Raw genomic sequence first — 41,639 nt, 5'->3', positions numbered from 1 at the left:
CCCGGCGAACGACAGCCACGGCGGGCGATCTGATGAAGTGACCCTCCCCTTCTCTGTTGTCTGTCCTGTTCGATCCGTACAGCCGTGGCGATCACCGTCTGGAACCCCTTGCCTAGATCGGCCCCAGCACGCATGACGCGCCACTGGCCAGTGGCCGGAACCCCTTCAACCGATCGGCTCCGGCCACCTGACCGTCTTTACTGCTGTCCTCGTACTACTGCTACTTCACCAGCTTCGCGGGCGCACCAGCTCCACCCGCGTCTTGCACTTCCTCATCGGGACCCGCACTGCCTGAACTTCTGGTCCCGGTCCTACTCGGCCGCGAAGACGTTGTCGAAACCGTCACCACACGCGACCGTTGTGTCTCACCTCGCGGGTAGTTACATCCTCTCCCGCGCCTGCTAGACATTCTCTCTCGCTATAAGGAGAAGACTACACACACCCATCGACGAATGTCTACCCCAGCCACCACAGATTTTCTGTCGCCATGGTGCGCCCGAACGGAGCAGGTACACATCTCCGCATAACATCGCCCCCGGACGAAGGGCGGGCAGCCAGCCGGGCAGATCGAACATCGTCGGCTCCCAGCCACTGCCTGCCCTTGCGAAACGGAAGGCAGGCACACGACATCTCACTCGTCCTGTGTAGACGGATTTGCGTAAGTGCTGCCGTATCAGCGGACCCGACGCCCCAACGTACAAGCGATAGCGCCTAGCACGGCGAGCGTCTCCAACGACGCCTAATGGTTTCGTGTCACTCCTAAGGGCTTGTCGTCCTGGCAGCGGTATGCGACATGCCGACATGTTTACCCCGGAGGGCGTCTTCACCCTGCAGCGCTCTCGGGAGGACAACGATGTCGCGCCACAACGACCATCAGACGAGCTTGAGCAGGCGAGGTTTTCTTGGCGGAGTCACTGCCGGAGCGGCTACCGCGGTCGCCATGGGGCCACATGCGGCACTCGCCCAGGACGTCGCGCCCGCAGCAACCTCGCCACGATTCTTCGGCCGCATGTTCAATTTGCCGCCGTTCGCGCCGGCCAACGATCAAGTCAGGGCCGCGCTGCGGGAGCTCGGCAGACCCGGCGGATTGATGGATGCCCGAGATCCCTTGCGAGAAGGGCCGGTCCGGCTCATCACCAACCCAGAGTTGAGTCCCAACAACGTCGACAATCCCTTCCATACGGCCGGCACGACGTTCTTCGGCCAGTTCATCGACCACGACTTCACCTTCGACAACAACTCACCCCTCGGGATACCGACGAACCCGGAAACGTCACCGAACACCCGCAACCCCACGCTGTCACTCGACTCGGTGTACGGCGGCGGACCCAACGTCAACCCCGAGTTCTACGACCCGGCCGACCGGGCGAAGTTCCGAGTGGAAAGCGGAGGACTCTTCGAGGACGTGCCCCGCCGAGCGGACAACGTGGCGATCATCGCCGATCCGCGCAACGACGAGAACCTGATGATCTCCGGCATGCAGGCGGCCTTCTTGCTGTTCCACAATCGGGTTGTGGACCAGTTGCGGTCCCAGGGTGTGCCGGCCAACCAGGTCTTCGCCGAGGCACGACGCCTGGTCACCTGGCACTACCAGTGGATCATCGTGCACGAGTTCCTGCCACAGATCATCGGTTTCGGCATCACCCAGGACATTCTGCGCAACGGTCGCCGGTTCTACCGGCCCATCCCCGGCCAGCACTTCATGCCAGTGGAATTCCAGGGCGCCACCTACCGGTTCGGGCACAGCATGATCCGGCCGTCCTACCGGGCGAACCTGCGCGGCGACCCCGGCGGGAATCCCGCCACCGGCGCGCCCGCCTTCTTCGGCTTCATCTTCGACCCCGCCGGGGAAGGCCAGCGGGATCCCGTCGACCTGCGCGGCGGCGCCCGCGCGCCACGCAGATTCATCGGCTGGCAAACGTTCTTCAACTTCGGCGACGGCCAAGTGCGGGCCAACAAGCGCATCGACACCAGGATCTCCACGCCACTGTTCAACTTGCCACTGGCCACGATCCCGTCCGGCGACCCACCGACGTCACTACCGCAACGCAACCTGCTGCGGCACCTGACCTGGTCGCTTCCGTCAGGTCAGCGGATCGCCACCGCGATGGGCATCCCGGTACTCGGCCCGGACAGCTTCCCCGAACTGCGACCGCTGGGCGCCGGACTGGATGCCAGTACCCCGCTCTGGTACTACATCTTGAAAGAAGGCCAGGTACTCGGGGACGGCATCACACTGGCCGGGGTAGGCGCGCGACTGACCGGCGAAGTGTTCATCGGACTGCTGGAACTGGACCCCGCCTCCTACCTGGCAACCGACCGCAACTGGCGGCCGACCTTGCCGAGGCGCACCGGGTCGACCGGCGACTTCACCATGGTCGGCCTGCTCACCTTCGCCAGGGTCGACCCGGCCAGCCGAGGACAGTGACGGCAGCCGACATCTGGTGAACAGGGAAGGTTGACCGGCCTCACGACCCACTCACGTCGGGTGGACCAGCAATGCAGGGGAGGTTTACGCGACACCGTGAGGCCGGCAACCGCAGCACAGCAAACCGAGCCAGGCCACACCGCTCGCTGTGGGACATCGGTAGGTCCACTACTGGGACAACTGGAGCGATGGTGTTCGGTCGTTACCTTGCCCTAACTGGCATGTTCGCGCCGGTCGAGTACCCGCCTCGCGGCACGGTTGTCGAACTTCTGCAGCTCCACCGGCTGTCCCACACAAGCGAGAACAGCAGCTGAACCACGCCCAAGTGGGGCCAAGGATTGCAGAACAAGTTCGGTGGCCGAGCAACGCGTCATACACCCTGCTGACACTCGGGCGGGAAGTACCGATCCGGCGAGCCCTGTCCTCACCATCCGGTGCGCCCACAGCATCCTGACGCGCAGGTCACAGCCACAAGGCCCGCGGCACGAGTCTCTGCCACATCCAGCGCGAGCGTCTCTACAGCTCCGTCGTCCACTAAGGACAGACATATCACACCTATGTCGAGCACAACAAGAGAACAACCGCGCTATCGTTCGTCCGTGGGACGGAGCCCGGCGTTCCTCGACCTAACAGTGAAGTCCTATGTAGACGAAACAGGATGGCAGCTACTTTACCCTGTTACACAGAACGCCCGCCCCAATGGCGGTGGGCCCATCGCGCGACGAGCATGCTTCTACGATTCACTGATCGAACCAGGAAGCCGGAACAACCCGGTTTCCGGCCTGCGTCGAGACACACGAGCGGGCCACCTGCCCGTGACCAGTTCGTTTGACAGACCCACGTCAGTGGTTACCCTTCACCTACGGAGTGCTTTTCCTACGCGTGGATCTGATGTGGTCCCAAACGCTAGTTTCCCTAGATCACAACGCCATTTGCGGTCAGCTCACGTTGCCATGGCCGAAGGCGCATGTCGTGCGCGGCTGGCAACAGTTCCCGCTGCGATCGCACTGAGCTACGCGCCGTGGTGGTGGTCGAGCCTGGACGTTTGGCCGCCGGCGGGACCCTTCGGGGCTTTGGCGCTTGTGCCAGTACTCGCTGCCCTGGTGGGTTGGCATGGCCTTCGGTCTGCCCCGCGGGGACCGCAGATCCACGACCGGCAACTCGATCTCATCATTTGCTTCTTGGCAACGGTGTCAGCGGTAGTGCTACTCGTGCTCGCTCCGCAGCACACTGCCAGTGGCGCGTACGCATTGGTGCCGTGCCTGATGGCTGTGGCCATCATCGCGGCCGGTTATGGATCGCGAGCGTTGTGGCAGGTGCGGTGGGCTGTTGTGCTGCTGGTTCTGGCCTGGCGTGCCCCTTGGGCCGTTCTGGCGGATCAGGTGTCACCGCAGGCGACAGCAGCCGGGCTCCACCTCAGTGTCCTGCTGATGCCGAGCGCGTCGTTGGGCGTCAGTGATCGTATGACTTCTGTCCTGCGGGTGCCGCACTCCGGCGATTTCGTGACGCTGGATCCAGCAGCGGGTGCAGGAATGCTTTTACTGCTGTATGTCGGCATGTTGTGTGGTGTTGGATGGTCTTTCTGTGTTGTCGGCGCTATGCGACGGATAGGCGCCGTTGTGAGCGGTACGGCGATAGGGACTGTGCTCGCCGCCGTGGAGTGGACGTGCACGATGTGGCGTGCTCGATCCGTCGGGCCCATTGCAACTGTTGAATGGGCATCGGGTGGGATTCATCGTTTCACTGCGGTGACCATAGCCGTCGTCGCGCTCGTTGCCTTCGGCGTCCGTTTGCTGCGTAAGGGCCACCCTCGGCGACAAGTGGACAGAAACGGTGGAACTGAGGCGGGAGTGGCCCGCCGCCTGGCAGAGGCTGTGCCCCATGCATGTGTGGGCACGGTAGTAGTCGCCGTCCTTGCGGTCGCCTTTCTTGTGCTCGGTGTGGTGAAGTGATGACCTTTGTCACCGAGTTCTCGACATCTGTGACATCTGTGTGGCTCAGGACGGCGTGGATGGTCGCTCGGCCATAGCCGCACCGCCACCGGGCGGGATCGACGACGTAGCTGAGCCCATCGACCGGCGAAAGTCCTCATTGGACAGCACGGCTCCGTGCGGGCCTTCACCGTGGTAGCGCGATCTTGACCACCCTTCGTGCGTCTCCAGAAACAGCTCAGCCTTAGGACTTAGTCGTCTAGTGCTATGCGTGTGCAGATCGCTACTGTCGGGCACGGCCATGTGCATATGTACTTCCGCAAGTTGCCTCGTGGAGGGGTGAACATATGGCAGGGATCCGCAACGGCACGTCGGCCCGGCTCTACCCGCGTACCGTTCTTCGAGACCCTCGTGTCCAAGGTCAAGAAGTGCGGGCTACACCCGCAGCTACCATGCCGTTCCTTGTGCGGTTGTCCCGCATCGGTTGATCGCGTGGTCACTCGATGAAAGGCGTTCCGGCCAGGTGCGGCCGAGCCAGTGGCCTCAACGTGCTGTCTCGGCACCCTAGGGCAGTACTGGCTGACTCCGGTGACGAAGCGGCACGACGGCTGCGCGTAGAACTTGCCGCCGACGCCTTGGCAGAGGCAGCACCCGAACTGTCGGCGCGTCGGGGTCGGCGAAGCCGTTACCACCTCGTCGTGGCCGGGTCTCTACTGGTTGTCGGGGCATTGGCCGTCTTACTGCAGCCCAGGGCAGTAGCTCTGGTTGTCGTTGCCGTCGTTATCGCGTTATATGCCGCGACTCTGTTGCACCGAGTAGAGCTGATGCGTCGTGCCTTGGCGAACGACGGGACGATAAACGTCTCGGACCAAGAGGCTCGCGCGGTGCCCGACGAGGAGTTACCGGTCTACACCGTCCTGGTGCCCGCTTATCGCGAGCCGGAGGTGATCGCGGCTGTCGTTGCTAGCGTGGCGTCGCTGGACTATCCGGCCGACCGCCTCGAAGTGCTGTTGCTCCTGGAAGAAGACGATGCGACGACCATCGCGGCAGCGCGGACGGCGTGTGCCGGAACGCCAGTCGAGATTGTCCTAGTGCCGGCCGGGGAGCCGCGTACGAAGCCGAGAGCGTGCAACTACGGCCTCATGCTCTCGTCGGGTGAATTCATCACCATATTTGACGTTGAGGACCGTCCCGAGGTCCTGCAACTGCGCAGGGCAGTCGTGGCATTCCGTCGCAGCAGGGCGGACATCGCCTGCTTGCAGGCCCGCCTGTCCTACCACAATGCTGAACAAAATCTCATTACCCGATGGTTCACGACTGAGTACGACACCTGGTTCCAATGGTTGCTGCCGGGGCTGGTAGCCACCGGAGCGCCGATTCCGTTGGGCGGCACCTCGAACCACATCCGGCGGGAAGTGCTATGGGACGTCGGCGGTTGGGATCCCTACAACGTCACCGAGGACGCCGACCTCGGCGTGCGCCTCGCGCGTTACGGCTGGAGTGTGGCCATACTCGACTCCACGACCCACGAGGAAGCCAACAGCGACTTTGTCAACTGGATAAAGCAAAGGTCCCGTTGGTACAAAGGCTACCTGCAGACGGTCCTGGTACACATACGGTCACCGCGCCGATTGATCAACGATCTTGGCGCCAAGGGCGCTGCGGGATTTCTCCTCTTTGTCGGCGGCACTCCGTTGCTGGCCATGTTGAATCCAGTCTTCTGGGGTTTGACAGCCTTGTGGTGGCTGAACAGGCCTTCGTTCATGGCGGAGCTGTTCCCGGCGCCTGTGTACTACATCGGCATGGCGTGCTGGGTACTGGGTGGCTTTAGTCTGGTCTATTTCGGCGTGGCGAACGCCCGTTCCAGCGGCAAGCCACAGCTCGCGTTCAGCGGCCTGATGGTGCCGCTGTACTGGCCAATGATGTCGTTGGCCGCTATCAAGGCGTTCGTGCAACTCGTATTCCAGCCCTCCTACTGGGAGAAAACCACACACGGCCTTTTTCAAGCTGGTTCCGTCCGCAGTGACCAGCCACCACCAAAGCAGAACACTCAGCCACTTATCGCGCCGGAGAGCTCACTCGCTCGCGGCCAAGAAGCTGAGCAAGCCGTGACCGCCGTCGAAACCGCGTCCCCTCCGACCGGGCGGCACCAATCACGGCGGCGGCGGATTACTGCGGCGCGGCTGCCGGGTTCAGGTGGGTCGCGCGCCGAACACTGCGTCTTCTTCGGGTTCCTTACCTTGTACATCGTCGTTGGTTGCTGGCTGATCTTCGGACAGCACAGCGTCATGGGAGACGCGCTCTCTCGGGTGGCCAATGCCAACTACGTACTTTACAGCCGTGAACCAAAGCTAGCCAACATAGGATTTGTGTGGACACCTCTGCCGTCGCTGCTGTTTCTGCCGTTCCTGCCGCTCAAGCATTTGTGGCCACCGCTCGTTGAACAGGGCCTGCTGGCCAACATCGTCTCCGCCATCGCCATGGCGAGCTCGACGAGGGTTCTCTGTGGACTGCTCAGTGAGCTGCACGTATCTCGACGGGTTCGGATTTGGCTGACGGTGGCCTTCGGGCTACAACCGATGATCATTTGGTTCGGAGCCAACGGGATGACCGAAGCGCTCCTTATCGTCTTCCTACTGCTCGCAATTCGTCGTCTTGTCCGATGGACCGCCAATATGAATCCGCGACACCTGATGGCGGCGGGCGGGTTCCTCGCGCTGGGTTACCTGGCACGATATGAAGTCCTGGCAGCGGGTTGTGCGGCAATGGCCCTGGTGTTCGCACTATCGTGGTGCCGTTCGCCCGGAGGGCGTGCCCAGCGAAGACGCGCGGCTATGGTGGACGCCCTCCTTGTTGGAGGGCCACTAATGGCAGCCTTCGCGCTGTGGGCAATCGCCAGCTGGGTAATCGTTAGTCATCCGTTCGAACAGTTCAGTTCCGTCTACGGAAACTCCGCGCTCGTTCAAAAGGGTGGAGGGAACGCGTCCACTGACCCGTCATTACTGGCAATGCAGTGGCTGATCCTGACACCACTACTCGTTCCCGTTCTTGTCGCGGCGATATTTCTTGCTGTGCGCCGACACGACGTCTCTCTAGTCGCGCCGGTCGGCCTGCTTTCTGCCGTTCTCGCATTTCAAGTTGCCGCATACTTTTCCGGTTCACTCTTCGGATTCTTGCGTTACCAAATCGTCGTCGTCCCCATGTTGGCCGTGCTGGTCGGTTACTTGTACCGCCAGAACCAGCCGATCGCCGTTATCCTCGAGGGGCGTCGCAGAGAATGGCTCGCAGGGCTGACGGCCGCGGCTTTGATGATCCCGGGTATTCTCACCTCAGGGTATGCCGCCATGATGAAACCCGAGTTCGCTACGGAGGAATGGAACCACGTGCGCCCGGCGGTGCTGGCCTCGCTGGGCCACCCACAACCTGTGACGGGTAGTTATAACGGAGCATTCGAGATCGATCGAGAGGTTGCGGCGCACCTGGACGCGCGTCGGCTGCCACCCGGCAGCGTGGTGGTCGACTCCGGCCCTGGCTTCGCCGTCCTCGTCGCCAGCGCCAACCCACGCCAGTTCGTCATCACCTCTGACCGCGACTTTGAAGGCGCCGTTACCGATCCAGTCGGGCACAATATCCAGTACCTTCTCGTGAGCAGCGACCACTCACAACATGACGAAGTCGCGGCCACGTGGCCCGATCTCGCGCGAAGTTCGGCGAGTCCGTTTTGGGCCGAGGTCGATGTTGTCTTCGCGTCTCACAACCACCCGAAGACTCATGGATGGACGCTTTGGCGTGTTCGATCCATGCCTTGATGGCGATGGCCAGGGGTGTTACCTGGTCCCGCCAGCCCGCCGTATACAACATGCTCCTGAATCAGCGGCTTCAGAAACTCGAAGCCACCTATCCAACATATAGCCCAGCTAAGATGTCGCACTTAGGACGCAGCCGTCAAAGTTATCGCGACAGGGTGCTTGGCTGCTTCGGGCAAATGCAGCCAGGCTTGCGTGCTGACTTCTTTGTTGTCCACCTGGATGGGGATGTATCTGGCCGGGTCGATGCCGTCGTAGCCGTGACGGACGATGCCGTGATGGATCAACTCGGAGACAACGACGACTACGCCCGCGTGTGGCGACTGTTGGTACGCCGCTGTGCAGTTGACCAGGCGGCAGGCCAGGTTGAGGTCAACGCCTGCCCAGCCGTAGGCGTCGCGGTGGATCTCGCCCGCGTGGACGGACACGCGAAGATGGATCCGCGAATCCTGTGGTGTGGCCGCGTTGTGCTTGCCGACAGCGGCAGCCAACGCGGGAATCATCGGAGAGAGCAGATCTGCCTTGGAGACGGTGGCCGGGACGAGGGCGATCATTCCGTCGCCGCGATCCTCGATGACAAGCTGCGCCTTGGGTACACGCGCAGCGCGGAATGCGGTACGGACCATCGCATTCAGTGCGGCTCGGGTGTTGAGTTGAGTTCGGTTGTCCCACCGACCGGATCCGGTGATGTCCAGCACCACGATCGACCGGTGTTCGGGTCGCTGCTTGCCAGATGCCATGCCGCCACCATCGCCCGGCCGCGCCGTGTGCACATGAGTACCCTGCCACTCAACACCAAACGCGCACACACTCAGTCCGGCAAGATGTCCTTCAACTGGGCTCGGCTCGTGATGTGGAGTTTGGCGAAAACGCGGTGCAGGTGGTTTTCCACTGTCCTGGGCGACAACACAAGCCGGTCCGCGATGGCGGTGGTGGTGAAGCCGGTCGCCGCCAACTGGGCAACCTCGCGCTCGCGCTTGGTCAGATTCGGCGGGTGCAGCGCTCGCAGCGCTGGGGTCCGGGCCCCGTCACAGCGTCCGGCGAGAGCCAACGCGCGCATGGTGGCTCGCTGTTGATCACGGGTGTACCGGTGCGCGGTCGCGGCCTGCGCACTCGCCTCGGCCGCGTGCAAGATCATTCCCAGTTCCTCGAACCTCTTCGACACCCGGTCCAAAGCCGGTCCTTCTCCCGCGCGGGCGTGCTCAGCGCAGATCCGCACAAGTTGGCCGTGAGCCTCCAGTGTGGACAACCGACGTGTGACTAGATCGGCTTCGCCCAACCGGACCACGTCGTGCAAGGCCAGTACCTCGATTCCGACAAAACCCCGGCGGCGTGCCGATGCGGCGATACGCAACGCGAGACTGATCGCCTCGTCGATTCGCCCGGCGGCCGCACTCACCCATGGCCTGGCGAGGTCGACCCAATACTGGAACGGACGCAGCGCCGGAGACCACAGCTCGTCAGCCTGCGCCAGGAACTTGCTGGCGTCAGCGGCGTTTCCGCCCAAGGCTGTGGCGTGGGCGAGTTCGCCAAGGCATGCCGAACGAAGCAAGAACGAGGGCCAGGCACCCAGTGCCGCGCCGGCCCGACTTCGGTGTGCGGCCTGGTGGATCTGGCCGCGGAAACGCGCGACGTGCGCGTACTGCAACTCGCTGGCCGCCACGGCCATGTCCCAGGTTCCCTGATAAACGTCCGACGCAGCCCGCTCGGCCTCAGCCAGCCGCCCGGCAAACAGGTTGGCGTAGTGCCGAGCCGTGTCGAGAATCAGCCGGACCAACGGAAGATCGTGGATCCATGCCTCGCTGGTCTCATCGGCACGGCGAATGGCGGCGATCGCATCGTCGCTCCTACCGCTGTGCGACAAGGACAGCGCCGCGTCCGCCCACACCGTGGCCTCGGCGGCCGGGGTGACCGCGGGTTGCTTGATCAGCTCCTGCGACCGGCAGAGTGCCTCCGCGCAATCACCAGCCCAGAACCGGTGGTTGGCAACGTATGAAGACATCTGGCGACGGATCGCCGGATCCGAGATCTTGGTTTGTTCGACGGCCAGCAGGGCATCCGCTTCGGCCAGCCGTTGCAGGCCGAACGAAAGATTCTGCACCCGGCCAGTCACGTAGTCCATCCGCTGCTGGTCGGTCATTGGCTGCGTGGCCACCGAACTGAGCACGCTTTCGGCTTCCTCGTACTGTTCTGCCCAGTTGAGCACCTCGCTGAGCAACAGCGCGGCGGAAACGCCGCCACCAGCGTCGAGCGCGGCCCGCCCGATCCGGCACGCCAAGCCGATATCGTGTGCCGCCCACGCTTGACGGCCCGCGGCCAGCAGCCGATCCGGATCCGATGCTGTCCGGCTTTCCAGGCGCCACACGCAAACACGCAGCACATCGCCACGACGACGAGCACCGGTGGACTCCACCGCCTCCGCCAGTTGCTGCTGGATCCGGCGAGCGCGCAGCACCGGGCAGCCGGCCCGGACCACTTCGCCGTAGAGCGGATGGGCGAGCCGGACGTTGGTACGACGACGATCGGGGCCGACCACGATGAGTCCCTTGTCCTCAAGACGCTCCGCCAACTCCAGCCCAGCGAGCTTGGCCGCGATGTCCACACCGAGCGGCTCACCGAAGGCGGCCACCTCCAGCGCATGCCGTTCCTCGTCGTCGAGGCTGCCGATCCGGTTGGTCACGAGCTCCACCAGCCGCGGCGTCACGGCCACCGTGCCGGACCATCGCCAGATGCCGTGTTCATCAGTCAGGGCACCACTTTCCTCGGCCGCGATGACCACTTCGCGCAGGAGCAACACGTTTCCCTGACACAGCGCGGCAAGTCGTTCCCGGGTGCCCTTCTCAACCGGACCGCGCAGTGCCGCCTCGAGGACTCGCCCGATCTCGTCCCGATTCAACGCGTCGATGTCAGCGCGCTCGACAACCTCGTCTTTCCACAGCGCGGTAACGGGTTCTGGTGCGGGCTCACTATTGCGAACGGTTGCCAGCACGAAAGCCGCGGAGGACCGCGCCAGCTGTGCGACCACTGCCGCCGTGGCCAGATCGAGGTGATGCGCGTCGTCAACGGCAAGCACCAGCCGTCGTTCGCCCGCAGTCGCGACCAACTGGTCGGCAACCCACCTGTGCACATTCAGCCGCGGATCGACATCGGCCAGCTGAGCCGGCAACAAATAGGCGACAGCGCCAAACGGGACGTCTGCCACCGCTCGGCCAGCCAGCAACACCTGCGCCGCGTACCGTCGTTCGTCAAGCTCCTGTACCGCTTCCCGTACCAATCGGCTCTTGCCCACCCCGGCCTCACCGGCCAGTACCAGGCCGGACACCCGAGGGTCACGCAACGTGGCCCGGACCAGGGCAAGTTCCTCCCGCCGGCCGACAAACGGCCACGACCGATGCACAGACACAGGCTAGGCAGCCAAAGAGAGCACCACGATCCGACAGACGGGTGCTTCGGAGTGACTCGTACGCTCGCCGACCCACCGCCCGACTTCTGCACGGAAGAGCTGTGCCCACCGGTCATCGGCAACGTCCTGGTCTACATGGACGACAACCACATCACCGCCACATTCATGACCACCATGGCCCCGATCGTCGAGCAGGCTGTGCATGCCGCACTCGGCTGGCAGTTCGAGGAACAGAACTGCCCGGACACGAAATCGCGCGCGTGGCCTCCCTACGGCTCGTCGCCACCGACCCTGCACGCGCGCGGTTGATGGTGCAGGTCGTCCGATCTCAGCAAGCGGCTCGTGGTGACATGTGAACCACCTGCTGAACGCACCGGTTCTCGGTCTCGCGATACTGGTGATGGTCTGTTTGGTTCTCATTCCCCGGCGTGTTCCGCGCGTGGTGGCTGTGCTCGGCTGGGTCCCGTTATGGCTGGACAACGAGATCTCCGGGCCGACTGGTTTGGTGCGATCGCGGTCGCCGCGAGCCTCGGCGTACTGCTGTCTGTCCGTCGGCGGGACTACGTGGAATGACACGTGATGACGATGCTGCGCTGCACGAGAGCAGGTCCTTTTCGCCGCGCACGATGCTCATGAGTCGTTTCCCACTATCCAACGGCCCTTCTCTTCGATATCCAGAACACCGCCCGCCTGTCACCCTGTGAAGGACGCCGGGGCCGAGGCGTCCCCACGCCACGAAGCCGGCGAGGGCGAGATAGCCCACACCGACGGGCAACTGACCGCTGACCTCGTGGTGGCGGCCGACGGCATCCACAGCACGATCCGCCAACAACTGTTTCCCGGCACGTCACCACGGTTTCTGCACTACACCGGATGGCTCGGCCTGGCAGAGACCGAATCCGACATGGCCGGCAGTATGACAACCGGACGCGGCCGGTACTTCTCATCCACCCGGTCGGACCACACCTGGTCTACTGGGCACTGGGTGCCGCGGCTGATGCACCAGGCATCCGCCATGACGATGAACGCGACCAGGTACGTCGCCACGTCGGCGACTGGCACCAGCCCATCCCCCAGTTGGTCGAGGCCACCTTGGAAACGGAGATCCGACGGGTGGACATCCGCGAAGTCCCACCATTCCGTCCTTTGTAGAGGAACGGGAGCCTGGCACCGCATACTCCCCCGCGCGATGGCGCCTCTCTGGGCATGGCAACCCCCACAACTCGATAGGACACCGCGCAACGGCTGAGCCCAAACACCCGGATGTGGTTCCAGCTCGGCCATCGACATGCGCGCCACTCCCAGTTCCCGCTGCCGGACTGCCCCCGGGCACTTGCGTTCGTCGCGGCGGGCGAGTCATCGCCACAGCCCGTCGGAACTAGGGTTCCACTGCTCTACGGCGACCCCGTCCCCGGGTACCGGTCACCCATGCGTACACAGCGTGTGCCGCCCGACGGCGGCCCGGTCGAGCAGGCCTCGCGCCGGATCTGCTTCGGCCACAACAACCTGGTCGCTATCGCATACCCGCACGCCGAGTCGACCGGAACCGTTGGCTGGCAGGACTTCCCGCCCGATTTCCCGGCCGACGCGACGGGCCTGTCGCCCGCGGTCGCCGCGCTGGCACTGCGGGTGTGGGGCCGCCTGCACGGCTTGGTGGCCCTGGAGAGCCACGGCCACCTACGATCGGTCTTCAACGACCCGGCCACGCTCTTCGAGGCCGAGTTGCTGGACGTGGTCGGTTAGACAGGCACCGCCTCGATCAGCGACAGCCTGCCGGGCGTGGGGATCACCTCGGTGATCCGGAACCCCGCCCGCTCGAAGAGGCGATCGAACTCGGCGCGGGTGCGTTCCTGCCCGGTGAGGAGCAGCAGCATGAGGATGTCGAGCGCCTTGCCGATGTGCGGGTCGTTGCCGGGCGGGATGACCGCGTCCACGGCGAGCAGCTTCGCGCCGGGGTTCATCGCATAGCGGCAGTTCTCCAGGATCCGCACGCACTGGTCGTCGTTCCAGTCGTGGAGGACGTTCTTGACGGTGTAGAGGTCGCCCGCCGGCACCGATTCGAAGAAGTCACCCGGGTGCAGCGTCCACCGATCGTCCGCGCCGAGGTCGGCAAGTACGTTGCCCGCCAACACGTTTTCCTGGTCGAGGAGGATGCCTCGCAGGCCTGGACGCGCCCGCAGCGCCGCGAGCAGCAGCCCGCCCCGCCCACCGCCGACATCCACCATGACCCCGTCGTTCGGAAAGTCGTAGCCGTCGATGATGTAGCCGATATCGCCAGCCGAGTAGGCCGCCATGCCCGCGTCGAACAGCAGGCCGTCCTCCGGATGCTCGGCCAGGTAGTCGAAGACGGGTTGCCCAAAGCGGTTGTCGAACGCGGGTTCGCCGCGCCGGACCGCCTCGGCAAGGTCGGACGCGGACAGCCACCAGGCGTCCTGGGTCACCAGGAGCACCCCTGCCCGCATGGACCGGGAAGCGTCGGCCCGCAGCAGATCCGCTTGGGGCGTCAGGTGGAACCGGCCGTCCTCGTCCTCCCGGAAGGTCCCGTAGGAGGCCAGAAAACGCAGCAGGCGCCGCAGGTACGCGCCGTTCGCCCCGGTCAGCCCAGCCAGTTCGGCCACGTCTCGCGGCCCGCCAGCCAGATGATCGGCCACCTCCAACAGCGCCGCCGCCCGCAGCGCCGCGGGGTACAGGAACCCGACGGACTCGGTGACGATGTGGCGGTACGCATCCTCTGATGTGTTCGTCATCTCCCTTTCATGGCACAGATTCCGCCGCATGCAAAGGGAAGGCGAGCAGCCCTCTGAGTGCCGGAACTGCATCCACCGGCACTGACCTGCGAATTCCGGACCTTGAGGATCACCAGCAGCCGAGCACGCCAGGACGCTCCATCGTGCTCCGACGCCCTTACCTCGCCCTCACCGGCACGGTCGCATTCCTCCGGCTGCTACCGAAAAGCAGCACCGACAAGGACATCGACATCTTCGAGCGGACAGGACAGCGGTCCGCAAACTAGATCCGGAGGGCGGCGGGTTGCGGTGTCGGGACCTAGTGGCGGATTCGGTGGGTTTGGGCCGGCTCTGGCTCCTCCAGCGTTGTCGCGGTGGTGTTACGTTGCGGCTCCGTGGTTGCTCGTGTGGCAGGGACGGTCGTCCGCCGTCACGGTGCCGCCCGCCGATAGAGGGCGACGAGGACCCCGTGGACGGCCTCGCCCTCACCGGCGTCCTCGGCCTCGTCCACGATCTTCTGCAGGGCCTGGGCCATCCGGGCGGCCACTTCCGGGGTGAGCCGGAGGTGGCGCAGCACCACGAGCGGTTCTTCGGCGGCGTGGCCGATCTCCTCGGCCACGCCGCCGAACATCGCCTGGGTGTGTTCGGGCGGCGAGCTGGTGTAGGACATGCGGCGGGCGGTGCGCTGGTAGTACTGCTCCGTCCCGCCGCGGACCTGCCGGGTCTCGACGACGCGGACGAGCCCAGCCTCGTGCAGCACCTTCAGGTGATGCCCGATGTTGCCTTTCCGCTCGCCAAGGGACACGGCCAACTGGCTGGTTGTCGCGGGTTCGCGGCCCAGCGCGAACAGTATCCGCTGGCGCAGCGGGTGCGAGAGCGCCTTGAACTGCTCGGGGCTGCCGATCTCCAGCCAGTCGTCCACACCGGAAAGTGTCTAATTCTCTTGACGCTTTCGCAAGGCCGTTGCTCTACTTCCCGGCATGGACATCCCGTCGATCATCACCAGGACCCGCGCGCTGCTGGTCGAGCACTACGTCTTTCCCGACGTCGCCGCCAAGCTCGATGCCCACCTCGCTGCACGCGCCGACCACTACGCCACGGCTACGATGCCAGAGGAGTTGGCTGGGCTCGTCACCGCGGATCTCCAGTCCGTCAACGGCGACCGGCACCTGCGGCTTAAGCACCACGTCAACGAGGTGCCCGAGGGCGACGACGCGGCGTCCCGTCAGCATTACGCCACGGAGTTCGACGAGAGCATGGGCGGCGTACCGCTGCTGCGCCGGCTCGACGGCGGCGTCGCGCACCTGGAACTGGCGCCGCTGCTGTTTCCGGTCGAGATGATCGCGGAGTCGATCGCGGCGGCTTTCACGCTCGTCTCCCACGCACGGGCGCTGATCATCGATCTGCGGCGCAGCCGCGGCGGCGACCCGCACACCGTTGCGCTGGTTTGCAGCTATCTGCTGGACGAGCCGACGCACCTCAACACGCTCTACACCCGCGCGGACGAGTCGTACCACCAGTTCTGGAGCCTGCCGCACGTGCCGGGGACGCGGTTCGGCGGCGCCAAGCCGGTGTACGTGCTCACCAGCGGCACGACGTTCTCCGGCGCCGAGGAGCTGAGCTACGACCTCCAGCAGTTGGGTCGCGCCACGATCATCGGTGAGACGACCGGCGGCGGCGCCCACCCGCGCCATGGCTTCACCGTCCACCCGCACCTGGAGGCGACCATCCCGACCGCCCGCGCGATCAACCCCGTGTCCGGCACCAACTGGGAACTCGTCGGCGTCGTCCCCGACATCGACATCCCGGCCGACGAGGCGCTCGACCGCGCACACCGTGAGGCGCTGGTCAAACTGGGACGGGGCTAGCATCCGGACGTGAACCGGAGGTCCGGCTTCAGCAAGGACACCGGCGGGACTCCCGCGATCTCGTAGCGACAGCCCAGCGTCTCGCAAGCTTCAGCGCGGGCGTCGAACGCGACCTGATCACGCGGTTTGATCCGGTCAACGGCACGGACGTCGAGCACCTGCGCGGACCCGTCCGCGGGCGAGGGCCACCGTGCTGTCAGTCGAAGAACTACTGACTTGGGGCTCGATCGAGAACGCGTTCTGGCCCCCAGGGTTCTGCCGGGTAACAGGACACGGGGCATGGTGAAGCGCGCTGTCAGCGCCATGAGAGGGCGTTGGCGGTAACCGCATGGGGTAGCGGGCACCGATTCTGGAGGGTCAGCTGAGTGCGCTGGCCGCAGGCGACAGCGTGCAGTCCTCTCCGTGGACCTGCGGCACATTGCCTATTCCGGTGTGGACGCGTCGTACGCGGGTGAACGGTCGCGCAGTGTAGGGACCCCGTCCCCGTGGAGTTCGTCGCAGAACCTGGTGCGGCCGGTCATGGCCATGATCAGTGCGAGGGTGCGGCCGGACACCAGAGGGCCTTCTCCTGAGGTGAACGGGCCGTCGGTGGCGACGAGGCGGAGGCCCTTGACCCGTTTCTTGGCGACGACCACCTGGTCTGTGCTCCGATAGTATTCGGCGATCCGGGTGAGTGTCGCGATCGGTGAGTCGTGGCGGACAGCAAGCGGTTGACGGATGTCCTCCCCGTGGACGATCGTTTCGCCGAGCATCGCGATGACAGGCAGAGGCGGCTTGGTCTTGTTGGTGACGGCGTGGCGGAACCGGTCGAGTGTCCAGGTGATGCCGTTCCAAGATCGAGCGGTCAACGTTCTGGCGGAGTTACGCAAGCTGCCGCTCGGAGCGTTTCCGGTTCAACGCGAGGTAGTGGAACACAATTGGCGTTGGTGCCAAACAAAGTTGATGAGCCGTGTTCGATCGGTAGTTCAACGACCGACGAGTGTGGCGTTTGGAGCCACCCTCGATGCCTATGACCTGCAACGCGAACACTGACCGTGGCGATGTAGGCGTTTTGTCGATGTTTGTGTATCCATGCCGGATAATCGACTGATAGATCTGGTCCGTGACAACGAGCACCAGAGAAACGGCAGCGGCCTGCGCCTTGGGACTTGCCCGCTCCCCCGTGCCGAGTAGCGTGCCCCGCACTGCGCCAGTGGCGCCGGTGCCGGTTTCGCCAGGAGCGTCGGCGAGGATGCGGTTGTAGTGACCACCAGCTGGCTGAGTCGGCCAACTTTCGCAAGGACCCGCTCAGTCGGCCGTGCTCGGCCAGCCGGTGGTGCGTTGTCCAATCCCCGCGGCTACAGGTACTTGGCTAGTGAGGCTGTCCACTACCTTGATAGCTGCGGCAGCTACAGCGGCAACAGCAGCAGCACAACGAGACAAGCATCCCGCCGGTGGTCAGGACCGACACGCCAGTCGCATCGACACTGGTCCTAGTGCAGTTCGCCCAGCGGACACCGAGCAGGCGCTAAAACCGGTCAGCACCTGCAGTGAAATTGAAGACCCTCAGCCTCGTTAAACGCCCTGGCAAGCCGGGGGTCCGGACCACGGAACTCGTCCCAACGCTTCACGACGTCCTCTTCAGCAATGTTAAAGTTGTATCCGCCCTGATCGAATAAAACAGTCCCCAGGGCGTTAAAACATCTGAAGAAACCAATCCACGCATCATCATCACTCGAACTGCTGATGTCGCATACCCAATGAGTAGAACCATCCGAGAAGAGAGTATAGCGCGCTCCGGATCTAATGTGGCAGTCGCCACGAAATATATCGCCGAAAACCCAACTCTTAAAGGCCAAGATAGTAGCCGACAACACCGGAAAGGATTCGACTCGCTCTGCTTTGGCTCCGGAATTTTCCGGATACTCTTTTACGGATTCGAAGTAATGCCCTGGACTCCCAGAGTCTTCCGTTGTCATAGAATTTCATCTTTTCCATTGGTTGTCGCCGTCGATGACGGCACGGATTACGTCCTCGAAATCGTCGTCGATGCAAGTGTCACGGACGCGCAGCGCATGTCGGTTGTGATCGCCACATCGGACCTTTTCCATATGCTCCTAAGACATCACTCGCTGAGGTCGCAGCGCATCCGTGTAAGCACGAGTTTGTTGGGTTGGTTTGAAGGATCCGTGCTAGCACGGATCCTTCAAACCAACCGAACCGAGGAAGGTGAGCACAGCCCGTACACGTCGGTTGTCCCGCTCTGTAACTGGCAGCTCAAGCTTGCGGAAAATGTTCTTCACATGCGCTTCTACGGTCCGCTCGCTCACTGACAGCCGCTGAGCGATGGCTCGGTTTCCCAGGCCGCTTGCCATCAACGAGAGGACCTCGCGTTCGCGGTTCGTGATCCCGGTCAACGTTCGCCGCCTTGTCATGTCGTCCGCGGCGGTGTCCGAAAGGGCGATTCGCACCGCCGACGCGATAGCCTCGACGACTTCCGGGGCTGCGGACAGCGACGAGTCATGCACGAACGCCGCCACCCGGCGGTCGCCACAGCGCACCTGCGTCGCAGTGCGGGGGCCACCGTGCGGCGGTAACACCAGCCTCCGCCCCTTGTGGTCGACATAGCACTGGGTGGGGGCATCCCACCGGCCAAGCTGCAAGCGCCTGTCACCCAACGCGTGTGCCAGCGCATCACGTAAGTCAGTCATGGATGGTCGCCGTTCGAGCAGGGGAAACAGCTTGATGGCGGCGGCACCCGCAGCGTCCTCCCGCAGCCGACCGATCAGGAATGCCACAGGCAGCGCCAGCAACGCCACACGGTCGATCTCGTTGAGGCTGCCCAGCAGCCAGTGCGGGTGGACTGAAAGGATCCAACGCACGATCCCGTACAGCATGTTGACCACACCAAGGAGCAAAGCAGTCCCAACGAAGGGAGCCATCTCACGGCGACGCATAGGCGTGGTGGTCCGCCATCGACCGAACAGAATGAAACCAGCCAAGATCGTCAAGATCACCAAGACGGCTCCGCGAACATGCGTGAGCGTTGCCGCCACTTCGGGATCGTGCCCCACAGCGAACAGATTCACCGGGCACCGACAAATCAGCGGATCGGTGCGGGAAAACAGCGCGCCCACAGCCGTCAGGCCGAACCCCGCGACGTATCCTGAGACAGCAACCACGCGTGCGGCATGGCTCTCCAACCGCCCGCTGGGATAAGCCAAGATCAGATGCAGTAGCAATGGCGACGAGGCCGTCATCAGCAAGACACCCAGGGTGAAGATCACTGCGATGTCCGACGTGATGAGATCTTCGGCAAGCCAGCCATAGCCCGTAAATACAAGTAACAGCCCAATCGGGTGGCCGGGCCATCGGACACGTGACCAACAGCCCACAGCCACAAACAGGACACCTGTCACGATCCCCACGACGACCTCGAGCAGTGGATGACCTCCACCGAGCGTTTTTCCCACTGCGCCAAAGGCCCCTACCAACAGCGCCCCGAGAACGACCAAAAATAGCCTGCCCGAACCCCACACCGCCGCCAACGGAGGAGGCAGCTTGGTTGTTGAGACTCGACTGCTCATCAGCGCAATCTTATTCGCCGGATGCCCAGTACTCCAGCAGCGCTCAAGTCACGATGGACTTGACGGTCCACGGCTAGCCCCAATGCCGGTCGGTTAGTTCACGGTACGCCGGTAGCCTGCGGTTGTGAATCTTGAGGCAGGTGTGGGCGCGAGCGGTGGTCTGACCGACCGGGCTGCGGTTGGTGCGCTGAGTCGGACGTTTCCAGTGGAGCTGGTTGATCGGGTCATTGATCGGTATTGGCGTCGGGATCAGCGGGTTCGTGCGTTGCCTGCTCGATTGGTTTTCTATTTCACGCTTGCCTTGTGTCTGTTTCCGCAGTCGCGGATCGATCAGAAGGGGACCGGGGGCGGGCAATCCTTGAATGGCCGCCTGGTGACATTGAAAATTAGACCGAAGTAGACAGAACGTGGCCGAGCGCAGTTGATGTTGGGTCAAGTGCGTTCGTCACTCCAGTTTCGCTCCTGCTCCAGCTTTGCCCCAAGCCTCACACTTGACGTTCTTACCCCCACACCGCCAGTCCGGATTACCGGCGGAGTGTTTTACGTCGAACCGCTCCTATCGCGGCGGTTCCCACGAACAGGACGACTCCGACGATCCCGAGCCACATCAGCCCTTCCATGGCGAATCCGACGATGGAGAGGATGAGCCATGCCACTAGTAGAACGATGACGAGCACGAGCATTTCGACCTACCTCCACAGTTGCGAGAATTCAAGGTAGTCGCCCCCGTTGATACGGTGCTTGCGGCGCAGTCTTTGTTGTTACTACTCCCGCTGATCCTGGTAGCCCCGCCACGGACTGGAGACATGTCAATGGGGTGCCCTCCACTCCTCAACCTGAAACCGACGATGGATCATTGAGCGGAGCCATCACGAACACCGCAGCCGCGGTGAGTCCGTTGAGGACGAGGCACCTGGCCGGTTCGAGGATGAGCCGCCACACCGGGCCCGGGAATGTCCGGATCGGCAGATCTCAGATCGACCACCGATAGGCCGTCCGCGGCTGTGCAGATGCTCGGAGTGTCCGGAGTGGACGATTATCTGGGCGTGTGCCGATCCGCCGGGACCGCCGGCCCGGGAGGGGGTTCTTCAGCCCTTCTGTTCAGAGCGCGTTGCGCTGGGCCAGGATGCGGTCCCTTTCGGCCTCCCAGCGTTCTTCCGGCGTCTGGTCAGCGGTTCGTGGTTGAGGGGCTGTGGCGGTGTCAGCCTGATGCTGACCGAGGGATATGCCGTTGCTGGTGAGGATGTCCTCGACAGTGGCCGGGGCGGCCACTGACCGGAGACCGCGCGTGCCACGCCACCGGGAGCCAGGGTGTCCGTGGTCATGAGGCGCTCCCGGTGGTGTTGAGTTTGCGGGCCAGTCGTTCTGGTCTCGGCCAGCGGACTTTGGTGGCCCAGCCGAGTTTTTCGAAGATCCGGATCAGCCGGGCGGAGATGTCGATCTGTCCACGTTGGACGCCGTGGCGTGCGCAGGTGGGGTCGGCGTGGTGGGAGTTGTGCCAGGACTCGCCCATCGACAGCAGTGCCAGTGGCCAGAAGTTCGCTGATTTGTCCCGGGCGGTGAAGGGCCGGTCGCCGATCATGTGGCAGATGGAGTTCACCGACCAGGTGACGTGGTGCAGCACTGCGACCCGCACCAGGCCGGCCCAGAAGAACGCGGTCAGCGCACCCCACCAGCTCCACGTGATCAACCCACCGGCCACGGCAGGCGCGAGCAACGACACGACTGTCAGCGCCGGGAACCAGCGGTTCACCCGTTGGATATCCGGGTCGGCGAGCAGGTCAGGGGCAAACCGGACGGCGTTGGTCTGCTCCCGCTGGAACATCCAGCCCATGTGCGCGTGCCAGAACCCCTTGGCCAGCGCGCCCGCTGAGGTGCCGAACAGCCACGGGGAATGCGGATCACCCTCACGATCAGCGTAAGCGTGGTGCCGGCGGTGGTCAGCCACCCAGCCGATAATCGGTCCCTGCAATGCCATGCTGCCGGTGACCGCGAGCGCGATCCTCAAGCCACGGGTAGCGGTGAACGCGCCGTGAGTGAAGTATCGGTGGAATCCGATGGTCACACCAAGACAAGTCAGGGTGTAAAAGAACACCGCGAGCCCGACGTCCGTCCAGCCAAGGCCCCAGCCCCACGCGAGCGGGACCGCCGCGGCCAGGGCCAGTGCCGGAACGATGGCGAACAGCTTGACCAGGAACAGCTCAGCCGGGGATTTCTCACCCGCTAGCATCGGCTGTGGAGCTGCCTCCGTGCGAGTGTGATCGCGGGATTGACGGTCGTGGACTGTGGTACTCACGGATTCGGCCTCCGGGAAACGGCAACTCGGTCTGCGCCGCCGGGGTCCAGGGCGATCGATGTGGGATCCGGCTACAAGGGCAGCCAAGGCACAGCATCAGCACCAGATCGTGCGGAGTCCACTCAGGAGCCGCTGATCCTCACACTGATTGTGTACCCGATAGCGCGGGGGATAAAACTCTGTGTCAACTGTCCACCGCTGCCGGACGGTTGCAGCGGCGCAGCGGCGCGCCGACGTCGTGCAGATGTCGCAGGACTTGGGCGTAGGAGGCGAACAAGCCGCATTCGCTGTACGGAACGCCGCGTCGCGTACAGAACTCCCGCACGAGCGATTGAGCGCGGCGCAGGTTGGGGCGCGGCATGCTGGGGAACAGGTGGTGTTCGATCTGGTAGTTCAAGCCGCCCAGCAGGCCGTCCACCCATCGGCTGCCGGAGATGTTGCGGGAGGTGAGTACCTGCTTGCGCAGATAGTCCAGGTGTTCGTCCTTGCCCAGGATGGGCATGCCCTTGTGGTTGGGGGCAAACGAACACCCCAGGTACACGCCCATCAATCCTTGGTGCACCACGATGAACAGCACGGCCTTGAGCGGGGACAGCATGAGGAACACCGCACCGAGATAGCCCACGACATGGGCGGCCAGCAGCGCTGCTTCCAGCCACGTGGTCCTGACTTCCCGGCGCAGGACGGCGCGGACACTGGCGATGCGTAGCATCACCGCCTCGGCCAGCAGCAGCGGGAAGAACAGCAACGCCTGGTACTTGGCGACCCACCGCAGCAGGCCGCGTTTGGTTCGGGCTTGCTCGGTGCTGAACGCGAGGGCGGGGATCTCGATGTCGGGGTCTTCGTCTTCGTGGTTCGGGTTGGCGTGGTGCCGGTTGTGTTTGCCGACCCACCACTCGTAGCTGATCCCGGTGATCACACCGTGCAGGTACCCGACAAGATCGTTGCCGCGCCGGGAACCGAAGATCTGCCGATGCCCGGCGTCGTGGCCGATGAACGCGAACTGGGTGAACACGACCGCGAACAGCACCGCGGTGAGCAACTGCCACCACGAGTCACCCAGCAACACGAACAGGACCGCTCCACCAGCGAACACCAGGATGTTGATCGCGATCCTCGCCGCGTAGTAACCGTATCGCCGACGCAGCAACCCTGCTCGCCTGACCCATCGGGACAGCTCCGTGAAGTCGTTGCCACGGCGTGGTTTCGAGGACTGTATTGCAGGAATGTTCGATGCAGTCATGATGAGGTTGTTCTCCCAGTACGCACCTTCCGCCGCACCACACGGGCACAGTGACCTTCTTTTGTCGGTTTTCCGTCGTGGGAAGGGCTAAACCTCCTACCGGTGTATGTCCTGTCAGGACAGGCCGGTTTCTTGGTGTGTACGTCGTTCCACAGGTCAGAGCCAGCCTCGGCGTTTGAAGATCAGGTATAGGCCAACACATACCAGTGCCACGAGCAGCAGCGCGAACGGATAGCCCGCCCAGTCCAGTTCGGACACGTGGCGGAAAGCTCATCCCGTAGATGATGCTGATCAGGGTGAGGCGAACAGGGTAGCCGCCCGTGAGGAGATTCTCTTGATCTGCTCGTTCTGTGCGTTGCTGGTGTCCGCATGCAGGTCCGGGTATTCCTCGGGGAAGCCGGTCGGGCCGATCGAGGTGCCGCCATGCCGGTCATGCCTGCGGTGGCACGCTGGGCTTCGGGCGCGGACTCTTCCGGACCTGGTTGTCGTCGAGCGCCTGACCCGCCTCGTCGTGATGTAGCTCGACCCGACCCATCCGGTAGTAGATATTGGCGATCAGATCGGCCCGACCGGCCAGCCGCGCCAACCCGAGCGCGTGTCCGAAGTGGACACGAGCGAGCTCGGGCAGGCCCGTGTCGAAGGCGATCCAGCCAGCGAGGTTGCACAGATCAGCCTGCGCCACCATCATCCGGGCCCGCACCCGGTCAGTCCGCACGGCGGCCAGCGTCTCCTCGCCCCATGCACGCAGATGATCTACCGCCGACCGGCACGAACCACCGCCATCGCGATAGTCAAGACCGCGAAAGACAGCCGTCGCCGCCTCGAACCGCGACACATCGGCCAGCCCCACACCCAGCGAGCGAGAAAACGATGAACTGCTCATGCCGGCGACTCCTTGCCCCGAGAACAGGACAGCATGCCGCCAGGGTCTGGAGCGGATTTCACATGAATGGTAACAGCCTGGCAGACCAGGAGGAACTCCACACCGTCGACGTCTGTCCTTAGAGGAACACGAAGAGGTTATCGACCGACAGCGCCTTCTCCGTCACGTAGCCGGCGAAGTACTCCGTTCCCGTCGTTGCGCCGGCGAACATCCACACACCGACACCGAACACAGAAGCAGGCCAACGATCCCGGCAACCGTCAGCATCCAGACGACAGGTACATCCACTCACACGCTCCTGATCCCGCATCGAGCTACCATGCCCCACCGCACTCAGCTCAGTCTCCCAACATCACCGGCTCAAACTCAGGGCGTTGTAGACCCCACCACCGTCGGTGGCACCCGAAGAGCACACGCAGGCGCGGTGGTGTCCTGCAGCAGCCGTCGCGGTGCAGAATCGGATCGCGATCGGATCATGCGCATCCCACGGATGTGGACATACGAAGCAGACGACGTTGGCATCTGGCTCGGTGGCAATCGGTTTCACGTCGGTTGCGTTAGGCATGGGCCCGTCCACTCAGTTGCTTTCGCGGCGCCGGGGTCTCGGGCGATTCTCCGAGTCTACTCCACCGTCCCTTGATCAGGCCGACCACAGGAGTCCGTACGGTGTCTGATCCGGGAATATTTCGCACAAACTCGATCGCAGAACAGTCAATTCTGGAATTCGCCCGCCAGACCATCTTCGCTCGGCGACCGGCCATCCGCCGGATCGAGACCGAGAGCGGCAAGTAATTGCAGGCAGTCAGCAGAGTCATCGGCCGCCGATGCCACCACACGAACGCCACGATAACGCTGTTCGCGGTTCAACGTGTAAAGGTCGTGCACCGCTGCTGTCCGTAGATTGTCAGCACGGTCCATTGACTTGACTCCAATTCTGCCGCTGCGCGAGAGAGCGACGATTCAGGGTTGGCAGCGTTGACGGCTCGGCAATTCCTCGGCAGCATCGGTACCGCCGTGTGCCACGGGCAGATGGCCGACGCCATTCCGGCGGACTTGCCGGCCAGTGCCGCGAACGCGGCCCGCGACACGCTTGGTGGCGCGACCGGAGCGACCTGCCATAGCTGTCGAACAGTTCGTCGGGACGGTAGGACCGCAGCCAGCTCTCCAGCTGGGCGAGCCGCTCCGGGTCGGAACGCACATCGGTCAGTGGCACCGTGGCGGGAACGCCAGGCCCTTCGACCCGACGTCCGTCCACTTCGGCCGGTCCAGCCCTTCGGTGTGCGCAGCACCACCATCGGCCAATCGGCGGCCGGGCCGCGAACACCACGCCGTGCGTCGGTTTGAATCTGCCGAATGTCGGCCACGGAACTCGCCAACGCCTCGGCGTACGCCTCATGCACCTCTGCCGGATCAAACCCGCTCACCTCAATGGGGCGCCAACCACGGCTGCGCAGCATCGACACCAGGTCCTCACGACGCCACCGGGACAGCACGGTCGGGTTGGCGATCTTTTAACCGTTCAGGTGGAGGTCGGCAGCGCAGCCCATCTGTCGCCGGGTCGAGGAAGGCAGGCGCCTGCCAGCTCAGAGGTCAGCATGGCCGTCTCGAGTACCTCCTGGTGGTGCTGGCAGACCACCGGAACTGCGCCGATCTCTTTGTCCGACAACAGCGTGCACGGATTCCTCGTCATCACCGAGGCGACAGTCGGGTTTCGCATGTCTCTCCTCAAGGTTGGCTCGCCGTGCCGCTGGACATCACGGCAGCACGGCAGATCGGGCACCAGCCACTGCGACCTCGGCCTGAGCGGCCAGTTCGAGGTCTTCCCGGGCCGTGATCACCAGCACGCGCGGCAGCACACCCAGCGGGCTCACCACCCGGTCACCCGCGGCCGCGAGCAGCTCATGAACCGCACTCATACCGAACAGGCCCAGGCCGTCGACGATCTCGCCGAGCAGCTGCGGGTTGTGCGTCGCCACACCACCGGTGAACACCACAGCGTCCAAACGGTCGAGCGATGCGGCGACCGCCGCGATCTCCCTGCGGAGCCGGTGCATGTACACATCGACGGCGAGCTCGGCGTCGCGATCACCCCGGGTCCTGGCGGGAAGGACAGTGCGCATGTCGCCATCGGTCCCGGTCATCCCGGCCAACCCGGATCCGTGGTTCAGCAGATCGCTCAACTCGCGCGGTTCGACGATCCCGGCATTGAGCAAATGCAGCAGCAGACCCGGGTCGACCGAACCGGACCGGGTGGCCATCATCGCGCCCTCCAACGATGTGAATCCCATACTGGTGTCCACACTCGCCCCGGCACGGACCGCCGTGACCGACACACTGGCTCCCATGTGCACGCACACGACTCGCAGCACGGCTGGATCAAGCCCGACCATGTCCGCGACCCGTCGCAACGCGTACTGGCAAGACAGGCCATGAAAGCCGTACCTGCGCAGCCCGTGGCGACGCGTCAAGTCCGTCGGCAGCCCGTAAACCCTTGCTGCCTCGGGCATCGAGGCGTGAAATGAGGTGTCGAAGCACGCGACCACTGGAACCGAGGGCAGCTGCGCCATCACCTTACTGGCCACAAACACCGATGCCTGCTGGTGCAGCGGTGCGAGCCGGGTCAACCCGTCCAGCTCATCCAGCGTGTCGCTGTCCAGTACCACCGCGGCGGGGCGATCGCCGCCATGCACGAACCGGACCGCCACCGCTCCGATGTCCGGCCACTGCCGCAGCACATGCCGGACCAGATCGGTCACCTTGCCGTCCCACCTGTCGAACCCGGTCTGTCCTACTTGGACACCGTGCTCGATCACGGCGAGCTTGAGGCTCGACGAACCTGGATTGACGGTCAGCACACGCACGTTCTCCTCCAATGGTCAGTCGTACCCAGTGGCTAGCCTTGCGCGCCGGGCGGACGACCGGCAGTGCCCGGGGACCCTCGCGAGCAGGGACCTTGGGCCCTGCGGGCGTAGGCTCGACGGCAGGAGGTGATTCGCGTGGTCACCCGTGTCTTCCTGGTCGACGACCACCAGATCGTCCGGGTCGGGATCGCGGAACTGCTCGGCGCAGCCGACGATCTCGAAGTCGTCGGCGAGGCGGCCTCCGTCGCCGAGGCCCTGACCAGGGTTCCCTCCACCGGCGCGGACGTGGCAGTGCTGGACATCCGGCTGCCCGACGGCAACGGCATCGAACTGTGCCGGGAACTGCGTTCCCGGATGCCTGATCTGCGCTGTCTCATGCTCACGTCGTTCACCGACGACGAAGCCCTGTTCGACGCGATCATGGCAGGCGCGTCCGGGTTCGTGCTCAAACGAATCCTCGGCATGGACCTGATAACCGCGGTTCGCACCGTCGCCAGCGGAGAGTCACTACTGGACGCCCGAACAACCTCAGCCCTGCTCAACCGCATCCGCCGGGAACACGAACAAGGCGACCCGGTACGGATGCTGACCGATCAGGAGCGCACGGTGCTCGACCTGATCGGCAACGGCCTGACCAACAAGCAGATCGGTGAACGGATGGTGCTGGCGGAGAAGACGGTCAAGAACTATGTCTCGCACCTGATGGCCAAGCTCGGTCTGGTTCGCCGGACACAGGTCGCCGTGCTGGCATCCCAGTTGCGCAAGCCGGGGCCGTCGAACACGGACGGCTAGCTCACATCAGGGACACCCGCCAGGTGAGTCTGGTTCCGCCTGCCGGCTCGTTGCTGACGTGCAGCGAACCACCGAGTTGGATGGCGCGTTGTTCCAGATTGCGCAAGCCGCTGCGGGCGACGTCGGCGGGCATCCCGACGCCGTTGTCCACTACCGAGATGGTCAGGACGTCGGTGGCTTCGACCATGAGGGTCAGCTCGGTGGCGTGGGCATGCCGGATCGCATTGGTGAGGGCTTCGCTCACCACGGCCTCGGCGTGTTCGGTGATCTCGTCGGGTACCGAGTTGTCGACGGTGCCGGTCATCCGTACCTGGGGCGAGAGGTCGGTGTCCTCCGTCAACCGCGCGACCAGGTCCAGCAGTCGCCTGCGCAGGCCGGTCGCGTCGTCGGTCGACTGCAGGTCGAAGATGGCGGTTCTGATCTCCAGCACGGTCTCGTCCAGTTGACCGATCGACTTCTCCACCCGCCGGTGCGCCTCGGGATGCGTGATCCAGTTCAACGTCCTCTGCAGGCTCATGCCCGTGGCGAACAACCGTTGGATCACATGGTCGTGCAGATCCCGGGCGATGCGGTCGCGGTCGGCGAGGATGTCCACGAGCCGGGTCGCCCGTTGTTTCTCGGCGAACTCGAGCGCCACGGCCGCCTGGTCGGCGAACGAGGCCAGCAGCGGAACCTGGTCCGGCCCGAACTGGGCGCTGCCGCTGTCCCGTGCGGCGAGCAGCACACCAGTGACGGCCGACCCGGCTTGCAACGGCACCACCAGTCCCGGCCCGAACTCGATCGGGGTCTTCCCCAGGTGGCCGGCCAGGTCGTCGATCAGCATCGGCGCACCGGAGGTCAATACCTGCACGACGAACGAATCGGCAGCGGTGAGCTGCCTGCCGACGAACTCCTCGACACGGGAGCCCGCTCCGGCGGCCATCCGCAGTCTTTTCTGATTCCCGTCGGCCACGAGCACGATGAGCGAGTACGACGCGGACGAGAGTTCCATCGCCCGCTGTGCGATCAGCCGCAGGGCGTCGTCCGCCGACGCGCCGCCCAAGAGCTCCGAGTTGATCTCCGCGATCGCTTCCAGCCATCGCTCCCGCATCCGGGACCGCTCGAACAACCGGGCGTTCTCGATGGCCACACCCGCCGCGGCTGCCAGCGCCCCGAGCACCACCTCGTCGTCCGCGGTGAACTCGGCCGCGTCCCGCTTCTCAGTCATGTAGAGATTGCCGAACACCACATCACCCACCCGCACCGGCACACCCAGGAAACTCCGCATCGGTGGGTGACCCGGCGGAAAGCCCACTGACGCCTGATGCCTGCCGAGGTCAGGCAGCCGGATCGCGCGCGGTTCCCTGATCAGCAGGCCGAGCAGGCCCTTGCCGGCCGGCAGCCGTCCGATGTGCTCGCGGGTCCCGGCGTCGACGCCGGCGTAGACGAACTCCGACAGGTCGTCCCTGGTCCCCACTACGCCCAGCGCTCCATAACACGCGCCCACCAGGCTCACTGCCGCCTGCACGATGCGCTGCAACGTCGATTCCAACTCAAGCCCCGCACCGACGGCCTGTACCGCGTCGAGCAACTCCAGATGCAGCCCACCGAGCACGCGAGGTTCGGGGTCACCAGCCGACGTGGACATGTGAGCCAGCCTCGCACGGTGCTGCCCGGCCGCCAAGCATTGGGCCCTGCCAGGTAGGGACCTTCGACTGTGTGCCCGGCGCGATCCAAGCCGGACAGTGGGACAGGTGAGCCGAACGGGCTCAAAGCGGCTCAGACGCAGTGGCGAGGTGACGGACGATGACCGCAAAGGCAGCAGCGCTCTCGCTATCAGTAGAGGACACGCGTGCGGTGCTCACAACGGCGTCGCTGGCTCCGTCAGTGCACAACACCCAGCCATGGCGATTCCGCCTGCTGCCAGACCGGATCGAGCTGCACGCCGATCTCAGCCGCGCGTTGCCCGCTACCGACCCGTCAGCGCGGGAACTTCGACTGTCCTGCGGCGCGGCGCTGTTCAACCTAAGGCTCGCGTTGCAGGCTCTGGGAGTTCGGCCACTCGTCACCCTGCTGCCAGGCACCGAAGCGCCCGGCGCACTCGCGACAATCCGACGAGGTGGCCAAACCGCACTGACCGACGAGTCCCGCGCGCTGCTCGAAGCGGTGCCGGTCCGCCGCACGAACCGACAGCCGTTTATCGACTCTCCGATATCCACAGCAGATCAGCAATCCATGGTGCGCGCGGCAGGACTGGAGCGAGCGTGGCTCCACGTCGTGTCAGACCGCTCCGATGTCGCACGACTTCAGGAGCTGATGCTGCGAGCGCATCGCACGCAACTGGCCGACACCGAAGTGCAGGCCGAACTGGCGGGGTGGGCAGGCGCGCCGGCCACCGCCGGCTTGGGGGAATCCGATCACCTTCTCGGCGTGCTGTGTTCGTACTACGACGGACGGCTGGCCGAACTCCAAGCAGGACAAGCGATGCAGCGAGTACTCCTCACAGCGACCAGCCTCGGACTGTCCACATTGTTGCTGTCCCAGCCCAGCGAGGTGCCCGGCACCCGAGCGGAACTCCGCCGCGCGATGGGCGGATCACTGGTACCGCAGACGATAGTGCGCATCGGGTTCGGATCCCCCGTCCCGGCCACACCACGGCGTCCGGTCGACGACCTGCTCATGGAACCGACCGGCGCCAAGTACTGAAGAACCAGGCCGACAGAGAAGAACCCCGCCACCACCGCAGATGGGAGGATCATGGATCTCAAACTCGCCGGCCACGTGGCCGTCGTCACTGGGGCTTCGAAGGATGTCGGCCTTGCCGTGAATGCTCCAGCGAGGCGCTGGTTCGATCATCAATGTCTGGACCGGGCTGGCTCGCCAGCCTGCGCCGATGAACGTCGACTACGGTCGACGGCGGCTTCCTCAAGTCGCTCTGAGACCAAGGAGACTGCGCGAGCCGTTGTCATCCACATTGGACCAGAATGTCGATGACGGACGGTCGTTTCAGGACGATCACAGTGGTGCGTTCCCCGGCGAAATTCGCGGAAACGAACATTCCACCCACAATCGGGGTAGTGTGACAAGCAAGCCCCTCATTCAGGGAGGAGGCGACCATGACCGATACGTCTGCCACCAGGCGCGTACCTTCAAATCTGGCAACTACTCCGGTATCCACGTCACACGCTTCGACAGTGAGACCACCGGCGCCTGACTGTCCCGTGTGGATCGATCAGCGACGGTAGCCCTGTCTTCTCCCTCGGCCCAAGATCGTGCTCCTCACCGGTGAACAAACCCGACGAGGAGACACGGACACGGTGCCCCCGCACTCGCCCCCGATGCAGCCGGGGGCACCGGCCCACCGGTCCGATCAATCGCATACTCGGAGAGGCACACATGAGATGGCAGTGGCACGTCGACGGCGCCTCGTAGCCGCAATCACGAGATCTGTCCAGCACCTCGTTTCCCGCACCCCGCGAAGCCACCAAGGACGCCAATGATCGCTGGGTAGGCGAGTGAGGGCACATCAGCGACCGGCACGACGCGAGCGGAATTCGTCGCGAGCGCTACACCCAGGCTGAAGTCCGCTTATCGAATCGATGCAGCCGGGTGAACAGCGGTATCGCCCCACGCTGAGCCGCAGTACTCTTACAACGACATTCACTTGCGCCTGGACCCCGCGCGGTCACCGAGCGTCTCCCCACTGTCCATCGACTGGGTATACGTCCGTGATGGCCTGACGGCGGCAATCGCCGACGCCAACCGCAGCGGAAGGCCAGGTCATGATCACGGTCCAGAACTTGCACATCACACAGGTCGCACTCCGCGACACAGTCGTCGTGACTGTGGCAGGAGAGGTCGACCTCAGCACGGCCGGCCTGTTGACACAAGGATTGACCGCAGCCGGCCTGATCAGCCAGCCGCCCCGGACATTGGTGGTCGACCTCAGCGCAGTGACGTTCTTCGGCGCCGCCGGGCTGACGTCGCTCGTCAGGGCCGTCCACCGCTGCCAGGGCCAAGGCATCGCCTTACAGATCGTGGCAAACCACCCCGTGGTACTCCGGCCGTTAGAAATCACTGGTCTGATCGAGACCCTGCCGGTCGTACCGGTCCTTCAGCCAGACTGGGTCAGACGGACACGCACGGTACGGACCACCCACGCCATCCTCGACGCCGCCAGACGAATCCTCATGGCCGACCGCCGCAGCACCGCCAAGAAACCGGCCGCGGGAGCCGACTGACCTATTCGGACCGCGTTGGCAGACCCGGCCCGCAGACCAACTATCCCATCAGGACTATTCTTAGATGAGCGGCAGGATCTTGCCACGACAGGATTTGAACCTGCGCCCTTGACCGAGTCTATAAAGGACTCCGACCGAATGGGCCCCTTTACAACGCGGCAAGATGCAGACTTCTCACCCAGCATGGTCCACAAAGGACTCACACCTGCAAGAACAGGGAACTCGACGTTAAACCGGTTCCGTTCCACGCACTTCAGCGCAGTTCAGGCCACTTGCGACACATTCAATCCTCCCATTTGACTCCCGCTACCGCAACCACGACGGCCACTTGATGACCGAACAAGTGCGGTCACTGCTCCAGATTCGCTCCCACTCCGCCACTCAACAGATGCCCGTTGCGACCACCGTCTCATACCAACAAGTTCTGTTTGGACACCCACGACAGCACGAGCGCCCTATGGAGGCACCCTCTGCTGCGACATACGCGACCGCGCCAGGTCCGGCGCATCGTCACAACGAAGGTCATCACGTCCACATGCGCCTTGGGCGAACAGCGCGAGCGAGCAACTGCTCGCCGATCGAGGAATCGGGCGGACATGAATTTGGTTGAGACTTCACTCACCTTACATGAGGTTGGTAAGGCTAGCCTTATAGGCTGGTCCGGCCCCGCATCCAGTGAGCGGGGGTTCAGCCGACCTACGCAGGACAGGACCGATCGTGCGCTCCACCTCCCACGGCCTCTTCGCCGCGCTTGCTCTCATCCCCTTGCTGGCGGGCTGTTTCGCGTCAGGCAGCGCATCTGACACGAACGCGACGACCGGTCGTTTGAGAGTCGCGCTCGCGGTGCCGCCGGTGCAGGCACTGTCCCCATACAGCAACGACGCCACCGCGCTGGGCAAGCTTTCCGTGGCCGAGGGACTGACAGCGCTGGGCCAGGACGGAGCCGCCGCGCCCGCGCTGGCGGCGTCCTGGACCCGCAAGGACATCACCACCTGGGTCTTCGAGTTGCGCAAGGCGAGGTTCCACGACGGCACCGAGGTCACCGCCGAGTCCGTCGTCAACGCGCTCGACCACGCGAACGCCGCCAAAACAAAGCCCCGCGTGCTCAGCGACGTGACGCTGACCGCGAAGGCCGAAGACGCCGACACTGTCACGATCAGCACGAAGACCGCCGACCCGGTGCTCCCGCTGAGGCTCGCCAGCCCCGCGCTGGGCATCTTCTCCGCGAAGGCGTACGCGACCAACGGCTCCGTCAGCCCGGTCGGCACCGCAACCGGCCCATACAAGATCACCAAGGTCACCGGCAAAACCCAGGCGACGCTGGACCGGTTCGACGACTACTGGGGCGGCAAGGCCAAGGCATCCGGTATCGACGTGACTTGGATCGCCGACGGCGCCGCCCGCACCAACGCCCTGCGTGCCCACGAGGTCGACATCGCCGAGTGGATTCCCACGGCCCAGGCGCGTCTGCTGGACAAGGACACCCGGCATGACGTGCCCTCCGTGCGGGCCGACAGCCTGATCCTCAACACCGCCACCGGGATCTTCGCCGACGAGTCGCTGCGGGCCGCTGCCCGCCAGGCCGTGGACGGCTCCGCCCTCGTCGCCTCGGTCTTCGGTGGATACGCCGATTCGGCACAGGGCCTCTTCGGACCGGCGATCCCCTGGGCAGCCGACCTGCGTATCAAGGTGAGCGGCCAGGCGACCACCGCAGAGGTCCAGTCGAAGACACAGGGCAAAACACTGCGCCTGGCCGCCTACACCAACCGCGCCGAACTGCCCGAGGCCGCGACCGTCCTGCAGCAACAGCTGGAGAAGGCCGGGTTCACCGTGCAGCAGGACGTACGCGAGTACACGCAGATGGAAGCCGACATCCTCGCGGGCAAGTACGACGCGCTTATCTTGTCCCGAGTGACGCTCCTCGACACCGGCGACGCCGTCGCGTATCTCGCGAGCGACTACATGAGCAACGGCGTGTACAACATCGCTCGTCTGAAGGATCCCAAGGTCGATCAGGCCATCACGGCCGCCGCCGAGGAAGGCGACACCGCGCAGCGGCGGCAGAAGATCATGCTGGCGGAGGCGGAGATCCTGCGCACCAACGCCGTCATTCCGCTGGTCCACGAGAAAGTCGTGCAGGGCATCAGCACCAACGTGGAAGGGGTGCTCCTCGACCCCCGCGAGCGCTCCCTGATCAACCTCGACACCCGCCTGAAGTAGTGGCGTACGCACAAAAGGCACGGTGGCGCACGAGCGCAGGCCGTGTCGTCGCCGGAAGCACCCTGCTGGCAGCCGTCGCCCTGCTGCCCTGGCTGTCCGGTACCGACCCCGCGCTGACGGTCCTGCGGGCCCGTTCCGCCGACCAGGACCCCACCCCCGAACAACTGGCCGCAGTGCGAGAGCAACTAGGCCTGAACGAAGGGCCACTTACCCATCTCGCGCACTGGCTGGGCGGATTGCCGCGCGGCGACGCGGGCACCTCCTGGGTATCGGGCGAGCCGGTCTTTCCCGAGCTGATGAATGCCTTGGCGGTCTCCGTCACGCTCGTGCTCGGCGCGCTCGTGGTCACGCTCGCGGTCGCCGTACTGGTCAGCGCACGCACCTTGTACCTCGGATCTCGGCAACTGTTGTGGAAGGGCCGAGCGGGCACCGGGGCGGCCTTGCTCGCCGCGCTGCCCAAATTCCTGCTCGCTTCGCTGCTCGCCACCGTGTTCGGGGTGTGGCTGGGCTGGTTTCCGTCCAGCGGCTGGGAAGGGCCAGCCTCGATGGTGCTGCCCGCGCTTGCCCTCGGCGTGCCGTCGGGCGCGGTGATCGGCGGCCTGTTGGACCAGTCGCTGCCCGCCACCTTCGGCGAGCCGTGGGTCCGGACCTGGCACGCCTGCGGGTTCTCGCCCGGCCGCATCGCCCGGCATGCGCTGCGTGGCGCGCTGGCCGGGGTGCTCCCGCAGTTCCTGCCCAGCGTCGTCGGTCTGGTCGGTGGCGCGGTCGCGGTGGAGAAGATCTTCAACATTCCGGGGCTTGGCCGGCTCGCCCTGGACGCCGCCCTGGCCCAGGATCTGCCGCCGCTGCAAACCGCGACACTCACGCTCGCCCTGCTCGGTGTTGCCGTCGGCCTGCTCGTCCAGGCTCTGCGCCGCGCTCTGCTCGGGCCGGCCCTGCGGGACGGCGGACTGGCCGCCGCACACCCGGCGACCCTCCGGCGCGGGCGCTCCACCACCTGGGTCGCCGGATTCTGTGCAGTCGCTCTGCTCACACTGGTCGTAGCGGGCCTGCTGCGCGATCCCCTGTACGTGGACCCTGCGGCGCGCCTGCTGCCTCCCTCGGTCGCACACCCTTTGGGCACGGACGCGCTCGGCCGCGACATGCTGGCCCGCTTGGGCCACGGAGCACTGCGCACGGCAGGCGTGGCACTCGCCGTGACAGCTGTCAGCACACTCATTGGACTGCTGCTCGGCATGGCGGGACAGGTCAGCGCAGGTCTGACAGAAGTGATGTCAACCCTGCCTGCCGTCCTGGCCGGACTGCTGACGACCGCCGTGACCGGGCCGTCGGTGTGGGGCGCCGCGTGCGCGGTGTGCCTGGTCGGCTGGACCCCCTACGCCGCCCAGACCGCGGCAATCCTCGAACAGGAACGGGCAACTGGTCACATACTCGCGTCGATCTCGTTCGGCGCCCGCCCGACACACCTGCTGCGCCACCACCTGTTGCCCGCTGCACTGCCCGCCGTCCTGCGCAACGCCTTGCTACGCCTGCCCACCACGGTCCTGGTGCTGGCCTCACTCGGCTTCCTCGGCCTGGGCGAGCAACCACCCACGCCGGAATGGGGCCGCCTGCTGTCGGAAAACCAGCCATACCTGGAACTGGCACCATGGACCACACTCGGACCGGCCTGCGCACTCGTCCTGCTCTCCGTGCTCGCGGTGTCCGGTACGGCGTCGAGACGGAGCAGTACTGAACGGCATCTGTGCACCGGGCGCTGATCGGCGAGCTCAAGAGCATCGGCAAAGAAGACCAAAGCGATCACAGGGGACGCCGGTAGGTGACCATCGTTGAAGCCGTCACCGTGAGGAAATTCAGAAGACGGTGTATCCGCCGTCGACAGAGCCTGCGACCCCTTGACCCCAGCGTCCACAAAGGACCGTCACCTGCAGAAAAGGAACCCGCCTACCGAAGCCAGAATCCCGACGACAGCCAGCAGCCCAAGACAAAGTAGACAGTCCTCTTGAGACTACCCGCACGAGAAATTGACAGACCCACACCGCGAGTACCTCGCGGTGCAGCGCGTCGGCATCGGCGTGCAGTCGCTCGGTCTGTTCTCGAGTGAGGTTGAGTGGTTCGCCGAGCTGGTGCCAGGTGGCACTATCCCGCGTCAGGACCCCGGGTGGGGTGGCGGAGGAGCCGGTCCGATCCCCGCGCCGCCCTCCTCGAACACATCGGTGAACGTCCAACAGGAGATCGAGTCAGCCAGCCCGGCACACCGCAGATAGGACCTGGCGATGTAGGTCGCCGCATACACCGTGTCGTGGATGGCGTCGCGGCGTCGAAGGCGTAGTCGGTCGGGTACAGATGCGTCGTCACGAAGTCCACCGGGACGTCGCGCTCAGCGCACCACTCGAGGAACTCCGCTATCCATACTGGGCGCCAGTCGAGCGTGTCGACGTCGTCGGCCACCGCCGTGGTGTGCTCGGCGCGCTCACCCCTTTACTGCCCCGGTCAGACCACTGACGATTCGGCGTTCGAAGATGGAGAAGAAGATGAGTGCGGGGATCATCGACAACGAGACGAACGCCAGCACGCGCGCGGTGTCCACCGAGTACTGCGATGCGAACGCCTGCACTCCCAGTGGCAGGGTGTACAAGTCGTTGTCGCTGAGCAGGAACAGTGGCAGCAGATAGCTGTTCCAGCTCGCTACAAAGGCCAAGATCCCTACGGTTATTACGCCGGGCAGGGACAGCGGAACCACCATCCGGACGAAGAAGCCAAGCCGGCTCGCGCCGTCGATGAGCGCGGCCTCCTCCAACTCCTTCGGGATGGCTCGCAGAAACGGCACGAGGATGATCACGGTGGTCGGCATGGCGAACGCGATCTGCGGCAGGATGATCCCGGCCAAGGTGTTGGTCAGTCCGAGGTCGCGCACCATGATGTAGAGCGGGGTGATCGCCACCGTGACGGGGAACATGAGTCCCGCGGTGAAAAGCGAGTACATCAGGTGCTTGGCCTTGAACGGATAGCGGGCGATCACGAAGCTGGCCATGAGACCGAGCACGACGGCGCCAACCGTGGTGCCCACCGCGGCGATCACGGAGTTGATGAGCTGCTGCCAGAAAACCTCGCCGGTTAGTAGCCCAGTGTAGTTGCCGACCTCCCAGGGCTCTGGCAAACCGGCCGGCGACCGGATGATCTGGGAGTTCGTCCGGAACCCACCCAGAATGATGTAGACGGCGGGCGCCAGACACAGTCCGACCAGGGCGAACGCGACCAGGTAGGCGGCCAGGCTCCCTCGTCCGGTCACAACCCAGCGGCCATCCCCGCGAGCGGTCGTGCCGGATGCAACAGCTGTGGACATCAGGCCACACCTTCAGGCAGCGCGCCCTCGGTGTCGCGGCGCAGCACATACCGCTGATAGATGAGCGCGATCACGAGCGAGATCAGGAAGATCACCACGGCGACGGCGCTGCCGTAGCCGTATTCGCCGGAAGTTCGGCCGTTGGCCACCATGTAGGTCGCCATCGTTGATGTCCCGGCGGTGTCGGCCACGTACTGGCCCCAGATCACATACACCAGGTCGAACACCTGCAGCGAGCCAATGATGGACAGGAATGCCCAGATCCTGATGGTCGGACCGAGCAGCGGCAGTGCGATGTGCCACTGCGTCTGCCAGTACGACGCGCCGTCGATCGCGGCCGCTTCGCGCAGCTCGTCGGGGATCCCTTGTAGACCGGCGAGCATGAGGATGACCGCGAACCCGATGTACTTCCACACCAGGATCAGCATCAGCGACCAGATCGCGACGTCCGAGTCGGCGAGCCAATCCACCGCCAGACCACCGAGCCCGATCCGGTCCAGCACGTCATTGACCGCACCGGTGGGGTGCAGCATGAGGCTGAAACCGATCGCGACGATGACCTCTGAGATCACATACGGAACGAAGATCAACACGCGGATGAGAGAACGCCCGCGCATCTTCCGGTTCAGCAGCAGGGCGATCCCGATAGCCACCGGCCCCTGCAGGATCAGCGACATGACCAGGATGAACCCGTTGTGCCACATCGCCTCGAGGAACGCGCCGTCGGTGAAGATCAGCTCGTAGTTACGCAGGCCAACGAACTCGGTCGGGACCCCGTAACCGCTCCATTTGAAGAAGCCGTAGTACCCGGCCATGAGGACAGGCACGATCACAAACGTGACAAAGACGACGACCCCCGGGCCGGCGAGCAGCGCAATCTCCGCCCACCGCCGCCAGGGCACTCGACGACCCTGAGCCGACCCACCGGCCGGGGCCAGCGCCTCGGCGGCGCTGGCCCCGGTCCGCGCACTGTCCGGCACGTCGCGGTTTACGTGCGCGGCTGCCTCCATGTGGTCGACTCCCTAGTTCCGGTCGGCCGCTTCGGTGATCGCCTTGACCAACCCCGCAGGAGTCGTCTTCCCCGTCAGCAGCTCGATGACCGCCTGGTTCAGCACAGTGCCGACCTTCTGGCCATAGTTGGTATCCAGGAAGTTCGACACGTAGGTCGCCTCGTTGAGGGCGCCGATCATCTGCTTGTCGTAGTCGTTTTTCACCACGTCCTGGGCGTCGGCGTGCAGCGGTATGGAACCAAACGCGGTGTAGAAGCTCTCCTGGTTCTTCTCCGAGTTCATCAGCGCGAGGAACTCCCCGCACAGCTTCTTCGGCGTACCGGCCGAGCAGGAGAATCCGCCCTTGCCGCCCATGAGCGCTTTCGCGTCACCTTGGCCGGACGCCACCTGCGGGAACGGGAACCAACCCAGGTCGGGAAGCGGTTCCTTGTTCGGAGTGAGGTCCTTGACCACGCCCGGCTCCCAGTTTCCCATGAGCTCCATGGCCGCCTTGTGGTTGGCGAGCAGGCCGGCCGAACTGCTGGCGCCCTGCTGCGCGGACGTGTTCAGGAAGCCTTCGTTGAACGGCTTGAGGGCCGCTAGGTCGACGACGTCCTTGGCCGCCTTCTCGTAGCACGGGTTGGAGAAGTCCAGCGAGTTGTTCGTCGCCTCAAGGGTGTCTGTCGAGCACTCGCGTAGCGCGAAGAAGTAGTACCAGTGGGCGGCGGGCCAGGCGTCCTTGCCACCGAGCGCGATCGGGGTGATGCCGGCGCCCTTGAGCTTGTCGATCGCGCCGGCCAGCTCGTCGACCGTCTTCGGGATCTCGGTGATGCCTGCCGTCTTGAACAGATCCTTGCTGTACCAGATGCCACCGGGCTGCACCAGCTGCGGCGCGGCCAGCAGCTTGCCGTCGATGGTGAGCGCTTGGTACGACACGTCGCCAAGCTTCTCGCGTAACTCAGGGGAATCGACCGCGCTGCCAGTGAGATCGAGGAGCTGGTTCGCCTTGGCCATGTCCCGCATCTTGCCGCCGCCGCGCTGCATGAAGATGCTCGGTGCGTCGCCGGAGTTCAGTGCCGTCTGGAGCTTTCCGTCCAGCTCCTCGTTCTGGATGTGCTGGGCCTTGACAGTGACGTTCTCATGCGAGGCCTCGAACTCCTTGGCCACGCTGTCGAACCAGGCCAGGCCGGCCTCGCCGGTGAAGTTGGTCCAGACGGTGAGGGTGTACGGATCGCCTTCCTTGTAATCGCTGGCTTCCGGACCTGTCGAACAGGCCGACAGTGCGAGGGCTGCCGCCATCGTGCCTGCCAGAACGCCAAGCGTCCTGGAGCGGTACCTGCGTGTCATCATTGACGACTCCTTTGGTTGGCCGACGTTCGGCATTGGCCCGCATCGCGGCGGGTCAGGTGAGCTGGAGCTCGGCTGTGAGGTAGGAGTGCGGCGGCAACTCGACGAGCAGGCCGCGCGGATGTTCGCGCACACCGTCGAACCCAGCGGGTGCCACGGCGGACGGACTGTGCGGGGTGTTGTGCGACGCGGGCGTCGGTGCGGTGAGGATCCGCGCGCCGCGGCATTGTGCGGTGCGCCCGCGCAGGTCGAGCACGACCTCGGCCGGGGAGCCGATGTCCAGATTGGCCAGTGAGACGAGTGCGCCGTCGTCTTTGGTCGACGCCGTGACCGAGACGAGGCCGAGTTCTCGCCCGTCCGACTCGACGGTCGGAACATCGCGCAGGTGGACGTCCAACGACGCCGCGTCATGGTGGCCCGTGCTCATCTCGAACACGTGGTAGGTGGGCGTGCGCACGAGCGCGCCGGAATCCGGGTCAGTGAGCAGCACGGCCTGGAGCACGTTGATCGTCTGGGCGATGTTGGCCATGACCACCCGGTCGGCGTGCCGGTGAAAAGCGTCGAAATGCACCGCGGCCACCAGGGCATCGCGCAACGTGTTCTGCTGGTAAAGGAACCCCGGATTGGTGCCTGGCTCGACGTTCCACCAGGTGCCCCATTCGTCGACCACGAGCCCGACCTTGCGGTGCGGGTCGTAGCGGTCCATCACCGTGCTGTGCCGAGTGAGGTACTCCTCCATGAGCGAGGCGCGGGACAACGCGACGTACCACTCGTCTTCGGTGAAGCGGGTCGCCGCACCCTTGTCCGACCAGGAACCGGTCATCGTGTAGTAATGCAGCGACAGCGCCTGAAACGGAGCCGCCGGCGCAACCGGGTCGGCAGCCAGGTCGTCGAACGAGCGCATCATGGTCTCGGTCCACGCGTAGTCGCCGTCACTGGGACCGACGGCGATCCGGTAGACCTTGTTGTCACCCTGGTCACGCACGAACGTCGAGTAGTGGCGGGCCAGGGACGCGTAGTGTTCGGCCCGCATGTTGCCGCCACACCCCCAGGCCTCGTTGCCGATCCCCCAGAACGGGACGCGCCACGGCTTGTCCCGCCCGTGTGCCCGGCGCAACGCGGCCATCGGCGAGTCGCCGGCACGGGTGAGGTATTCGACCCACTCGGCCATCTCCCTCACCGAGCCGGAGCCGACATTGCCTGACACGTACGGCTGTGCGCCCAACAGCTCACAGAGATCGAGGAACTCGTGGGTGCCGAAGGAGTTGTCCTCGACGACGTCACCCCAATGGCTGTTCACCATCCGCGGACGGTGCTCGCGCGGCCCGACGCCGTCGCGCCAGTGGTAGGTGTCGGCGAAGCAGCCCCCCGGCCATCGCAGGTTCGGGATCCGCAGTGCCCGCAGCGCCTCGACGACGTCCGCGCGGATGCCGCGCACGTTCGGAACCTTCGCGTCCTCGCCCACCCAGAACCCGCCGTAGACGCACCTGCCCAGGTGCTCGGCGAAGTGGCCGTACACATGCCGGGAGATGATCGGACCAGGCAAGTCCAGATTGATGATCGCCGTAGTCGTCATGTCGCCTTCCGGTGTGGACGGTGTCTGCGCCGCGCTTGAACTGCGAAACTTTCGTAGTTTATCGTTATACTTTCGACCGGAAAGAGTCGCGACTAGACACCCCGTCGTCAAGCCGAACACTGCGCATCGTCGCCATTT

At 64.7% G+C, this 41,639-nt stretch carries 34 protein-coding genes and 3 pseudogenes; 13 read left to right on the top strand and 24 right to left on the bottom strand.

All coding sequences use genetic code 11. The features are described 5' to 3' along the window. Positions 1-940 precede the first annotated feature (940 nt). Together B9C43_RS52730 and B9C43_RS52720 are read left to right on the top strand one after the other, a co-directional pair. Positions 941-2,428 carry a peroxidase family protein gene (locus B9C43_RS52730; RefSeq protein ID WP_084434746.1) on the top strand — a complete coding sequence of 496 codons (1,488 nt, stop codon included), beginning with the start codon at positions 941-943 and terminating at the stop codon, positions 2,426-2,428. Between the two features lie 2,815 nt (positions 2,429-5,243). Beyond that, complete coding sequence (locus B9C43_RS52720) at positions 5,244-8,168, top strand: glycosyltransferase (protein ID WP_235039358.1); 2,925 nt, start codon at positions 5,244-5,246, stop codon at positions 8,166-8,168. Positions 8,169-8,290: 122 nt separating this feature from the next. On the opposite strand, the gene B9C43_RS52715 is transcribed toward B9C43_RS52720, so the two are convergent. After that, entirely contained in the window at positions 8,291-8,905 is a 615-nt protein-coding gene (locus B9C43_RS52715) for a hypothetical protein (RefSeq protein WP_084434753.1), read from the bottom strand. 71 nt (positions 8,906-8,976) lie between these two features. Next, positions 8,977-11,562, bottom strand: coding sequence for a LuxR C-terminal-related transcriptional regulator (locus B9C43_RS52710; protein ID WP_160097385.1), 2,586 nt, complete (start codon positions 11,560-11,562; stop codon positions 8,977-8,979). 90 nt (positions 11,563-11,652) lie between these two features. Here B9C43_RS52710 and B9C43_RS52705 point away from each other — a divergent pair. After that, positions 11,653-11,877 (top strand): annotated as a pseudogene (locus tag B9C43_RS52705) (hypothetical protein); the annotation flags it as partial. 555 nt (positions 11,878-12,432) lie between these two features. On the opposite strand, the gene B9C43_RS56370 reads toward B9C43_RS52705, so the two are convergent. Further along, on the bottom strand, positions 12,433-12,630 hold the full coding sequence (locus B9C43_RS56370) for a hypothetical protein (RefSeq protein WP_143447235.1): 198 nt from the start codon (positions 12,628-12,630) through the stop codon (positions 12,433-12,435). A 201-nt stretch (positions 12,631-12,831) separates the two neighbouring features. On the opposite strand from B9C43_RS56370, the gene B9C43_RS52695 reads away from it, so the two are divergent. Further along, positions 12,832-13,311 carry a TetR-like C-terminal domain-containing protein gene (locus B9C43_RS52695; protein ID WP_160097381.1) on the top strand — a complete coding sequence of 160 codons (480 nt, stop codon included), beginning with the start codon at positions 12,832-12,834 and terminating at the stop codon, positions 13,309-13,311. On the opposite strand, the gene B9C43_RS52690 is transcribed toward B9C43_RS52695, so the two are convergent. Next, positions 13,308-14,315: a methyltransferase gene (locus tag B9C43_RS52690; RefSeq protein ID WP_084434739.1), complete on the bottom strand. Its 1,008-nt coding sequence runs from the start codon at positions 14,313-14,315 to the stop codon at positions 13,308-13,310. The two genes, B9C43_RS52695 and B9C43_RS52690, sit on opposite strands and share 4 nt — an antisense overlap. 143 nt (positions 14,316-14,458) lie before the next feature. Between B9C43_RS52690 and B9C43_RS59850 the strand changes: the two genes are divergently transcribed. After that, the gene (locus B9C43_RS59850; protein ID WP_268811639.1) at positions 14,459-14,581 is read left to right on the top strand and encodes a hypothetical protein; all 123 of its coding nucleotides are present in this window, start codon (positions 14,459-14,461) and stop codon (positions 14,579-14,581) included. A 143-nt stretch (positions 14,582-14,724) separates the two neighbouring features. Here the strand turns inward: B9C43_RS59850 and B9C43_RS52685 are convergent, their stop codons facing one another. Then, the gene (locus B9C43_RS52685; protein ID WP_200826114.1) at positions 14,725-15,216 is read right to left on the bottom strand and encodes an ArsR/SmtB family transcription factor; all 492 of its coding nucleotides are present in this window, start codon (positions 15,214-15,216) and stop codon (positions 14,725-14,727) included. Positions 15,217-15,274: 58 nt separating this feature from the next. Between B9C43_RS52685 and B9C43_RS52680 the strand changes: the two genes are divergently transcribed. Next, positions 15,275-16,162, top strand: a complete 888-nt coding sequence (locus tag B9C43_RS52680) for a S41 family peptidase (protein WP_084434738.1) — start codon at positions 15,275-15,277, stop codon at positions 16,160-16,162. Here the strand turns inward: B9C43_RS52680 and B9C43_RS57285 are convergent. The 4 genes from B9C43_RS57285 to B9C43_RS59275 form a co-directional block, all read right to left on the bottom strand. Further along, on the bottom strand, positions 16,159-16,320 hold the full coding sequence (locus B9C43_RS57285; RefSeq protein WP_160097379.1) for a hypothetical protein: 162 nt from the start codon (positions 16,318-16,320) through the stop codon (positions 16,159-16,161). The two genes, B9C43_RS52680 and B9C43_RS57285, sit on opposite strands and share 4 nt — an antisense overlap. A 264-nt stretch (positions 16,321-16,584) precedes the next feature. Further along, positions 16,585-17,010: a maleylpyruvate isomerase mycothiol-dependent enzyme family protein gene (locus B9C43_RS52675; protein WP_200826113.1), complete on the bottom strand. Its 426-nt coding sequence runs from the start codon at positions 17,008-17,010 to the stop codon at positions 16,585-16,587. A 669-nt stretch (positions 17,011-17,679) separates the two neighbouring features. After that, positions 17,680-18,120 carry a DUF6294 family protein gene (locus tag B9C43_RS60365; RefSeq protein ID WP_407657189.1) on the bottom strand — a complete coding sequence of 147 codons (441 nt, stop codon included), beginning with the start codon at positions 18,118-18,120 and terminating at the stop codon, positions 17,680-17,682. Positions 18,121-18,333: 213 nt separating this feature from the next. Beyond that, complete coding sequence (locus B9C43_RS59275) at positions 18,334-19,728, bottom strand: LuxR C-terminal-related transcriptional regulator (RefSeq protein WP_084434737.1); 1,395 nt, start codon at positions 19,726-19,728, stop codon at positions 18,334-18,336. Positions 19,729-19,852: 124 nt separating this feature from the next. On the opposite strand from B9C43_RS59275, the gene B9C43_RS52665 reads away from it, so the two are divergent. Further along, a complete protein-coding gene (locus B9C43_RS52665) occupies positions 19,853-20,128 on the top strand; it encodes a transposase domain-containing protein (RefSeq protein WP_084434736.1) in 276 nt (91 codons plus the stop codon). Positions 20,129-21,049: 921 nt separating this feature from the next. Here the strand turns inward: B9C43_RS52665 and B9C43_RS52660 are convergent. The 9 genes and pseudogenes from B9C43_RS52660 to B9C43_RS52625 form a co-directional block, all read right to left on the bottom strand. Beyond that, positions 21,050-21,958 (bottom strand): acyl-CoA desaturase, encoded by a 909-nt coding sequence (locus B9C43_RS52660; protein ID WP_084434735.1) that lies wholly within the window; start codon positions 21,956-21,958, stop codon positions 21,050-21,052. Positions 21,959-22,208: 250 nt separating this feature from the next. Next, positions 22,209-23,267 (bottom strand): fatty acid desaturase family protein, encoded by a 1,059-nt coding sequence (locus tag B9C43_RS52655; RefSeq protein ID WP_143447233.1) that lies wholly within the window; start codon positions 23,265-23,267, stop codon positions 22,209-22,211. Positions 23,268-23,697: 430 nt separating this feature from the next. Further along, on the bottom strand, positions 23,698-24,150 hold the full coding sequence (locus B9C43_RS52650; RefSeq protein WP_143447232.1) for an NsdA family TPR-like regulatory protein: 453 nt from the start codon (positions 24,148-24,150) through the stop codon (positions 23,698-23,700). A 118-nt stretch (positions 24,151-24,268) separates the two neighbouring features. Continuing rightward, entirely contained in the window at positions 24,269-24,460 is a 192-nt protein-coding gene (locus tag B9C43_RS60360) for a hypothetical protein (RefSeq protein ID WP_200826112.1), read from the bottom strand. A gap of 42 nt (positions 24,461-24,502) precedes the next feature. Next, positions 24,503-24,715 carry an RGCVC family protein gene (locus B9C43_RS58050; protein WP_200826111.1) on the bottom strand — a complete coding sequence of 71 codons (213 nt, stop codon included), beginning with the start codon at positions 24,713-24,715 and terminating at the stop codon, positions 24,503-24,505. Between the two features lie 146 nt (positions 24,716-24,861). Continuing rightward, a complete protein-coding gene (locus B9C43_RS52645; RefSeq protein WP_084434733.1) occupies positions 24,862-25,068 on the bottom strand; it encodes a hypothetical protein in 207 nt (68 codons plus the stop codon). Next, positions 25,055-25,607 (bottom strand): annotated as a pseudogene (locus tag B9C43_RS59265) (phosphoketolase family protein). Before B9C43_RS59265 ends, B9C43_RS52645 begins: the two are co-directional and overlap by 14 nt. 62 nt (positions 25,608-25,669) lie before the next feature. Next, positions 25,670-25,867 (bottom strand): hypothetical protein, encoded by a 198-nt coding sequence (locus B9C43_RS59260; protein WP_084434731.1) that lies wholly within the window; start codon positions 25,865-25,867, stop codon positions 25,670-25,672. A gap of 37 nt (positions 25,868-25,904) precedes the next feature. After that, positions 25,905-27,011: an acetate/propionate family kinase gene (locus B9C43_RS52625; protein ID WP_084434730.1), complete on the bottom strand. Its 1,107-nt coding sequence runs from the start codon at positions 27,009-27,011 to the stop codon at positions 25,905-25,907. Between the two features lie 135 nt (positions 27,012-27,146). Between B9C43_RS52625 and B9C43_RS52620 the strand changes: the two genes are divergently transcribed. Next, on the top strand, positions 27,147-27,803 hold the full coding sequence (locus B9C43_RS52620) for a response regulator transcription factor (RefSeq protein WP_033380035.1): 657 nt from the start codon (positions 27,147-27,149) through the stop codon (positions 27,801-27,803). A 1-nt stretch (position 27,804) separates the two neighbouring features. Here B9C43_RS52620 and B9C43_RS52615 read toward each other — a convergent pair whose 3' ends face one another. Then, positions 27,805-29,430: a sensor histidine kinase gene (locus B9C43_RS52615; protein WP_084434729.1), complete on the bottom strand. Its 1,626-nt coding sequence runs from the start codon at positions 29,428-29,430 to the stop codon at positions 27,805-27,807. A 158-nt stretch (positions 29,431-29,588) separates the two neighbouring features. Here B9C43_RS52615 and B9C43_RS52610 point away from each other — a divergent pair, with 158 nt between their 5' ends. From B9C43_RS52610 to B9C43_RS57280, 5 genes are all read left to right on the top strand, one after another. Then, positions 29,589-30,488 carry a nitroreductase family protein gene (locus B9C43_RS52610; protein WP_033380033.1) on the top strand — a complete coding sequence of 300 codons (900 nt, stop codon included), beginning with the start codon at positions 29,589-29,591 and terminating at the stop codon, positions 30,486-30,488. Between the two features lie 1,076 nt (positions 30,489-31,564). After that, positions 31,565-32,023, top strand: a complete 459-nt coding sequence (locus B9C43_RS52600) for an STAS domain-containing protein (RefSeq protein WP_084434728.1) — start codon at positions 31,565-31,567, stop codon at positions 32,021-32,023. Between the two features lie 717 nt (positions 32,024-32,740). Then, positions 32,741-34,243, top strand: coding sequence for an ABC transporter substrate-binding protein (locus tag B9C43_RS52595; RefSeq protein ID WP_084434727.1), 1,503 nt, complete (start codon positions 32,741-32,743; stop codon positions 34,241-34,243). Further along, positions 34,243-36,003 (top strand): ABC transporter permease subunit, encoded by a 1,761-nt coding sequence (locus B9C43_RS52590; protein WP_084434726.1) that lies wholly within the window; start codon positions 34,243-34,245, stop codon positions 36,001-36,003. Before B9C43_RS52595 ends, B9C43_RS52590 begins: the two co-directional genes overlap by 1 nt. Positions 36,004-36,267: 264 nt before the next feature. Then, on the top strand, positions 36,268-36,510 hold the full coding sequence (locus B9C43_RS57280) for a hypothetical protein (RefSeq protein ID WP_160097375.1): 243 nt from the start codon (positions 36,268-36,270) through the stop codon (positions 36,508-36,510). A 61-nt stretch (positions 36,511-36,571) separates the two neighbouring features. On the opposite strand, the pseudogene B9C43_RS60355 reads toward B9C43_RS57280, so the two are convergent. The 5 genes and pseudogenes from B9C43_RS60355 to B9C43_RS52565 form a co-directional block, all read right to left on the bottom strand. Continuing rightward, positions 36,572-36,694, bottom strand: a pseudogene (locus tag B9C43_RS60355) (hypothetical protein); the annotation flags it as partial. A gap of 22 nt (positions 36,695-36,716) precedes the next feature. Continuing rightward, positions 36,717-37,589 carry a carbohydrate ABC transporter permease gene (locus B9C43_RS52580; protein WP_033384541.1) on the bottom strand — a complete coding sequence of 291 codons (873 nt, stop codon included), beginning with the start codon at positions 37,587-37,589 and terminating at the stop codon, positions 36,717-36,719. Then, positions 37,589-38,599 (bottom strand): carbohydrate ABC transporter permease, encoded by a 1,011-nt coding sequence (locus B9C43_RS52575; RefSeq protein WP_084434725.1) that lies wholly within the window; start codon positions 38,597-38,599, stop codon positions 37,589-37,591. Before B9C43_RS52575 ends, B9C43_RS52580 begins: the two co-directional genes overlap by 1 nt. A gap of 12 nt (positions 38,600-38,611) precedes the next feature. Continuing rightward, positions 38,612-39,928, bottom strand: a complete 1,317-nt coding sequence (locus B9C43_RS52570) for an ABC transporter substrate-binding protein (RefSeq protein ID WP_084434724.1) — start codon at positions 39,926-39,928, stop codon at positions 38,612-38,614. 52 nt (positions 39,929-39,980) lie between these two features. Next, complete coding sequence (locus B9C43_RS52565) at positions 39,981-41,501, bottom strand: alpha-N-arabinofuranosidase (RefSeq protein WP_084434723.1); 1,521 nt, start codon at positions 41,499-41,501, stop codon at positions 39,981-39,983. Between the last annotated feature and the right edge of the window lie 138 nt (positions 41,502-41,639).

This window comes from Kibdelosporangium aridum (genome assembly GCF_900176515.1).
Classification (GTDB): domain Bacteria; phylum Actinomycetota; class Actinomycetes; order Mycobacteriales; family Pseudonocardiaceae; genus Kibdelosporangium; species Kibdelosporangium aridum.
Note: the sequence above shows the minus strand (reverse complement) of the source record. Positions and strands in the feature narration are given on the sequence as shown.

What these genes read in the sequence shown, in the direction of transcription:
- B9C43_RS52730 (WP_084434746.1), top strand. Translation starts at nt 941, where the DNA reads ATGGGGCCACATGCGGCACTCGCCCAGGACGTCGCGCCCGCAGCAACC.
- B9C43_RS52715 (WP_084434753.1), bottom strand. Translation starts at nt 8,905, where the DNA reads ATGGCATCTGGCAAGCAGCGACCCGAACACCGGTCGATCGTGGTGCTG.
- B9C43_RS52695 (WP_160097381.1), top strand. Translation starts at nt 12,832, where the DNA reads ATGTGGTTCCAGCTCGGCCATCGACATGCGCGCCACTCCCAGTTCCCG.
- B9C43_RS52690 (WP_084434739.1), bottom strand. Translation starts at nt 14,315, where the DNA reads ATGACGAACACATCAGAGGATGCGTACCGCCACATCGTCACCGAGTCC.
- B9C43_RS52680 (WP_084434738.1), top strand. Translation starts at nt 15,275, where the DNA reads ATGGACATCCCGTCGATCATCACCAGGACCCGCGCGCTGCTGGTCGAG.
- B9C43_RS60365 (WP_407657189.1), bottom strand. Translation starts at nt 18,120, where the DNA reads ATGACAACGGAAGACTCTGGGAGTCCAGGGCATTACTTCGAATCCGTA.
- B9C43_RS59275 (WP_084434737.1), bottom strand. Translation starts at nt 19,728, where the DNA reads ATGAGCAGTCGAGTCTCAACAACCAAGCTGCCTCCTCCGTTGGCGGCG.
- B9C43_RS52660 (WP_084434735.1), bottom strand. Translation starts at nt 21,958, where the DNA reads ATGCTAGCGGGTGAGAAATCCCCGGCTGAGCTGTTCCTGGTCAAGCTG.
- B9C43_RS52655 (WP_143447233.1), bottom strand. Translation starts at nt 23,267, where the DNA reads ATGACTGCATCGAACATTCCTGCAATACAGTCCTCGAAACCACGCCGT.
- B9C43_RS52650 (WP_143447232.1), bottom strand. Translation starts at nt 24,150, where the DNA reads ATGAGCAGTTCATCGTTTTCTCGCTCGCTGGGTGTGGGGCTGGCCGAT.
- B9C43_RS60360 (WP_200826112.1), bottom strand. Translation starts at nt 24,460, where the DNA reads ATGCGGGATCAGGAGCGTGTGAGTGGATGTACCTGTCGTCTGGATGCT.
- B9C43_RS58050 (WP_200826111.1), bottom strand. Translation starts at nt 24,715, where the DNA reads ATGCCTAACGCAACCGACGTGAAACCGATTGCCACCGAGCCAGATGCC.
- B9C43_RS52645 (WP_084434733.1), bottom strand. Translation starts at nt 25,068, where the DNA reads ATGGACCGTGCTGACAATCTACGGACAGCAGCGGTGCACGACCTTTAC.
- B9C43_RS59260 (WP_084434731.1), bottom strand. Translation starts at nt 25,867, where the DNA reads ATGCGAAACCCGACTGTCGCCTCGGTGATGACGAGGAATCCGTGCACG.
- B9C43_RS52615 (WP_084434729.1), bottom strand. Translation starts at nt 29,430, where the DNA reads ATGTCCACGTCGGCTGGTGACCCCGAACCTCGCGTGCTCGGTGGGCTG.
- B9C43_RS52610 (WP_033380033.1), top strand. Translation starts at nt 29,589, where the DNA reads ATGACCGCAAAGGCAGCAGCGCTCTCGCTATCAGTAGAGGACACGCGT.
- B9C43_RS52600 (WP_084434728.1), top strand. Translation starts at nt 31,565, where the DNA reads ATGATCACGGTCCAGAACTTGCACATCACACAGGTCGCACTCCGCGAC.
- B9C43_RS52580 (WP_033384541.1), bottom strand. Translation starts at nt 37,589, where the DNA reads ATGTCCACAGCTGTTGCATCCGGCACGACCGCTCGCGGGGATGGCCGC.
- B9C43_RS52575 (WP_084434725.1), bottom strand. Translation starts at nt 38,599, where the DNA reads ATGGAGGCAGCCGCGCACGTAAACCGCGACGTGCCGGACAGTGCGCGG.
- B9C43_RS52570 (WP_084434724.1), bottom strand. Translation starts at nt 39,928, where the DNA reads ATGATGACACGCAGGTACCGCTCCAGGACGCTTGGCGTTCTGGCAGGC.
- B9C43_RS52565 (WP_084434723.1), bottom strand. Translation starts at nt 41,501, where the DNA reads ATGACGACTACGGCGATCATCAATCTGGACTTGCCTGGTCCGATCATC.